The organism is Rhodococcus sp. MurmanLake-1 (assembly GCF_056945715.1).
The window spans coordinates 172,461-230,131 of record NZ_JBWZNF010000009.1 but is presented as its reverse complement, the minus strand read 5'-3'; the positions used below and the strand labels follow the sequence as shown (position 1 = coordinate 230,131).

Sequence of the window (57,671 nt, the reverse complement as noted above, 5' to 3'; positions counted from 1 at the left end):
CTCCAGGTGAGTAATTCTTGCTGAAATCGTTGTCCCACCACGAGTCGCACCGAACCGAGTTCGTTCCCAACCCGGTCAGTCCATCGGCACCCCCGACCGTGCCGTTGCAGGCCCGAATCGGCGGCCATCCGGCAGTTCCGGGTATACCCATGGTGCGATCGATCTGACGGAAGCTCTTGTCCGACTGGAACGACAGGAATTCCTTGTTGTTTGCGGCAACAGGGTCCGTCGATTCGGCATCCGCCACAACAAGCCCGTAGTTGTTGACGGCTCCGTTGGGCCCATTCATCACGATATTGTCGAGCTTGACTGTTCCGCCGGACTGGACCCTCGTCGACCCGTTCATGTCCGGAACCGTTTGGTACAAAGCAGGCTTGACTGTGTTGGGAACACCCGTATACGCGACAGTGCCGAGCGACGAGAATTTCGCCTCGGCAGGCAAGGGACGCGCAGTGACGCCCGTATGCGGCTTTGTCGTGGATCCGTCGATCGAGTTGACCAGCTTGGCATTGAAGCTGATGGAGTAGATATCCGTCAGCTTGACCGTCATCGGCTGTCCAGCTGCTGAGGTTGCGGCAGCCTGGTTGAACGTCGACATATCGATCCAGCAGATGTTCTGCGAGAGATTGCCGGTGTTGGGCGCACTGAACGCACAGCCCGTGGGCGGTTGCTCGTCCGGCAGGACAGCAGCACGAGCCGGCGTCTGAGCCTGAACGGGACCGCCGAGCGTTGCGGCCGGCTGCGCTGACGCAGCTACTGCCGTCGCGCCGGAGAGGCCGAGAATCATCGCGATGGCGGTCCACACCACCGTCCACGCTCGCACCCGGGGCGGGAGCCCTGCGGTGAATAGGGCCGACCTTGTCGGCGGTATGTCGTTAGGCATTTCTTACTCCCCAGGATGTGCCTGATCGATGTTCGGTGGACGGAGATGCGAGAGCGCTGGCGCGAACTCCCGATTGATCGGTTGGTTCGGGTCGATCCGCCTGTTTTCGGCTGATCGACCTCACACCGGACGCTGTTGCCGGTCCTGTCATTCGAGCTCCTCTTCGGAAACACCTGCGTGTTGGAAGAGCCGCCCTGAACAGGACCTTGGCCCTCGAAATCCGTGCAAATCGAGAGCAACCTTCCAGTTATCTCGATCAAGATAACAGATAACCGGGAGCTTGCCCATCGAAAGTCAGACAAAGCAGACCGATCGACGTTTTTGTTCGTAGATCGGACAAGCTTCGAGGAGCAGCGTTGTTCAAGCGGACAATTCAGCCCTCGGAGTACGGCACCGCTCCGAACGCGATGGCATTCGGCGTTTCCGCTGACCAGATCGGGTGACGACCAACTTCGAGGGCGACAAGGAATCTGGACAAATGCCCAATATGGATAAGGCCTGTTGGATGCGCCACAGCGCCTCGAACCATGAGCGGAAACTCCGTACTGAATGGAGGCCGATCACCCGTGCGAGCACGTCGAAATTTTTCGAATTGATCCAGACCACACCCGGCGACGGCTGCCGGTAACGAAGTACTCCGGGGCTCCGATAATTGGATTGCGAGGTGCCATCTTCGACCGAAACCGAGCGGGCGCCTTCGAGCCAGACCCAACTTCAAGTCCGTTTTGTAGCTTTTCAATTGGAGCGGTCCTGCTCATTTTCTGCCATAGCTATCTTCTGATCCTGCTCAGCTAGTCGAAAGTTCAGCGACTGTGGCTACCACTCGGCAGAATTCTCGTAACTGGCGAGCAACAACCGGACTAACCGGCCAAGATTCGCAAGAGTGCCAAAAAGGGCCCTTCCGCGTTCCTCGAGACAAATGCCTCGAGGGCGAAAGGGCCCGAACCGGGCACCACGGAGCCAAGGGCCCCCGCCGCAAACTAGCTGCTGCCGAACCCCACACTGTTGGCGTAGCGATCGAAATCGCCCTGCGCTCCGCTGTAGACGTTGATATCAGTGTTTCCGGTGATCCCGGGGATGCGTCCGGTGCTGGTGTACTGCCAGAAGGTCCAGTTGGACCAACCGCCGGGCAGCGGGCCCGGAGCGTTCTGCCCGTTGTAATCGGCGATCCACAGCGGGTAGTGGTTGAACTCGGTGGTGTTGGCCATCTGAGTGCGCCAGAAGTTGGGATACGTGTAAATGATTGGCTGCCGCCCGGTAAGTGCCTGGACTGTATTCAGGTAGCGATGAGTCCAGTCGATGACCTGACCGGCGGGCAGTCCCTTCGCGTCCTCGAGATCCAGAACGGGCGGCAGGTCACCAGGTCCGTTGATACCCAGGACGATCGCCGAATAGAAGGCGGCCTGGGCTTCGGGGGACTGGCGAACATCTGCGTAGTGGTAGGCCCCGCGCGAGACGCCGGCAGCCCGCATGACCAGGCAATCCTGGATGAAGTACGGATTGACGTAGTTGAGCGACTCGGTGGCCTTGACCATCGCGAACTCGTGCCCTGACGCCTTGACCTGGAACCAGTCGATTCCGGTTCCGTCCACGTGCTGCCACGACGAGACGTCCGGGCCGCGGGGAGCGTCGGCAGCGGCGAGGCCAGGTGCCGTGATCGCGATGGCGGCTGCCATCGCGATCGGGGTGAGCTTGCCCAGTGTCCTGACGATCCGTCGCTCGACCATTTCCCGAGAGTAAGGTCGACTAGTCCGTTTTGTCCGCTAATTCAGGGAATGTTCACTCAACCGAGCCAATCGAGAACAGCCGCCGCGGTCCACGACTGTTGCATGCTACCCAGCGGCTCACCGGTGAAAGGCTCGTAGTATTCGGCAAAACTGCCGTCACTGGCCTGCCGCAACCCCTCCGAACGCAAGACGTGTGATCGCTCGGCCCACCCCCGACGCGCGAACGCCCACGAGAACAACCACGTGATCACCGGCCACACCGGGCCGCGCCAATACTCCCGAGGACGGAAATCGCCGGAAACCGGAGACGTCGACGGTGGGACGGCAAATCGCATGTCCGGGTGGCCACAGAATTTGGGCCCCTCGAAAGTGCGCAACAGAGCGCGCTCGGCATCGCGGCTCAGGCCGCCACACAGCAACGGCGCAAACATCGCGATGGTCTCGGTATGAACCCATCGTCCGGTGCGAAGATCGAAATCCTTTGCTGCACCCGATCGTTCATCGGTGGTGGCAATTACGCCCTGCCGGAATCGATCTGCCCAACCGCGCAGATCACGGACGTCGGAGTTTGGTCGCGAATGCTCCTCACCGATAGTTGCCAAAACGTCACATGCCATCGAGAAAACCGCACTGACAAACACGTCCTCCACGGCAAAACTCATGGCAGTGGCGAGTTGAGAATCCTCGTACCTCACGGCCTTCATCTCTTCGAGAAGCCAAAGGTAGCGGTCGTATTCGTGATCCGTGGGTCGCTGAGACAAGTCGGTCACCACAGCGAGATCAGCGCGCTGATACGCAGGCACTTGTCCCGCAACAACATTCGCGTACGCCAGATCCCATCGCGGAGAATTGTCCATTCCCGATTCCCACCCGTGATAGAGCGCGATGCGGCCGTTGCCGTCGAGATCGCGGGCCTCCGCCAACCAGCGGTGCCACCGAACCAGATCGCTCCAGCGCCGGTCGAGGAACTCTTCCGCGACCGCACGCGTCGTACGTCCGTGCCGACGCGAATGATCGAGAATCCGCTGCACCGCAATCGCGTGAACGGGGGGTTGAGTGATTCCCGATGTAGCTGTACCCAAAGGAGCATGCGCTGCCAACGCATTGACATCCCAACGCGTCGGGCCGGGGAAGTAGCCGTCGACACCGTTCGCGAACACGATGTGCGGAATCATTCCGTTCTTCCACTGAGCCGAAAGCAAGGTATCGAGCTCTACTACCGCCCGTTCGACGCTGAGCGGCGCCAAACCTACCGCGACGAACGCGGCGTCCCAGCTCCACATGTGGGGATACAGCTTCGGGGCAGCGCTGGTCATCGTGCCCAGGTCGTTTCCGCGCAGCAGGTAGGCAGCTCGGGCGGCGAGCTGAGTCGGGGTAAATCCGCGGTCGGCCATAGATGTCTATTTTGCGACGCGCGGCGCCTTTGCGCTCATCGAGCACGAATCGGGCGCCGTAACCGCGATAATGTGGCAACACCGTCAGGCGATCTCGAAGTGGAGGGCTTGTGCGCGAGAAGATCAAAGCACTGCTGTTCGACGTCCAGGGCACAGCGACCGATTTTCACAACACCCTGTGCCGAGAGGCCCGTCGGATCACCGACGCCGACGTCGACTGGCCAAGATTCGTCAATCTCTGGCGCGCTGAGTACTTCGCGAACACCTCCGAGGCCGACGACTCCACAGGCGAATGGGTGACAGTACATTCGGTGTACCGCGAGGCTCTGCGCAAGCTGTTGGCCCGCGAGAGCATCGAACTTTCCGATGCCGAACAGGAAGAACTCACCACCGCCTGGAAATTCCTGGACCCGTGGCCGGACGCCGTCGCCGGCCTGACAACCCTGCGCCAGCAGTACACAATCGCTGCCTTGTCCAACGCCGATGTGAATGCCGCAGTCAGCATCTCCCGGCACGGAAATCTGCCATGGCATGCCGTCTTCACCGCCGAAATGGCCGGTGTCTTCAAACCAGATCCGAAGATCTACCACCTGGCTGCTCGATACCTCGGGTTCGACCCGGCCGAGATCATGATGGTTGCCAGCCACAAATATGACATCCGGGCGGCCAAAGCTCTCGGGTTCCGCACAGCCTTCATAGCCCGACCACTCGAATTCGGAGCCAGGGGCAATCCCGATGTGTCATTCTCCGACGAGTTCGACATCAACGCCGAGGACTTTCTTGATCTGGCAGCACAATTGGTCCACTGATGCCGTGCCTGCGCGTCGTTGCTGGTATTCCTACGTGAAGGAATATCGAAACGGACAGGCGGTTTGGATTTCATGGGCACCAAGGAAGACAGCGCTACCCGCGAACGCAAGGCCCTGCGGTACTCCCTCGTGGTCGCAACGGCGTTGGCTGTGCTCGCCGCATTCTGGGGCTGGATCTCGCAGTCCCAGGTGATCCTGCTCGACGGTGTGTACTCCCTCATCGGAATGGTGTTGACGGCGCTGTCGCTGCGGGTCTCGCGGATAGCCGACTCGGGCCCCACCGCACGCTTCCCCTTCGGTAAGGAGGCATTGATCCCGGTAGTCATCGCTGTCCAGGGCATGGCGCTACTGGCGACGCTCGCCTACGCCGCAGTCGAGGCAGTTCGTGTCATCCTCGCGGGCGGGGCCGACGTCACCGCGGGGTCGCTGGTGGCATACGGCGCTGTCAGCGCAGTGGTGTCGATCATCATCTGGCGCTACGTCGGACAAGTCGACCGCACATCTGATCTGCTCGTCGCCGAAGCCAGGCAATGGGGAGCGTCTGCTGCCTTCAGCGCGCTGGTCGCAGTCGGTGCTGTCGTCGCAATGATCCTGGGCCGCACCGATTTCTCCGACGCCGACCGATATGTCGACTCCGTCTTGGTCCTCCTCGGCTGCGCGATGTTGGTCCCGCAACCGTACGCACTTCTGCGAACCGCACTGATCGAACTCCTCGAAGGTGCTCCCGGCGAAAACGTTCAGGCCCGCGTGCACGAAGCCATCACCGCCGTCCGCGACGAATTCGGTTTGGACGAACCGACTCTCACCATGAGCAAGGTGGGTCGCAAGCTGTATATCGAAGCGACGTTCATGGTCGCGCCACACAGCTGGGACATCGACGGTGAAGACGCAGTACGACGCTCGTTCGCCACCAGCCTCGCCGATCTCCCCTACGAACCATGGCTGAACATCGAATTGACCACAGATCCGGCGCTGATGCTCTAGAGGCGGAATCTCCTCTCGAACAACAGAATCGCGACGGCAGGCTCAGCCTCACCTTCTCCCAAAAAACCCCTTGACTCGAAAGTTTGTTCGAGTACGATGGGTGTTGGAACGGGGGGTTCTCATGACGATCGACATCATCGGCGACGCTGTCACTGCGGTGGTCAACAGCTCCGCTGTGGGTGTGCGCGGACGATTGTGGCGGCTGCACCCCAGCGACGTCCGCGAGATCGCCATCACCGCGTCAGCGGAAATCCTTCGCCTGGAAGCCATTCGAGTGGCCGCCGTCGACACCCTGACGTTGAACCCGGACGAACAAGTACTCTGCTACCGCGGCACCGGACAATGGCTCGCGAACCACACCATGCTGCAAATCTCCACCGGCAGAAGAATCGCAACCCTGGGAAAAGCGCTACGGTCATTCCCCGAGATCGAAGACCAATTCGACTCCGGCGACCTCACTTTCGAGCACGCAGCACTGATCGTGGCGTTCTGCGAATCCCCACCCAAAACAATGCCCGACGCTGCGCTACCGTACTGCCGCGACACACTCCTCGCCGCAGCATCCGGCGTCGAAGCGACCACCGTCAAACTGCGCTACGCCATCAGCGTCCTCGAGCACATGTTCGAATCCGACGACATACCACCAAGCGAAGACACCGATCGCAACGAACTGCGCATCTCCCCGACCCTCAACGGAAGAGTTTCCGTCCGAGGTGATTTCGACGGAGTGACCGGCGAGATGCTTCTCTCCGCCCTCTCCAGCCTCTCCATGCCCACCCCCGCCAAGGACGGCACACCCGACAAACGACCCGCTGCCACACGCAACGCAGACGCCATGGCAGAACTCATCCGGCGCTACCTCGACAACGCTGCCACCGGTATCGACGGCGGCCAACGCCCACACCTGAACGTGCACATCAACGCCAAAGACCTGGTCTACCACCGTGAATGCGCCTCCACCGCAGGCGACTCAACAGGCCGCACCACGACTACCGACCCGTCCGACCGTGACGACCTCGACACCCTGGACCTTGACATGCCGGATCTCGACAAACAAGATCTCGATGTCGGCCACATGCCCTGGATGGGACCACTGAGCGTCGGCCGCACCCGCATGATCGCCTGCGACTGCATGCTCGGCGCCGTCCTCCTCGACGAAAACGGTGCCCCACTCGACGTCACCCCACTCAAAAGGCTTGTCACCGCGGCACAACGCACCGCCCTGATCGCCCGCGACAAAGGATGCGCCTTCCCCGGCTGCGACTGCGTCCCTGCCTGGACCGACGCCCACCACATCAAACACTGGGCAAAAGGAGGACCAACCGTCATGGACAACCTGGTCCTGCTCTGCCGAACCCACCACACCCTGATGCACCGAAAACCCGGATTCACCGGACAATGGGAAATCCAGGTAGGCGCTGATCACCTGCCCTGGTTCATCCCACCGCCAGGCATCGACCCCGACCAGAAACCCCGTCGCTCCACCACGCGGATCTGAACCCGGAGGTCACCGAGCAAACGCCTCGGTGACCCATTCCGGCGTGCTTCGATAGCCGGAAAGGGCGGCACGGCGACATCCATCCAACTCCACGCTCACAGGAGTACCGCCCGAACCGTCCACCCGTAGGAGGGTTGATGATGCTGTCGCTGTCGCGATCTGATCACAAGGCGGAGCTATAGGAGCATCGGCTATGGCGGCAACCACGTCTCGACTCTCCGCTTCGGTCAGGCGAATAACGTCCACGGCTGTCTGAGATTCATGCCGGCACACGGATAGTCCTGCAACATCAGCGACAGGCGTAGCCAGCTCATTGTCGAGCGGGTCATAGACTTCGCCTCTCTCGAACTGCTCGCGCGCCTTGTCGACTTCTCTGGCATCTGTCCGGTCGAATTGAAGGGCAGACGAGCGATCGCAATTCGCCATCGTCGGAGAAAGACTCAACGAAGTTCGGACACGTTCGACTTCATGCAGAGATCGAAGCGAATCGAGAGGCCCGACTTGAAAGCCGCACGGACTCGACGGCCAGGCCGGAAACATCACTTGTCCGGCACTATTGACCATCCACAGTTTGACGGGAACCAGTTCGCTTGTGACACAACTCGCAACGACATTGTCGGGAAAGCGTTTGGAGTCGACACGATATGCATCCTTGACGGCGGCTACGTCACCTTCGAGTCGAACCATGTCGACGGTCAGCGCTCCGGAGGCGTCTTCGCCGACTTCGCAACGAAATACTGCCACTGGATCGAAATCAGATGGAGGATACCCTGTTTCGTGTTTCGGACGCGAATACAGATCGACACCGAACAGGCCCCATGCGACTTCAATTCCGAGACAGTCGGCAGTCTCGAACACCCGAGCCTCAGGAGGTGTGAAGTACACCGAATCTCGCCAGAAGGGAGCCGAACAAGCGGTGGCCAGGCAAAGCGACGCCACCAACAGCAGCGCGCGTGCCGAGACCGTCAATTGCCCGCCCACTCCAGAAGATTTTCGGCGGTCCAGGTATTGATCACCCGATCCGCTTCGACGCCGCACTTTTCGGCCCGGTCACAGCCGTAGCCCTGCCAAGCCAGCTGACCGGGGGCATGGGCGTCTGTATCGATGGAGAAGAGACAATCGAGATCGCGGGCCAACTCGATCAAACGCGAAGGCGGGTCACGACGCTCCGGTCGGGAGTTGATCTCGACGGCGGTCCCTGATTCTCGGCAGGCCTCGAACACTTTCTCCGCATCGAACTGCGACTCGGGCCGGGTTCCGCGAGCACCCTCGACAAGGCGCCCGGTGCAATGCCCGAGAATATCGACACGCGGATTTCGCACTGCAGCAAGCATTCTGCGGGTCATCGCCTCGCGTTCGGACCGCAGCTTCGAGTGCACGCTCGCCACCACGATGTCGAGTTCGTCGAGTAGATCGGGATCCTGATCGAGTGAACCGTCCTCGAGGATGTCCACCTCGATTCCCGTGAGGATGCGAAAGGGAGCCAGTTCGGCATTCAAACCGGCTATCACGTCGAGTTGAGAACGTAGGCGCTCCGCGGACAGCCCGTTGGCAACAGTGAGGCGAGGCGAATGATCGGTGAGGGCGCAGTAGTCGTGGCCGAGTGCTGCTGCGCGTCGCATCATCTCTTCGATGGGGCTTCCGCCGTCGGACCAGTCGGAGTGTGTGTGGAGATCGCCGCGCAGCGCTTGGCGCAATGGGCCGTCTCCGATGGGCTCGGCCTGCCCCCGCAGTTCCTCGAGATACTCGGGGACGCCGTCGTACGACTGGGCGATGATCATTGCCGTCTTGGGCCCGATGCCGGTGAGAGCCTTCCAACTGTCGGCCTTCCGGCGAGACTCCTTCTGCTCGTCGGACAATCCAGCAAAGACCTCCGCAGCTCGGCGATAGGCCTTGACGCGGTGCGTTTCAGCGCGTGATCGTTCGAGCCAGTAGGCGATCTCCCGAAGCGCTTCATCCGGTTCCATGAGACCACTGTTCCGTCAGCAGCGGCTCGCGGCAAGCCTTGATCCCCTTACGCTGTGAATATGGACGACCCGAGAGCACGATTCGAAGCCGCGCGGGTGGCTCACCTGGCAACGGCAGATGCGGCCGGCGTTCCGCACATCGTGCCGCTGGTATTCGTTTTGGTCGGCGACACCGTCTATTCCTGCGTCGACCACAAACCGAAGACCACCACCGCACTTCGCAGGCTCCGGAACATCACCGAGACGGGGCGTGCGAGCCTGCTCGTCGATCATTACGACGACAACTGGTCCGCGCTCTGGTGGGTCCGCGTCGACGGACGCGCGGAGGTCCTCGGCCCCGGCACCAAGGAGTCCGAGAACGCAATCGACGCTTTGGCCGCAAAGTATCCGCAGTACGTAGATCACCGACCGCACGGACAGGTGATAGCCGTCCGCGATGTGGATTGGTCGTCATGGTCCGCCGCAGCCTAAGGTTCTGTCCTAGTGTTCAAGGAGCGAAAGTGATTGCAACACTCTCAATTCGGGCAAATCGGCGGGGGATCGATGAAACGACGACAGTTACTTCAGCGCGCAGCCACAGGCCTGGCGCTGGTAGCGGGACCTCAGGTGATCGACATGGGTAGCAGTTCCGGAAGCAGCCAAGACGCAACAACCCCGTTGGATGAGCTGTTGCAAGTCGTTTCGCTCTCCCACGTGAACGACCCCGCGACCACGCCGATTTTTCCCGGCGATCCCGCGTTCACTCTCGACACAGCGGCAACCATCGCAGACGACGGCTACTACCTCCAGTACGTCAAGGAGGGTGAACACACGGGCACACATTGGGGCGCACCCGCGCACTTTCAGGAAGGTGGACTCACAGCCGACCAACTCGATCCGGCCGACCTCTTCCTTCCCGCAGTGAAGATCGACATCCGGGACAAGGCTGCCGCCGATTCGGACTATGCGCTCACGGTCGCGGACCTTCAGGAGTGGGAAACGCGCAACGGCAAGATCCCCGATGGAGCGGCCGTAGTTCTCTGGACCGGTTGGGAATCGCGCTGGGGTAGCGAAGAATATGCCAACGCCGATGCCGAGGGTGTCACCCACCAACCCGGATTCTCGGTGGACGCGGCGCAGTGGCTGATAGACACCGGACGCTTGGGCACCCGCGGAGCATTGGGAACCGACACCTTCGGTCCCGACCTCGGAAACGACGAGACCTACCCCGTCTCGACGCTCCTGTACGACAAGCATCGAATCAGTCTGGAGAACTTGAACAATCTTGCCGCCCTGCCAACCACCGGGGCGAGCATCCTTGTCGGTGGTGCGATCAACAAGGCCGGATCGGGTTCACCGGCAACGATCTTCGCACTCTTACGGCGCTAGTCTTCGCGGCGATCGCAGTAGACGACAACGGCGCCCTTCCCGCTTCTCTTCGCCTCGTACATCGCCGCATCGGCTCGGCGGAGAAGAGCGTGTGCACTCAGCGGCTCGTCGGCTAACTCGAACTGCGCGACACCAACGCTCGCACCCACCGACACCGATGTGTCTGCAGTCTGATCAGAACTGAGCGCGTCGACGATCCGGCGGGCTACGACGACGGCGTCGTCGATCGGGCCCTGCAGAAGCACCGTGAATTCGTCGCCGCCGAATCGAGCGACAAATGCACTCTCGGGAACCGCTTCACGCAGACGCGCCGTGAGGGCAACCAGCAACCGGTCACCGGCCGGGTGCCCGTAACGATCGTTGACCTGTTTGAAGTCGTCCAGATCGACAAGCATCAGCACCCAATCGGAGTTCGTGAGGCGGTAGTTCTCGATGGCGCTCGCGAAGTGTTCGTCGAATGCGGCCCGGTTGGCGAGCTCGGTGAGTGGGTCGTGATGCGCTCGGTACCGGAGCTCGTCCTGCGCAGCGGAGATCTGTTGGAGGAGCGCGTCGTTCTCGAGGAGCGTGAGTATCTGGCGCACCAGCGCGAGAACCAGCACGCCGACGCCGAGTATCACGACCACGGCATCGAGGTTGCCGACGATCAGTGCCTGAACAGTCACGATCGTCGCGATCACCGCGATCAACAGATACGGCAGCAGCAACTGAGTCCGATCACTTCGCCACTGCTGTGGCGCGTCGCGGTTCCGAGGCTCGGTTCGCTTCGTCAGCGCCGCCAAGGCGATCAAAGGCGGCCCCGCGATGAACCCGGCATCGGCGATGGTCGGCATACTCTCGGCGCCGATCGCGACCAAGTACGCGTACAAACTGTCCGAAAGGGAGAGCATCACCAACCCGCACCCGAGGAACGTCAGCGGTTCGCGGATCTCGGCAACGGCCTTCGGCCCGATGACCATCAGCAAGACCATCGCGATCAGAACGAAGTCGGTGATCGGATACATCACCGCGACAAGAAACCCGAGAGATCCCGCCGGACCGGTATGAACGACGGCGCCCAGGGCGGTCGTCCACGTGAGGATGAACAATCCACCGACAACGACAAGACCGTCGAGCGTCAGCACGAGCCAGAGATGGATCGGGCCGATCGCCTCACGCCGGGGAGACTCACGTACCAGCGACAGAAGCGCCGGTACGGCAAACACCGGGAACATGAAGAAACCGATGTCCGCGATCGACGGCGACGGAAGTGGTACGTGGAGAACCGAGCGGTAGAACGCCCAGAAGAACATTCCGAGGGTCCAGCCGGCCATACCGAGAGCCATCAGAGTTCGCCAACGACGCTCGACTCCGTGATGGCGCCGCGACGTCCACCAACAGACCACAGTCGCAGTGGCGCCGCCGACGAGCTGGGCGACATCGTCCACCAGAACCGAGGTTCGTGGGCTGAGCAGCCCGGATCCGGCGAGGACGATGACCGCAACAACGACGCCGAGAACCAGCCACGTGCGTCGTGCTCGGAACTGCGTCATCGAAGGGCCCATCGGTGTTCAAGGCGTCACCACCGATTGTCTTTCAGCCGGCATCGTTGCGGCCGGAATGTTTGTGGTGACGAATGCCCGTACGAACCTACCCGATTTGGTAGCGGATTGTTAACTGGACGAACGATCAAGACTGCCCGTCAAGCCACGGCGCTGTATTCCGCTCGTGTCCTACGCCGCTGCGAAGTCCATTTCGCAATGACCCCCTGCGACGGGCTGAACAGGTACACCAGGGCGAACACGATGCCCTGCGTCATCACAACCATGCCCCCGGAAGCTGTGTCGAGGTAGTAGCTGACGTAGATACCCGTAATCGCACAGATTGCGGAAACCACCGGAGCTATCACCAGCATCCGCGAGAACTTGTCAGTGAGAAGGTAGGCCGTCGCGCCGGGGATGATCAGCATCGCCACCACCAGCACGACCCCGACGGCTTGCAGCGCCACAACGGACGTGAGTGCGAGGACGCCGAGTAGCAGCGCTCCGAGACGCTTGGGCGAAAGACCTATCGCGTTGGCATGGATCGGGTCGAAGGCAAACAACGTCAGATCGCGACGCTTGATCAACAGAATGCTCAACGCCAACGCGCCGAGTATCGCGACCTGCAGAAGATCGGACGAGCTCACCCCCAGCAGGTTGCCGAAAATGATGTGGTTGAGATCGGTCTGGCTGGGGGTCACCGAGATGAGAACCAAACCGAACGCAAAGAGAGTCGTGAAGACGATACCGATCGCGGCGTCTTCCTTGACGCGGCTGGTGTTACGGATCAGTCCGATCAGTGCGACGGCGATCAGCCCGAAGATCAAGGCCCCGATGGCAAATGGAGCGCCGACGACGTAGGCGAGGACAACACCGGGCAGGACAGCGTGCGAGACGGCATCGCCCATCAGTGACCACCCGATGAGCACCAACCAACAACTGAGCACCGCGCAGACAACCGCCGCCACAACCGCAACGGCCAACGCGCGCACCATGAATCCGTACTGGAGAGGATCAAGTAGCAGTTCAACGAGGTTCATCGATCAGGTCCTGTCCATCACGTCGAGACCGAAAGCCAGGGCGAGGTTTTCCGGTTGAAGCACGGTGTCCGGGTCGGCGTGCACCAGGACCTTGCGCATGAGCAGTACCGCCTCGTCGCAGAGTTTCGGCACGGCGTGGAGGTCGTGAGTCGAGACCAAGATCGATCGGCCGTCGGAAGCCAACTCTCGTAGCAGCGTCGAAATCGTTGCCTCGGAACGCTTGTCGACGCCGGCAAAAGGCTCGTCCAGCAACAGTATCGACGCGTCCTGTGCGATACCGCGTGCGACGAAGGCGCGCTTCTTCTGACCACCCGAGAGCTGACCGATCTGACGATCCGCAAATTCGGTGAGTTCTACTCGCTCGAGGGCCTCTGCCACCGCCTCGCGATCTGCACGCCGCGGACGTCGCAAGAACCCGAGGTGGCCGTACCTGCCCATCATCACGACGTCATGGACACTGATCGGGAAGGTCCAGTCGACGTCTTCACTCTGCGGCACGTATCCGACGCGGCCGCTCTTGCGCGCAGCGGCTGCGTCGAGACCGGCGATTCTCACAGAGCCGTTGTCCGGCTTGATCATTCCCATGATCACCTTGAACAAGGTCGACTTTCCTGAACCGTTCATACCGATCAATCCGCAGACGCTTCCGGAATTCAACGTCAGATCGACATGGTCCAGTGCGTGGACCTCGCCGTAGTGAACGCTGACGTTTTCGACGCGAATGGCTTCGTTCATGATTTACCGCCGGTCAGACCGCCGAGGATGACGTCGGTGTCGTGGCGAATCATGTCCAGGTAGGTGGGCACGGGACCGTCGGCTTCGGACAGCGAGTCGACGTACAGCGTCCCACCGAATTTCGCACCGGTCGCCCCGACAACCTGCTGCATGGGGGCATCCGAGACCGTCGACTCGCAGAAGACAGCGGGAACGGAATTGGCCCGGACGAAGTCGATCGCGGCGATGATCTGCTGCGGCGTCGCCTGCTGCTCGGCATTGACCGGCCAGATGTAGGCCTCGCTGAGTCCCGCGTCCCTGGCCAGATAGGAGAACGCACCCTCGCAACTGACGAGTGCGCGCTGACCTGCGGGCAATGCCGCCAGCCCACTGACCAGGCCGTCCTGCACTGCTTGCAGTTCCGCCTTGTACTTCGCGCCGTTCTCCGCAAATGCCGAGGCGTTGTCCGGGTCGAGGTCACTGAAAGCAGTCACCATGTTGTCGACGTAGATCTGCGTATTCAACGGAGACATCCACGCATGCGGATTGGGCTTGCCCGCATACGCGTCACCGGCGATCGGAATGCCTTCGACACCGTCGCTGACCACGACGTGTGGCACGTCCAGACCGTTGACGAATTTCGCGAACCACGCCTCGAGGTTCATGCCGTTGTCGAGGATCAGATCGGCTTCGCTCGCCCGCCGAATGTCTCCGGGCGTCGGCTCGTAGCCGTGAATTTCCGCCCCCGCCTTGGTGATCGACTCGACGCGAAGGTGATCGCCGGCAACGTTCTGGGCGATGTCCGACAGCACGGTGAACGTGGTGAGCACCACCGGGCGGTCGTCGTCGGAGCCGGAATTCACCGCAGAACAGCTGGAGAGAAGCAGGGCGGCGAGGGCGGCAATTCCCAGGCGGCGGAAGTTCTTCGCGTCGCGAGTCGTCATGGTCGAACTCTAATATGTGGGTAAACAAATACACAAGTTCGTATAGCCGAACAATTCACACTCGATAGGCTCGGACCATGCGTCCTACTGCCTTGATCACCGGTTCCAGTCGCGGCCTCGGAGCTGCCATCGCACGCGAACTGGCGCCGACACACGACCTGCTGCTCGGTGCACGATCCGCGCAGGCCCTCGAGCCGATCTGCGCGGAACTACCCGGATCGACGCCTCTACCCCTCGACCTCACGGACTACGCCGCCGTCGCGGTCGCTGCCTCGTCCATCACGACGCTAGACGTGCTGGTACACAACGCCGGCGTGGCCGACATCGGAACCATCGAGGAATCCTCGGTCGATCAGTGGCGACACACCCTCGAGGCAAACGTCATCGCCGTCGCCGAACTCACTCGTGTCCTCCTTCCTGCCCTCAGGGCAGCCGGTGGCCACGTCGTACTGATCAATTCGGGTGCCGGACTGCGCGCCAACGCCGGCTGGGGCCCGTACGCGGCCAGCAAGTTCGCCCTGCGCGCGTTCGGAGACGCCCTGCGCCTGGAAGAGCCGTCCTTGCGGGTCACCTCCATTCACCCCGGTCGGATCGACACCGATATGCAGCGCGACATCGTCGCCGGCGAGGGCGACGAGTACGACCCGGAGCGCTTCCTGAAGGCCTCCACTGTGGCGCGTGCCGTACTCACTGCCGTCGAAACACCGTCCGACGCACACCCCACGGAGATCGTGCTTCGACCTACCGGCCGGTAAATCCCCAGTTCGCCGGTAACGGAATGATGACGATGGCCACCCGGATATCGCTTTTCCGGGTACTGGCCCGATACTGACATCAGTTGTCGGACAAAGAGACTGGACTGGTTCTCAGGAGTTCATCGAGAGGTGGTGTGCGATGCATGATCATACGAATACGTGGGGAATTTCCACCGAGGCTTTCCTCGGGTGGTACGTCGCCGCTGCCACCGGAGCGATGGTGATCGCACTTGTGATCAGAGGCGTCGCCATGCGCAAGCCCACACCTGCATTGCGCACACTCACACCACCGGAGATGGGAGTACTGACCAGCGACGAGCGTGCGGTACGCGCTGCCGTGGCAGAACTCGAGAGTGCTGCACATTCTGCCGGCCAGGGTCAGCATGACCGCTTCACCCGCATCGTCCGCCAGCGGATCGACGACGCCGGTGGAACTGCCGTGCCCTCCCGGCTCGTGCCGACACTTCCGCTGCCGCTGTTGGAGCTTCGTAGCGACCTGGTGCAGGCCGGCTACCTGAACGGCAATCGTGAACACACTTTGACGCGATTGTCCGTGGTACCGGTCGTTGTCGTCGCCGTGGTCGGCACGATCAGGACCGGATTCACTGTCGTGAACGAGAACCCGGTGGGATACCTTCCGCTCGTGGTCGTCTGCCTCGCCCTGATTGTCGTAACCCTTCTCCGCCTGAGCCGACGCACTCGTTTCGGCCAGGTCGAATTGAGTCGCTTGAAGGACGAATACTCCTACCTCACACCGAATTTCCAACCGTCGTTTGCTACCTACGGGGCGACGTCGGCGGGTATTGCCGCGGCACTCTTCGGTCCGGGTCGCGACGGCGGTTGGGCACCCGGATGCGGCGGCGGGTCTTCACCGTCCAGTTGCTCGACCTTCTCGAGCACCGTGAGCTGTGGGGGGTGAGTGCGGTGAACAACTACTACTCAGCCGACACGTGGGGGATCCCCAGCCAGACTTTCCTTCAGTGGTACCTGGTGGCGGCTGCCGTCGCGATCGGACTCTCGCTGTACAGCCGAATGGCTGCGCGCCGGTCGCCCGTGGTCGTCGACTCGGTCCGTCGGCCGCTCACTCCTCCCGAGATCGGCGCCTTGACCAGTGACTACCAGGCCGTTCTGGCGTCGATGGCTATTCTGCGCAGCGCCGAACTGATCAGCACCGAAGGAAAGACCAAGCTGGCACTCACTGCGGAGGACAAGAGTCGTCTCGACTGGTTCACCCGTACCGTGCACAAGCGACTCGGCAACGGAAAGGTCCCGCTGCGGCAGGTGCGTCTGATGGGACGGCTGAACGTCGCACTCGCACAACTACGTACGACGCTGATCGACGAGGGATACTTGCAACGCCCGCAGGACGGGCTGACTGCTGCCTTTCGGACCGTTCCGATCCTGGCGGTAATTGGTCTCGGCGTAGTCCGTCTCGTCGCCGGCATCGCCGGCGGTAAGCCGGTCGGGTTTCTGCTCCTCACCATCATCGTTCTCGCGCTGATGATTCCACTTCTCCGCATCAAGCGTCGTCGGACAGCTTTGGGCGACAGCGAGCTTCGACGCCTCAAGCACGAAAACTCGTACCTCTCACCGAAACTGCGGCCCGCGTACACGAGCTACGGTCCCTCGCTCGCCGGGCTCTCGGCGGCGCTCTTCGGTTCGGGAGCTCTGGTTCTGATCGATCCCGCGCTGGCGGGAGCAGTGGCTGCGGGCGCCGCGTACAGCCCGGGTGGCGGGGGTTCGAGCTACTACAGTTGTGGCTCCTCATCCGGATCGTCCGGCTCGGACGGCGGTGGCGGCAGCGGTAGCAGTTGCGGCGGCGGGGGGTGTGGGGGATGAGCACGCATGCAGCCGACACGTGGGGGATCCCCAGCGAGGATTTCCTCTACGGCTACATAGCCGTATCGGCCACGCTCATGGTTCTCACTCTGGGGTGGCGTCTGATGATCCGGGCACGCCGGCACGGGTACTCAACCGAGCACGGGTATTCCGCCGAGCAACTGACGCCTCCGGAAGTCGGAATGCTCACCGGCGAGTCACGCGCCATCGCAGCATCGTTGGCAATCCTGCGTAGCGCTGATCTGATCACCACCGACGGCGCTGTCCTGCGCCCGTTGGGCCCTGGCGACGAAACCCTGGACTGGTACACCCTCACCGTGTACCAGCGCCTGGCCCAGCAGGCTCTACCCCATCGTCGGCGGCAACTCGCCGAGCGCATGACGGTGGAAACAGCTCGCCTACGAAACTCTTTGGCGGACCGGGGATACCTGACCTCCGACAGCACCAGGCGTTTAATCTTTCTCTCCACAGTTCCGTTGAAGATCCTGGTGGCCGTGGGTATCGTCCGCGTTGCTTTCGGACTGCACAACGACAAGCCCGTCGAGTTTCTGATTCTCGCCGTACTCGTCACCGGGTTCAGCATCCCGCTGCTCGGGCTCAACTTCGATCGCACCACCTCGGGCAGTGCGGCACGTTCGGAACTGACCACGGCACACGCCTACCTGTCCCCGCGCAACAAGCCTGCCTTCTCTGCCTACGGACCACGCTTGGCGGGGATGTCCGCCGCTCTCTTCGCCGGTTCGGCGATGCTGATGATCAATCCCGCCTTGGCCTCCGCCGCCGGAATCGGTGCCGACGGCAGCGGAAGTAGCGGGGGTTCGGACGGTGGCGGTTCAGACGGGGGAGGCGGCAGCTGCAGCGGGGGTGGCGGATGTGGCGGCGGTGGTGGATGCGGGGGATAGCCGCGTCCGGGCGAGCAGAAGCGCTGCGGCCTCGGTAGTGATGCCACGTTCCTCGCTCAACGAATACACCTCGTCCAGAGTTCGACCGATCCCTCGGGTTCGTTCGACGACATCGTCTTCGTTCCACCCCAGGACTTCTCGCCCCACCAGGTGAAAGGCTCCGCCTGCGTTCGCGACGAAATCAGGGGCACAGAGAACCCCGCGGCTCCGCAGAACCTCGCCCGCAGCGGCATCGGTCAAGATGTTGTTTGCTGCGCCCGCCACGGCCAGAGTCGGAATCGACGCAGCAGCAGCGGAATCGATGATGCCTCCCATCGCACAGGGAGCAAAGAGGTCACACGACGTTCGAAGTACCTCGTCCGCAGGAACGATCGTGTGCCCCGCAAGAGAAGCCGCCTCGAGGCGCTGCGGGTCCGTATCGGCAACAAGCAGGCGTGCCCCAGCCTGCGCCGCGAGACGCACAACATCCCCGCCGACGGCGCCGAGCCCCTGAACCAGCACCTTTCGGCCGTCGAGTGTTCCGAGTCCACGACGACGCGCCGTGGCCTTCATCGCTTCGAACACGCCCAGAGCCGTGGCGTGCGCGCTGGAACCGGCGCCACCATTGTCGACCGAACGCCCGAAGACGTACTTGGTGGTGCGACTGAGCTGATCCATGTCGGAAGAGTTGGTGTTGACGTCAGGACCGGTCCAGTAGTTTCCCTCGAGCTTGTCGATGTTCTCCGCGTGAATGTCGAGGATACGAGACCAAGTCGCCGAGTCGATCCGATTGCGCGGTGCGGGCAGTGCTATCACCGACTTCCCGCCACCCATCGGCAGGTCGGAGACAGCCATCTTCAAAGTCATTGCGCCGGACAGCTTCCCGGCGTCCGCCAGCGCGTGACCGATCGAGGGGTAATGCGCCGCCCGCGTGCCACCCGACGCCGGTCCCAGACGGGTGGAGTCGATTCGGATCACAAAGGTCGTGTCGGTCTCCCGATCATGTCGGGTGACGGTCAGTTCACCGTCCCAGCGCAGTTCGTCGTCGATGCTCATTGCAGATCCTCTTCTGGTCATGGTTCAGCGGTGCGCGTGCAGTGGTGTTCCCGCGAGTGCGAGCATGGCCTCGCCCAACGCCTCGTTCTGGCTGGGGTGCGCGTGGATGAAACGCCCCACTTCATCGGGAAGTGCTTCCCAGGCGACGGCCAACTGCGCCTCACCGATCAGTTCACCAACCCGGTCGCCTACCAGGTGGACGCCGACGACGGGACCTCTGGTTCCGCTGCGAATCACTTTGATTCCCCCGGTGGTTCGCAGGATCTGACTCTTGCCGTTACCCGACAGGTCGTAGACGACGGTGGAGACGTCACCGTACTGCTTGCGCGCCGCCTCTTCGCCGAGTCCGACTGATGCAACTTCGGGATGTGAGTACGTCACGCGAGGAATCAAGTGTTCGGCGACCGGTATCGGATCCTTCCCGGCGATCTGTTCAGCCACAAAGATCCCTTGTTGGAAACCTCGGTGCGCCAACGCAAGACCGGGCACGATGTCGCCGACCGCGTACACACCGTCCACGGACGTACGGAGGCGTTCGTCGGTAACGACAAAACCCTTGTCGAGGCTGATTCCGTTTTCTTCGAAACCGTTACCGCCCGTGCGGGGTCCGCGGCCGACGGCGACCAACAGTAGTTCGGTATCGGATATCGTTCCGTCGCCTAGTTCGACGCGGACCGAATCGGCTGCTTCTTTCGCGGAAACGATCTTTGTGTCTGTCTTACAGACGATTCCGCGTTTCCGGTAAGCCCGCTCCAGCTGCTTCGACGACCACGGGTCCTCCGCGGCGATCAGTCGCGGGAGTGCCTCGACGATCGTGACTTCGGCGCCGAACGAGCGCCAGAGGCTCGCGAACTCGACGCCGATGACACCGCCACCGAGCACTGTCGCGCTGGTGGGCACCCGGTCGAGTTCGAGCGCCTGGTCACTGGTGAGGATCCGGCGGCCGAGTTCGATGCCGGGCAGTTCCCGCGGATACGATCCGGTGGCCAGTACGAGTGATGTTCCGGTATAGCGGGTTCCGTCGACGTCGATGCTTCGCCCACCGACGTACGTTCCGTATCCGTTGACGATAGTGATCTTGTGTTGCGCCAACAAACCTTGCAGACCGCTGTACAGCCGCTCGACTGTCCCGTTTTTGTAGTCGTGCACCTGCGCGATGTCGATGCCGTCAAAAGATGCTCGGACTCCGAATTGCTCACTGGTGCGTGCCGAGTCGGCGACCTCGGCGGAATGCAGCAGCGCCTTGGTCGGGATGCATCCGCGGTGCAGGCACGTTCCGCCGACCTTGTCCGCCTCGATCAGCGTGACCGACAATCCGAGTTGGGCGGCGCGGATGGCGCAGGCATAGCCGCCCGATCCTCCACCGAGGATCACGACATCAATGTGCTGTTCTGCAGTTGTCATCGGAGCCTTGGTCATCGGAGGCTTGGTCATCGGAGGCTTGGTCATCAGAGCCTTCCCAGGACGCGGATCGGGTTCTCGATGTAGTCACCGAACAGCCTCAGGAATCCACCGGCTTCGCCTCCGTCACAGACGCGGTGGTCGAAGCTCAACGAGATCTGAGTGACCTTACGGACGGTCAACTCGCCGTTCACCACCCACGGCTTGTCGATGATGCGTCCGATGCCGAGTATCGCCGCCTCGGGGTGGTTGATGATCGGAGTCGATCCGTCGACCCCGAATACCCCGTAGTTGTTGAGCGTGAAGGTGCCGCCGGTCAGGCGGGCGGGTTCGAGTTTGCCGTCGCGCGCAAGGTCGGTGGTCACCCGAAGTGCTTGTGCGAGTTCGACAGTGCTCAGGGTATCGGCATTGCGAATGACCGGCACCATCAATCCCTTCGGTGTCTGTGCGGCGATTCCCAGGTGGATGCGGGCGTGTCGAACGATCTCGCCTCGAGCAGTATCGACCGACGAGTTCAGTTCGGGGTACTGCGCCAACGCCGCGGTGGTCAGTCGAGCCAGCAGCGCCATCAGGCTGATCTTGTCGGAATCGGGCAGTGACTTGTTGATCTCGGCTCGCGCCGCCAACAGTTCGGTGGCGTCGACGTCGACCCAGGTTGTCGCGTCAGGGATCTCACGGCGGCTGGTGGACAGCTTGTCGGCCACCACCTTGCGAAGCCCCTTGATCGGGATGCGTTGGTCGCTCACGTGCGACGTTTCCGTCTCCGGGCCGGTGTTCGACCCGGCCTCGACGTCAGCGCGCGTTATCACCCCGCCGGCACCGGATCCGGAGAGCAAGGAGAGGTCGATATCGTTGTCAAAGGCCAGTTTACGAACGATTGGTGAGATCACGCGTACCGCCGAAGGAGTCCGACGTCGGCGTCTCGGTGCATCCTCGCTGGTGCCGTAGCCGATCAGGACATTGCCCGAACCCGCGCGTTCCTCTTCACGGTAACGCTCGTGGTTGGCCGAAACGACCGCGTCGACACTCTCGCCACCACTCACAGTGATCAACGGCGTGCCCACCTTCAAGGTGTCGCCGTCCTTGCCATGTAATTCGACGACGGTCCCGGCGAACGGGATAGGCACGTCCACAGCAGCTTTCGCGGTCTCGACCTCGACGACGATCTGATCGATGGTGACCACGTCGCCGACCTTGACGTGCCACTCCGCAATATCGGCCTCGGCCAGACCTTCACCCAGGTCGGGGAGCATGAATACCTGATTGCTCATGCCGTCACCGCCCAACGGGTGTCCGGGGCGTCGTTCCACTGCAGACGGTCGACGGCGTCCAGGACACGGTCGACGCTGGGCAGGTGGCGACGCTCGAGCTTCGGCGCGGGGTAGGGGATGTCGAATCCGCTGACCCTGAGCACCGGAGCGTGGAGATGGTGGAAGCATCGCTCCTGCACGCGAGCAGCAATTTCCGCACCAACACCGGCAAAGCCCTGCGCTTCCTGGATGACGATGCAGCGTCCGGTCTTTCGCACCGACGCGGTGACCGTCTCGTCGTCGAACGGCACTATCGAGCGGATGTCGATCACCTCGATGTCGCGGCCCTCGGCCGCAGCGGCCTCGGCGGACTTCAGTGCAACCTCCACGGACGGGCCGTAGGCAATGAGCGTCGCGTCACGACCGGGGCGCCGGACGACGGCGCGCCCGATCGGCTCACGTGCGGTCAGTTCGACATCGGCTCGCGAGAAGTACAGCTTCTTGGGTTCGAGGAAGATCACCGGGTCGGGGTCCTCGATCGCCGAACGTAGCAGTGAGTAAGCATCTTCCACCGTGGACGGCGCCACGACCTTCAGGCCGGGCGTGTGTGCGTAGTAGCCCTCGCTGGAATCACAGTGATGCTCCACCCCGCCGATACCGCCGGCAAAAGGAACACGGATGACTATCGGAATCGACAGTGCACCCTTGGTGCGGTTGCGGATCTTTGCGACGTGCGAGGCGATCTGCTCGAATGCCGGATAGGCAAACGCGTCGAACTGCATTTCCACGACCGGACGAAAACCAGCCATGGCCATGCCGATTGCGAATCCGATGATGCCGGACTCGGCGAGGGGAGTGTCGAAGCATCGGTCGTCGCCGAAGTCGCGGGTGAGGCCGTCGGTGACGCGGAAAACGCCGCCCAGGGTGCCGACGTCCTCACCGAAGACGACAACGTTGTCGTCCGCAGCCAGAGAGTCACGTAGCGCGGTGTTGAGGGCCTGAGCCATCGTGAGCATGGGCATGGTCAGTGTCCCCCTGTGTCAGCGGCTTCGGCAGCAAGTTCGGTTTCGAGTTGGGCTTGTTGCTCACGCAATTGCGGTGTCTGCTCGGCGAAGACATACCGGAACAGATCGAGCGGATCGTGCGGGCGGTCGACGTTCATGCCGGCGCGCAGTGTGGCGGCCTCGGTTTCTGCCTCTGCGGTCAGTGATTCCACGAACGCGTCGTCGATCAGATCGTGTGCGCGCAGATACTTTTCGAGACGCGGCAACGGATCTCGCCCGAGCCAGCTTTCCACCTCGGCGCTGTCGCGGTAGCGGGTGGCGTCGTCGGCGTTGGTGTGTGCGTCGATGCGATAGGTGTGTGCCTCGACGATCACCGGTCCGTTTCCGCTGCGGACGAAGCGCGCCGCCTCGTCCATGACGGCCATCATCGCAACAGGATCGTTGCCGTCGACCTGCTCGCTGCCGATCCCGTAGCCGACGCCCTTGTGCGCCAACGTCGGTGCTGCGCTTTGACGTGACAACGGGACGCTGATCGCAAATCCGTTGTTCTGCACCAGAAAGACGACCGGCGCCTTGAAGACGGCGGCGAAGTTCAGCGCTTCGTGGAAATCACCCTCACTGGTGGCCCCGTCGCCGCAGAGCGCCAGCGCGACGGTGTTCAGGCCCCGTCGGGACTCCCCGTAGGCCACCCCCGCTGCATGCAGCAATTGCGTTGCCAGCGGAGTGCACTGCGGCGCACTGCGCAGCGCTACCGGGTCGTACCCGCAGTGCCAGTCGCCGGCAAGCATGCTCAGAATCTGCACCGGATCGACACCCCGAGCAGCCAACGCCATCGAATCCCGATAGGTGGGGAAGAGCCAGTCACTCGGCTCCAGACTCATCGCTGCCGCGATCTGGCATGCCTCCTGCCCTCGCGAGGACGGATACACGGCCAAGCGCCCCTGTTTGGTCAGCGCCGTCGCCTGCTGGTCGAAGCGTCTGCCCAGGAACATCTTTCGATACATCTCGATCAGGCGATCGTCGCTCGGTTTTGCGTAGCGGGCCTCGCTGCGCGTCAGTTCTCCAGCAGGGTCGAGGTACTGCACCGCGGAATCGGCCGGCAGGAACTTTTGATACCGCAGTTCCCCCAAGGGCTCGACAAGAGTCACTTCTACCTCCAGAAGACGTTGTGTCCATCAGTATTCGCACTTCGGCGACGTAATGGCAGAAGGCGTCGAAGATTCAAGACAAACGGCCTATCATGAGGATTCGGGCAGCAATATGTCCATCAACCGACTCGACTACCGAAGCAGGAATGGACAGATGGCCACCGAACCGCACGCTCTCGATGCGATCGACAGCCGCATCATCGCCGAACTGGTCGCAGACAGTCGCATCTCCATGCGTGCACTGGCCGAGAAGGCGCACATATCTCGCGCTCACGCCTACGTCCGCATCGAAAGGCTCGAGGACGCCGGAATCATCACCGGATTCACGACGCGGATCGCCCATGAGAAGGCCGGACTCGGCTCCTCGGCGTACGTGGCGCTCTCGATCAGGCAGCACTCGTGGCGAGGTCTGGCTGCGTCGTTGAAGGCACTGCCGTTTGTCGAGCACTTCTCCCTCCTCGGCGGCGACTTCGACGTTCTGGTGCTGGTTCGAGCCCCGGACAACCAGGAACTACGCCACACCGTTCTCGAAGAACTCCAGGGACTCGACGGGGTTCTCTCGACCAAAACGTGGCTGATCTTCGAAGAAGGCAACGGTCCGGGACCCAACTGGTTGCCCGGCTGATCCGTCTATAGTCGCCGTTAGCAGTTGCACATGGGAGGTGACTCGAATGACTCTGTACGGCCTGGGAATCGGTTGGCGTCCCGAGGTATCCGGAATCATCGCGCAGCTAGACGGCCTGGCATTCTGCGAAGTCATTGCCGAATCCATCGGAACCGAGATACCGCCGCACCTCGGTTCGCTGGGAGTTCCGGTGATCCCGCACGGAATCTCGCTCTCCCTTGGCGGGGCCGAGGCGGTAGATCAGGCACGGATCGATCACCTTGCGCATGCAGCCCAGCTACTGGACGCCCCCTTGGCGAGTGAGCACATTGCATTCGTGCGGGCGGGCGGCATAGAGGCCGGGCACCTGCTCCCACTGCCACGCACCTACGAAGCGATCGATGTCTTGGTACGCAACATCACCCGCACTCAGGACGGTCTACCGGTGCCGTTTGCCGTCGAAAACGTTGCCGCCCTTTTCGACTGGCCCGACGACGAGTTGACCGAAGGGGAGTTTCTCTCGGAGATCGTCGAACGCACCGGGGCTCTGCTGGTTCTCGACATCGCGAACGTCTATGCCAATGCCCTCAACCGAGGGCGTGATCCCTGGGCCGAGCTGATCCGGCTACCACTCGAGCGAATCGCATACTGCCACATCGCCGGTGGCAGCATCAGCGACGGCAAATACCACGACACGCATACCGATCCTGTGCCCGAAGCCGTGCTGGAACTCCTTGCGCAGTTCACCGCCGCCGGTCACCATCCCGCGATAATGCTCGAGCGTGACGGAAACTATCCGCCGGCACTGGAATTGCTCGACGAGCTCGATGCCATCGCCGACGCAGCGGGTCTGGATCGCATCACCGCGGGCACCGATTGGTCACGCACATGAGCACGCTCGGTGAGCGTCAAGAAGCGCTTATTCGCGCTCTGGTGGCGGGTGGCGAACTACCCGAAGGCTTCGACAAAGACGATGCTGCCGTTGTCTCGACGGCACTGCTCCGAAAGCGCGCAGGAGAAGTGGCGCACCACCTTCCGGTCGTGCGCCACACTCTCGGCGATCGCTATCTTCGGTTGTTCACAGCGTGGGCCGACGGACGGCCGAAGACGTCTTCGCACGCGGACGCCCAGGCTTTTGTCGCCCACCTCCAGGACATCGGCGAACTGCCTCGCTCGCCCTGGCATCAGAGGTTTCGAAGGCTCTTACGCAAGTGAGACAACGGCTTCGCTGGTGTACATGAGGAACGTCATCGATTCCTGGAAGTACAGCTCGACGGAGTTCGCATCGTGCGAGAGGTAACCGATGGACAGGTCCTGGCCCAGATGCAGTTCGTAGTCACCACCACGCGTCGACAGCAGGAAAGCGCCGTCGATGGCCGGGGCCCAGATGATCTCGCCGTCGAGAACGCGTCGCAGGTGCTCGCGGATGGGGTAGCCGTGATCGGAGGTCTCGTTGATCGCGGTGAACGCGTCGGCGTTCAGGAGCAATGAGTACGGTCCGTTGACACCGGCCAGTCGCAGCGACGTGATCGCCTGGCTGATGGCCTCCGGGTAATCCTTGGCATCGATGGGCAGCTTCAATTCCGGGTTGGAACCGCTCGCCCGCACGCCGGTAATGCTGGCTGCGGGGTATCCCTCGAAGATGGCGCGGTCCTCGGCGAACGCGATCTGCTTGGCGGCGTCCTTGACCGGCTGCCAGTCGGAGTCCTTGGCGCCGCGCTCGACGTCGTCGATGGCCTGACGGCTGACGGTGAACGGGACCCGCAGTTCGATGATCGGCTGGGACTGACGAGCATGTGCGATGACGCCGTCGGCCAAGGGATTGATCGGCACCTGATGTCCGAGCGGGATGGCCGCGAGATCGTCACCCGACGGGCCCTCCACGTCCACCACACGACGACCGGCGACGTGGCGCTTGAAGGTACGGCTCGCCTCTTCTTCGATCTCGGCCCAGGCTGCTGCCGAAATGGGTGCTAGGTCGCGGTGCAGGTTTGTCATTGCTGGGCACTCCTTTTGAGGCTGCCGATTCCGAGAGAACCGTCAGAGATGGGCGCTGTGAACGTCGCTTCGGGAACGAGCCTGGTCGGCGCGTCCGGGGGGTCGTCGAGAAAGTCCGCCGTCGGAACGAAGAAATTGATTCCGGTGACGGCGGTCGAGAAATCGAGAATGCGGTCGTAGTTGCCGACGGGATTCCCGATGAACATGTTGGTCAGCATCTGCTCGGTGACCGTCGGCGACGCCGAGTAACCGATGAAGTAGGTTCCCATTTCAGCGGAGCCGACGTGTCCGAACGGCATGTTGTCGCGCAGAATCTGGATCTGATCACCGGATTCGTCTTCGATGACGGTGAGTGCGGTGTGCGAGTTGGCCGGTTTCGTGTCGTCGTCCATCTCGAGGTCTTCGAGCTTGGAGCGTCCGATGACGTTCTCCTGCTCCTCGACGGGCAGTGAGTTCCACTTCGACATGTCGTGGAGGTACTTCTGGACGATGACGTAACTGCTGCCTGCGAAGTCCGGATCCTCGTCACCGACGGTGACCGCGACGTAGGCGGCCTGCCCGGACGGGTTCTCGGTGCCGTCGACAAAACCCATGAGGTCGCGTTGTTCGAAGTACTTGAACCCGTGGACCTCGTCGATCACCGACGCGGCGCCGGCCAACCTGTTGGTCACGACCGTGGCGAACTCGAAGCACAGGTCCATTTGACGGGCCCGGATGTGGAACAACAGATCGCCCGGTGTGCGGGGAGCGTGGTGTTTGTCACCGGTCAACTCGACAAAAGGATGCAATTCTGCCGGCCGTGGACCCTCGAACAGACGGTCCCACGCATCCGAACCGATGCCGACGACGGCGGCCAAGCCACCGGCGGGAACCCGGAATCCGATCGAGCGTTGCAGCCCGGAAATATCCGCCAGAACGTCGTGAACTGCCTGCTCACCACCCTCGTCGATGGTGAAAACCAGGAAGATCGCAGCTTCCGTGAGCGGGGTCAGCAACGGCTGCGGTATCGCGGGAAGGGCCACTTCGGCCTCGTCGATCTCACTCGTTTCCGCCATGCAGACCAGTATGGACGATTCCGGCAGTCCCGGCATCAGTAGTGGATAAGACGAGTGAAGGTGTCGCGTTACGGTGTCGCGGCCTGGGCACCCGCATCGAAGCCAGCCGGAATCTCGAAGATCTTTCCGTCGAACCCAGCGCGGTAGAGATGCCCGCTCGCGAATCCGGAATTGCCGCGCCCATAGGTCAACACACTCGACGCCTGCAGTCCGCTGGTGAGCGAGCAGTACTGGCCGGGTCCGTCGATCCGCCACACCTCACCACTGATGTCCGTGGGAACGATTGCGCGATCTCGCGAGTCCAGGGTCAAACCATCTGGAGCAGAGAAGGTTTCGAGACCGCCGAGATCGACCAACGATTCCGAATACCCTGGATTGTCGACGGAGATGCGGCTGACACCCGGGTTTGCGAACGTGCGCGAGACGTAGAGCCAGCGATTATCGGCGCTCAGGGCTGCGCCGTTTGCACTCGGGAAAGTCGCCCACGCCGGGTCGACGGCACCGCCTGGACTGACCTTACCGATCAACGAACCGAAATCGTTGGTGGCATAGATCGTTCCGTCGTGCGCGACGGCGAGGCCGTTTGCAGCGCTCAGACCACCGGCGATCGGCGTCACGGCACCCGAGTTCACGTCCACCCGCGCGACCGACGCAGCACGCGTCAGATCGCCGATCAGCACGCCGGCGTTTGCTCCGGTTCCCACCAGCAGTGAACCGTCCGGGCTCCACGCGAGTGCGCCCGCACCGCCGGGAACCGTCGCGATCGGAACTGCGGCCTGACCAGGCGCGTCGACGCGGAAGATTCGACCACTCACCAGGTCTGTCGTGTACAGGCGACCCTGCCCGTCCACGGTGACACCCTCGAGGGCTGCGCCCGGAATCTGGGCGCTGAGGATTGCGGGGGACGATCCAGGGCAGGGCGGCGCGGCCGCGGCACCGGACACACCCAGAGCCAGAAGCGAACCGGCAACAAGAGCACCGGTGATACCTACCCGAATACCGCGATCGAAGATCCTGGTGCGCATCTGCGCAACGCTAGACCTTCGGCCCGATTTCGCCTAGAGCGACCGAAGGAAAGAGATCAAAAGTTCATTGACCTCGGAAGCACGTTCCTGCTGTACGAAGTGCCCCGCGCCGCCGAGAAGGTGCACACCCCGCAGGTCGGGGACGGCGTCCTTCATGCGGTCCAATGCCTTGGGGCCGCTCATCGCTATGACCGGATCTTCGGCTCCCGCGACGAAGAGCGTCGGGACGTCGATGTGCGCGCCGTCCAAATCCGCACTGCGTTCCCAATTGGCGTCGTACGCTCGGTACCAGTTCAAGCCGCCGGTGAAACCCGTTGCAGTAAAGGCCTTTACATAAACATCCAGATCGTCCTCGGTGAGCCACGACCACGGCAATGCAGGCGCCTCAGGCAGTACGTCGAGGTAGCCGTTTCCTTCGGCCGGGTTCTTCCAGACGTCGAGGTACCGGTAAGCCCCGGAGAGGGCATGGAAAAGCCGCTGAAGAAACTCACGTGGACGGGCGTCGAGTTCGCGCTCCGCGACACCCGGTTCCTGGAAATAGTGAATGTGCAGAAAATGCTTGCGCGCCATCGCGGCGTAGATGGTCGAGGGTTTTGCGGGGAACCTGTCGGGCGCATAGGGGACCGCCAACGAGACAAGCCCCGCAACACGATCGGGATGGCGCAGAGCGGTGGTCCACGCGACGGGCGCGCCGAAATCGTGGCCGACGAACACCGCTTTGTCGATTCCGAGAGCGTCGAGTAGATCGATCAGCCGGTTCGCGACGGCATCGTTGGTGTAGTCCTCGACCGCTTCGGGGCGGGTAGTGCCGCCGTAACCGGGCATGTCGAGTGCGATCGCCCGAAAACCCGCTTCCGTCAACGCTGCCGACTGATGCCGATAGCTGTACCCGAGGCCGGGAAAGCCGTGACACATAACCACAGCTGTCCCAGAACCGGAATCGTCAATCTGCCAACGGAATCCGTCGACATCGATCGTCTTGACCGTCATGTCAGGCGGTGATCATGTCTTCCTGGTTCCAGAATGCACGCATCGACAGGATCTTTCCCTCGTCGTCGAAGGTCATGACGTCGATGGGTGCGATGGTCAGGGTCTGCTCGCCGAGCTTGGTGATCAGCGAGAAGTGGAATGCCGCTTCGTTTCCGGCGATGCGGAGGGTCTGAAGGTGAGCTTCCTGGTCGAAATTCTCGATCACGGAGTAGAACTCGAGAATGGACTCGCGGGTGGTGCGCACGTCGGTACCAACCGGGTCTTCAACGGTTGCACCCTCGGCATACAGGGCCACAACCTGGGCGGCAGTGCCCGTGGCAACTGTCTCGATGTAGGCGTCGACGGTCTTGCGGATTACCTCTGCGGACGGTGCCATGGTCTACCCCTCGTAGTTAGAACAGGTTCTAATTCTGAGGATAACCTAGCGCTCCGCCCTGTGCGCCGTTTTGGTAGTGGGAACTACCAAAACTGCGCACGAGGGCGACTAGTCATAGCAGGCCTGAGAAGCGGCGAATCGCCCCACGCCGGCGGATCGTGCTCAGAGGTAGGCGCTACCGGTGTCGGCGCCTCACCGGCAGGCGTGACCTGATCGACGAAACTCGTGATCGCAGACATCTGAGGGTCAGAAGTGACTTCCGCCAATGCGGCATCGACTTGCGGACGAGCATCCCGAACAGCCGCTGTGTACATCTGGACAATCCGGTCGGCAAGGAGGTCGGGGCCCGCCGCCAACGCCGCGTCTGTCAATCTCAGCCGGCCAAGGTGGCCTTTGGCATCGACCTCGACTTCGACTGCCCGATCCGACGCCCGCCCGACCACCCGGTCGAGAGCCTCCTGCGCTCGCCGAACCTTCACGCCGATATCGTCGAAACTATTTGCTGTCAAAGGGTTTACCTTTCACCTATTCGGATTGGCAATATCGAGAGGGAAGGGATCGCCACCGACGGTACCCGCCGGGAAACACGGAGACGAGACACTGATGATCAAATCTCCCTTGGTATTTTCAGAGAGGTCGAATGCATAGTCGTCGGATGAGCGAGCGCTCACGGATCGGAGCCCTCCTTCGGCTACCAACGTCTTAAATCCGAGGTCCTGCCAGGCACGGACAAAGATGTCGAAGTATTCGGTCGACTTGCCCCCCGGAATACCGACAATCCAGTACTTGACGATGACGTTCAGTGGCCTGTTCTCGATCGTGTCGTCGTCGATGCAAGGTAGAACAGTTCCATTGCCGAATAGCCCGCTGGATGCTTGTGGATGCTGACGAGACAACGCCACATTTTTCGGAGTCCGAGTCAAAGTGTCGCTCAAATATCCGATAATAGCTTGGCGCGCAAGATGTTCGGTCAAACTACTATTCACTGATACGCTGGCCATATCGGCTCTCCCGTCGATGTCAAGTTCCTTCGCGCAGCCGGCCAATGCAATCAACGTTCCGAGGCAGACTGCAAGCATTTTCACACGATCACTCATCGCCCACCTCAACACCGGCAATGATCTGCCCCATCGTTTTCAGCCCGGCATTCCCAGGGTCCCAGTACCCACCGTGCGAATCTACGTTCCACCCCAACGTATACCACGGCCCTGACACCCCGTCGGAATCAAAAGAATGCCCCCACCCGTAATGCGATACCGGTTGTGGACCGTGAATAAAGTTGGGAGTAAGGCGAATCGGATCATTCTTGGCAGTAGTCGAGTACACGTGATCGGAAGCCTCTTGCGGAGAAACACCGGTCAGATTCAGCTCCGACGCCTTGTCCACACCAATTCCCGGACTACCAACCAACACCACTCGATCGGCGTCGAGTGTGTGTTCACCGCTTGCGGCATGACCGATGACTGTAGTTCCGTAACTATGGCCGATCATGGTGTTCAACGACGGCTGACCCTCGTGAGTCGTCCGCAGCCCCTCCTGGAAACGATCCAACTTGGGCGCAGCGTCCTCCGCGAAAACAGACTTGGTCGCATCGGAGGTAACACTCTGCGGGGCGTCGTACCCGTACCACGCAACAACTGAATGAACCTTGTACGGATCGGCCGCGACCGCAGCATCCCGCATTGCTTCGGCACGCGAGACTCCCGTCGCGACGTCCCCGAGATTTGCACCGGTACCCGGTACGAACGTGGATACCGTATCGGCCACGTCTGGATTCTCGAGCGCAATCACTGCATGCCCGTTGCCGTCGATCAGGGAGAGTAATCGTGGCTGCTCGGAACCTGCGGACAATTGCGCGTTGACATTGTCATAACCTGCGATCTCGGCACGAATCGTATCGATCTGCTTCGACCAGGATTTTTCGTCGCTGACGGCGCCATGCGCAGACATCAACAGATCGAGCCGTTGTCGGGCTGCGTCACGCAGCTCCTGGAGATGCGCTCGGTTGTAGTGATCTCGATCGATCTGCGGTATGCCGTCACGATTACCGATTGAATGATCCCAGTCGAAGAGCGCGTCCTTCTCGGCAGGCGAGAGGTTCTCCCACAGTTCATGCACTACCCCCGGTTCACCGGACAACTGGGTCACACCGCGGACGATGTCACTGACCTGCTGACTCAGCCTGCCGCCGTTGGGATCTCGTCGAAGTAGATCCAGCTCGGCAACGGCCTCCCGAATTGCCGAGGCTGCTCGACCGTCGTCGTCCGACGCTCGAATCAGAAGCTCCTGGATTCGCTGCTGAAACCAGGCAGCTTTTCCGTTGAGCGTGCCTTGAAGGATCGCCACAGCGACCGTGTTTCCACCCGAAACCTCAGGGGCATGTACGTATCCGTCGTCGGTGACACTCATCGCAGCTCCGGCGACCGCGTCGTCTACGACCGAGGCAAGCGCTTCCTTCGTCTGCGACAGTTGCTTTCCGAAACTTGAATACACTTCGGCGATCGCAGTCACCGCCGATTCGACATGGCTGGCGGAAAGTCGGTCTGTGATTGCCCGGATGGATGCCGCCGAACCACCGTCGCCTCGCCAATGGGTCGTCAGATCGTCTCCCCGACGCCCAAAGTCCGCAATGTGTTGAGCGAACGTGTCATTGGCAACGATTACAGAATTTCCGTACTCGATCATGGTTTCGGGTTGCCAACTCGATACCTGCGAAATCGTGATCACTGCACACCGCTGTCGTACTTCTTCAATTGGTCTCGGAATGCCGTTTCGACTGCTTCGTAGCCAGATGCACTCGAATCTGCGTTTCCACCCATTTCGCCAATCTGGGCACCCAACAACGCGTAGGCGTCGAGTATCTTTCCGCTGACATCGGCCGACGCGACCTCGGTACCCGAGACCGGCATGCGGACGGACGACGCTATGCCGATCTGATCTATCTGCGAGGCAATAGAATGGAGAGCCTTTGCAAATGAACGAAGCGCATCGATATCGACCTGCAACACCACGAACCCCCCACTTATGCTGTCGAGCACCCCCGTGCGAGACCCAACATAGCAAGGATCCTCCCTGTGCGCCGATTGGTAGTGGGAATACCGAAACGGCGCACAGGAACCGAAGGCCTCAGTGAGCAGGTAGGAGGGACGTCTCCTGCGCCGCGCCGTCTTCTGCGCCGATCTGGACGATGTTTCGCGGCAGGAACACGGCTGCGATCGCACCGAGAACTGCTGCAGCAGCACCGATCAGGAACGCAATGCGCATGCCCTCATCGGTGTAGAACACAGCGCCCTCCATCGCCATCGCGATGTGCGAGTTCAAGACCGTGAAGGCGATGACGGGAAGCACAGCGGGGAAGATGCTCTGGAAGACCGCGACCATGCTCGCCGTGGTTGCCTGCAACTGTGGCGGCACTGCCTCGATGAGCAGGTTCGGAATGGAGGCGTAACCCATACCCATACCGACACCGAAGATTCCGGCAAAGATGATGAGCAGCGGCTTGTTGTCGTGAATGGTGGCCGTCAAGGTGAATCCGACTGCCATGAGGATCATTCCGATGATCATCAGCAGGCGGGGTCGAATGTTGCGGCCGACCAGGAAGCCCACGATCAAGCCGCCGACCACCACCATGCCGCCAAGGGGCGCCTGGAAGATCGCGAATCCTTCTGCCGTGACGCCGAATCCGTATCCCAGGCCGAGAACTGCCGGCGTCATCACCATCATCGGCAGCAAAATCGTGAAGACTCCCGACGCGCCGTAGCAGAACCCGGCACCGACGGCGGTGAGCATCACCGAACGCTTGCCGAAGTAGCGCAGGTCGATCAAAGGCTCACGGATGGCTCGGGCAGAGGCAACCCAAGCCACCAGCAGTGCGATGCCGCCGATCAGATAGGCCAGTGTCGAGCCGTTCTTCCAGCCCCAGGTCGGTCCGAAGCTGACGCCGATCAGAATTCCGGCGATGCCCGATCCGAGCAGTACTGCACCGATCAGATCCAGCGAAGAACGCAGTCGCACAGCTGATTCCGCCGTCGAAGCGAAGATCATGCCGCCGAGCAGAACCAAACCGATGACGAAGAACCAGAAGATGCTCCGGAACCCGTGGTTGTCGATCAACCAACCGGTGAGGAACGGCGCCGGAATAGCGATCAGGCCCATGCCGGAGGTTGCAATACTGACAGCCAGCGCAACGGTTTTCGGCGGAAAGACATCTCGAATGAGGGAGTAGCTCAGGAAGAGGCAGGGAACGAGCAGACCAGTCAGGGACCGGCCCAGAATCAAGACGGCATAGCTCGGCGCAATCGCCGAGATGAAGGATCCGACCGCTGCGCCGGCGACCGCAAAGAGCAGGACTTTTCGTTTCCCGTACATATCCGCGAGCTTGCCGAGCAGCGGAGACGCGACCGCCCCGAGCAGCAGGAACGACGTGAGCAGCCAAGCGCCCTGCGTCGTTTGATAATGCACCGAGATGGCTGGCAGCGCCGTGGAAATCATCATGTAGCTCACCGCGAGCATTTCGAGAAGAAGAACGATCGACGCCAGCGAGAACACCAGTCGCGGAGTCCACCGCTCCGGTATCGATGTCGATTCGGGCAGACTGGGAGACGAACCGTCGCTGTGGACATGAGACGCCATGGCTGAAGAATCCTTTCGGGACACCTGCGAATTCGATTGACCCCCTGCCGAATACCGTCGGCCGGGGCCTTGCGGGGAAGTGCAGTGGAACGACAGCTACCGTTCTCGGCAACGTGTTACCTGCATCACAGCCCTCGCGTCGAACGCGCGCTACAGAATGTTCCGCGGAGCGGGACAATCAGGACAACGACTGATTGGCACCCCGGATACAGCCCCAGATACGACTGTGCGCCGTTTCGGTAGCGGTAACTACCAAAACGGCGCACGTGCGCGAAGCGCCTACAGAACTATGTTCACCATCTTGCCCGGCACAACGATCACCTTGCGCGGTGCTTTGCCCTCGAGCAGAGCGACGATCTTCTCGTCGGCAAGGGCGATCTCCTCGACAGCCTTGCGATCGGCATCCGCCGGCACGCTGATGCGGCTACGAACCTTGCCGTTGACCTGGATCGGGTACTCGACGGTGTCCTCGACAAGCCACTTCTCCTCGACAGCGGGGAAGGGGCCGTGTGCAAGAGATTCCGTGTGTCCAAGACGCGACCACAGCTCTTCCGCGAGGTGCGGCGCCAGGGGAGCGAGCATTAACACCAACGGCTCGACGGCAGCACGGGGCGCGCCACCCGGGAACGCCTTGGTGAGGTGGTTGTTGTACTCGATCAGCTTCGCAGCGGCCGTGTTGTCGCGCAGCGCGGTGTAATCCTCGATGACACCGGAAATCGCCTTGTTGAGCGCACGCAGCGTTTCCTCACCAGGAGCTTCGTCGGTGACACGGGGCTTGCCGGTCTCCTCGTCGATGACGACGCGCCACACTCGCTGCAGGAATCGAGCAGCACCGACGACGTCCTTGGTCGCCCACGGACGCGAGGTGTCCAGCGGACCCATCGACATCTCGTACACACGCAAGGTGTCTGCACCGAACTCGGCGCAGATCTCGTCCGGCGCAACGGCATTCTTCAGGCTCTTGCCCATCTTGCCGTACTCGCGGTTGACCTCGGCGCCCTCGCAGAAGAACTTGCCGTCACGCTCGACGACCTCTTCTGCCGGCACGTAGACGCCGCGGGCATCGGTGTACGCGAATGCCTGGATGTAGCCCTGGTTGTAGAGGCGACGGTACGGCTCGCTCGAGGACACGTAGCCCAGGTCGAACAGAACCTTGTGCCAGAAGCGCGAGTACAGCAGGTGCAGCACCGCATGCTCGACGCCGCCGACGTACAGGTCGACTCCACCGGGATCGTTGGGGCCGTGCAGTTCCGGACGCGGACCCGTCCAGTACGCCTCGTTCTGCGGATCACAGAAGGCGTCCTGGTTGGTGGGATCGATGTAGCGCAGCTGGTACCACGAGCTACCTGCCCACTGCGGCATGACGTTGGTGTCGCGGTGGTAGGTCTGCAGACCGTCGCCGAGATCGAGCTCGACGTTGACCCAGTCGGTCGCCTTGTTCAGCGGGGGAGAGGGCTCGGAGTTGGCGTCGTCCGGATCGAAGGACACCGGTGCGTAGTCCTCGACCTCCGGAAGCACAACGGGCAGAGCCGAATCCGGCAGGGCGTGTGCGTTGCCGTCCGCGTCGTAGACGATCGGGAAAGGCTCGCCCCAGTAACGCTGACGCGCGAAGAGCCAGTCGCGCAGCTTGTACTGGATGGTGCCCTTGCCCTGCCCGCTCTCCTCGAGGCGGCTGATGACGGTCGCCTTGGCCTCGGCCACGTCCAAACCGTCGAGGTAGTCGGAGTTCACCAGCGGGCCGTCACCGGAGTACGCAGCCTCCGAAACATCGCCACCGGCAATAACTTCGAGAACTTCCAGTCCGAACGCGTTCGCGAACTCCCAGTCACGGTGATCGTGTCCCGGAACTGCCATGATCGCGCCGGTGCCGTAGCCCGTCAGAACGTAATCGGCGATGAAGATCGGGACCTTGTGGCCGTTGACCGGATTGACGGCGTAGGAACCGAGGAAGACGCCCGTCTTCTCCTTGTTTTCCTGACGCTCCAGGTCGGTCTTGGCGGCAATCGACTTGCGGTATGCAGCAACAGCTTCCGCCGGAGTCGTGGCACCGCCAGTCCAGCGTGCGTCGACACCTTCGGGCCACTCGTCCGCGACGAGCTTGTCCACCAAGTCGTGCTCAGGAGCCAGCGTCACATAGGTGGCGCCGAACAGCGTGTCAGGGCGCGTCGTGAACACATCGACGCCGTACTCGCCTGCGGCAAAGGTAACTTCGGCGCCGTAGGAGCGTCCGATCCAGTTGCGCTGCATGGCCTTGACCTTGTCCGGCCAGTCCAGGTACTCGAGATCGTCGACCAGGCGATCGGAGTACGCGGTGATGCGCATCATCCACTGCTGGAGGTGCTTACGGAACACGGGGAAGTTTCCGCGGTCACTACGACCGTCGGCGGTGACTTCCTCGTTGGCCAGCACGGTGCCCAAACCGGGGCACCAGTTGACCATCGAATCCGACTGGTAGACAAGGCGGTACGAGTCGACGACCTTTGCCTTCTCGGCGACTGTCAGCGACGCCCACTCGCGTCCGTCTTCCAGAGCACGCTCACCGGAATCGAACTCGGCTTCCAGCTCGGAGATACGACGGGCCTTGCCTGCAGCCTTGTCGTACCAGGCGCCGTGGATCTGCAGGAAGATCCACTGCGTCCAGTGGTAGAAGTCGACGTCCGTCGTCGCGAGGCTACGACGCTCGTCGTGCCCCAGACCCAGGCGTCGCAGCTGGCGCTTCATGTTGGCGATGTTGGACTCGGTGGTCGTCCGCGGGTGGGTACCCGTCTGCACGGCGTACTGCTCGGCCGGGAGACCGAAGGCGTCGTAGCCGAGGGTGTGCAGGACATTGCGCCCCTGCATGCGATGGAAGCGCGCGAAGACGTCCGTAGCGATGTATCCGAGCGGGTGACCGACGTGCAGGCCCGAACCCGAGGGGTACGGAAACATGTCCTGAACGAAGAGCTTGTCGGCGGGAACACCGTCGGGCGAGGAGAGCGGACCGACCGGATTGGGCGCGTTGAACGTGCCTTCCTCACTCCAGCGGTCCTGCCAGTGCTGCTCGATCTGGCCGGCGAGCTCCGCGGTGTAGCGGTGCTGCGGAGTTGCGTCGGCTGGTGAATCGGGGGACTGCGGAGACTCGGTCACTGTGGTCGCTATCTACTTGGCTGACGGAAATACCGATAACCAGGGTAGAGCCTGTGCGACCCGGGCATACCATCAACTCCACTCGCGCCTATCCTGTATGGGTGATCGTTGTCGCTGTGGTGCTATTCGTGCTCGCTGTCGCCGTCGGTGGAGTTGGTGTCGCCGGACTGATCGGCAAACTCCCGCGCAACCGCTGGGCCGGTGTCCGCACCGAGGATTCCCTGCGGAGCGAGGAGTCGTTCGCCCTCGCCAACAAGGTGGCCGGTCCGACCATGCTCGCGGCCGCTGGAATGTTGGTCATCGGCGGAGTCGCAGCACTGACCATCGGCGGAGTCTTCGGCATTGCCGTCGCGATCATCGCCGTCGTCGTCGCCGTCCTCACTGCCGGTTTCGGTGGAGGCATCGGCACCCGCGCAGCCGCCGCACTCCCACAACAGAGCGGATGCGGTAACGACTGCAACTGCGGCGGCCACTCCGAGCCTGCCGCAGACGAGCCGGTGGCGGAGACCCCCGAGGCCAAGGCGAACGCTGCCGCTTGCGGTACCGCTTCCTGCGGTGCCTGCGCGCTCAAGGATGCTTGCCAGCCGGCTCATTGATTCACGTGAAACATCGCGTGGTCGACCCGGCCGGGGTCGTATTCGGGCTAGTGGTTCCGCTGCTGTGTGCGGTCTTCGGCTTCGTCCTGACAAAACTTTGGGAGCCTCACCTCCCGGAGCAGATCGCGACTCACTGGACCACCACCTCGCCGGACGGCTTCTCCACCCCGTCGGCCAACGCATGGACCATTGCACTTTTGACACTGCTCTTCGGTGGCGGCCTGAGTGCGATTGCTGCTCTTGCTCCCGCGATGTTGATGATGCGTCGCTTCATGTTGGTTGTCGGGCTGAGCGTGGTCGGGCTCATCACGACAGTGAACTTCGCTTTGCTCTACACCCAACTCGATGTCGCCGATCCGTCCACGACGTCACTCCCGCTGTGGTCTATCGGTGTCGGCTTTGCAGTCGGCGGGGTGCTGGGGTGGATCGGCGCCTCGTTCCTGCGTGACTACCGCGTCCGCACTCTTGCCACGATCGAACCCTCGGCCGGGTTGCCGCGAAGCAGCTGCCCTCTACCTATCTCCGACGACGTCGGATTCAGCACCAAAGGCTCGGTGATCCTCACTGCGATCACTCTGGCGCCCGGAGTCATCATGGCGTTGGCGATGCGGTCACTCTGGCCGCTGTTCATCTTCGGTGCACTCGGACTGCTCGTCGTCAGCCTGGTTCGCTTCCGGGTGATCGTCGACGAACGGGAAATTCGGGTCATCAACATGGGGATGGCTGCGATGACCTACGGCATCGACGAAGTTGTCGGAGCCGACGTCGCGGAGATCAAACCGTTCGCGGACTTCGGCGGCTGGGGACTCAAGACCAAGGGTCGTCGTAACTACGGCGTCGTCACCCGCACCGGGCCCGCGGTGGTCGTCACGTTCGCCGGTGGCGACCGCCTCACGATCACGACACCGAAGGCCGAAGACATCGCCGGGTCCCTCAACCGATTGGCCGACGCCCGGACTCGGTAACCGCCGAACCTGAACCGATCGCTTCCTGAGTCTTCTCGAGATACCCGCATGCCGCCGCCCTGGCTTTGGTGACATCGCGTTCGGCAATGGCTTCGGCAACTCCCTGATGATGCGAGGACGTCAGCGACGGCGGATGAACGCCTTCGGTCACCTCGTAGGTGGCGCGGACCGTTTCGAGGATTCCGGCAAACAGATCGGTCAGAACTGGATTGTGAGCGGCATCGACGACGGCAATGTGAAACGCAAGATCGACGTCGACGAAGTTTTCGGCCGGCACGTCACGCTTGGCGGCCAGCTCACGAAGTAACCGAACGTCGTCGTCGCTACGACGCTCACACGCCAACCGGACCGCTTCCATCTCGAGCGCACGACGCACTTCGAAGACGTATTTCATCTCGTCCACGGACGCGTGTTTGCCGAGCAGTCCGCCGATGTCGGTCCGAGCGCGCACGAAGGTCCCTGATCCTCGACGGATCTCCAGGACTCCCGTCGAGGTCAGTGTCTTGATCGCTTCGCGCACGGTGTTCCGGCCGACGCCGAGAACACTCATCAGTTCCGGCTCGGTGGGAACACGGTTCCCGACGGTCCAGGCGCCGTCGGAGATCTGCGCGCGCATCCAATCGAGGGATTGCTCGTACGCGGACTCCTTGCGAACAACGGTCATCTACTCATCCTCACAGCATTCGCGGCGATCATTCCACTCACCTACGATACGTAGGACGACCCATGTATTTTCTAACTCTGTCATCAGGAGGGGCTTCCCACGTCCGCCACAGCTGTCGCCACCGAAGTACGCACACGCCGCACCAATCGACACTTCTACGGCGTGGGCTACGTCCTCACCGTGATCCTTCTGGGCGCGAACATGCCCACCTCCGTCTACGGGCTGTACCGGACCGAGTTCGGATTCACGCCAACCATCCAGACGCTCATCTACGGCGTCTACGTCGCCGGCCTCGTTCCGGCATTGCTGTTCTTCGGACCGCTGTCCGACGCCCTCGGCCGACGAACCGTGCTCCTTACTGCACTCGCGCTGAGCGTCGTCGGCACACTCGTTCTGGCATTCGCCGACGCGACTGTGTGGTTGTTCGTCGGACGCGTTGCTCAGGGAATCGCGGTGGGCGCGGCCAGTGCGGCGGGCAGCGCCGCGTTGGTGGAGCAGGAACCGAAGTTCGATCATCGACGGGCAGCGCTCGTATCGACGGTGACGGGCGCGTTGGGCGGTGCACTCGGACCACTCGTGTCCGGTGCGATCGCCCAGTACCTTCCGCAACCGCTGCGGTTGCCGTATCTGATCTTCCTCGTCGCGTTCATCCCGGCACTGATCGTGTTGCTGCTACTGCCGCGGATCGGGGACATCACACGCCCGAAGCGGTTCTTCCAGATGCCACATGTTCCCGCCACCATTCGAGAGACGTTCTGGCTCAGCTCGCTCGCCGTCGCGCTGTCGTGGGGCGCAGTCGGGCTCTTCCAGTCGGTGGTCCCGTCGTGGATGACCAGCCTGCTGAACATCGACAACCTCCTACTCGGCGGCGGGGCCGCTGCACTGGTCATGATCTGCTCGGTGATCGCGCAGCTCGGCGGGAGTCGTATGGACCCGCGGACGTCCGTCACCGTCGGCCTGGGAATCCTCGCTCTAGGAATGATCGGCCTACTCGTGGTCGACCTCGTCCCCAGCCTTGCGCTGCTGGGCGTCATCACCGTGGTGGTCGGCGCCGGGCACGGTCTGGCGTTTGCCGGCGGCATGAAACGCGTCAACGCCGCCGCCCGAATCCACGCCCGCGAGAGCCACGGCGGAGTCCTGGCGGCATTCTTCACCGTCAGCTACGCGGGACTGGCGATCCCGTCGGTCATCGCGGGTATCGCCATCACCATCCAGGGAATGCAGACGGCCATCATCGAACTGTCGATCGTCGGGACGCTCCTGTGCCTGGCCGTGATGGGCTTCAACCTTCGTGGGGCTCGAGAGCCCGTCGACGCACGCCGTTATCCTTAGCCAGGTGAAGTTTCTCAGTAGGTTCTACATCGACGGGTTCATCCTCGGCATCATCATCGCCGGCGTGCTCGGAAGTGTGTTCCCGGTATCGGGTACCGCGGAGAGCATTCTGAACTGGGCCACCAAGATCGCCATCGGCTTCCTGTTCCTGCTCTACGGCGCACGGCTCTCGCCGCAGGAAGCCTGGAAGGGCGTCAAGCACTGGCGACTGCACACTGTCGTCCTTGCCGCGACGTTTGTGCTCTTCCCGCTGATCGGCCTTGCGCTGCGATTCCTGTCGCCGACCCTGATCAGCGACGAGCTCTACACCGGCATCCTCTACATGTGCCTCGTTCCGTCGACGGTTCAGTCGTCGATCGCGTTCACTTCGATCGCCAAGGGAAACGTCGCCGGCGCGATTGTCAGTGCGTCGTTCTCCAACCTGATCGGCGTCTTCGTCACCCCGTTGCTGGTGGTTCTGCTGATGAATACAACGGGCCAGGCGACGGTCGACTTCTCGTCGATCCTCGACATCGTCGTGCAGCTGCTGATCCCGTTCATCGTGGGCCAGCTGATCCGCCCGCTGGTGATCGGATGGCTGCAGAAGTATGCCGAGCCCACCAAGTACGTCGATCGCGGATCGATCCTCCTCGTTGTCTTCGCCGCCTTCAGCGAGAGCATGAAAGAGGGGATCTGGAGCACCATCACGATCTGGCAGATCGTGATCCTCACAATCGTGTGCTGCCTGATCCTCGCGCTGGTTCTCGGCGTGACCACGCTCGCGGGGCGCAAGCTCGGGTTCGACCTTCCCGATCAGATCGTCATCATCTTCTGCGGGTCGAAGAAGTCCTTGGCGACAGGCCTACCGATGGCGGCCGTACTGTTTGCAGGCCAGCCCGTCGGCCTGATCGTGTTGCCGCTGATGATCTTCCATCAGATCCAACTGATCGTCTGTGCTGCGATGGCGCAACGCTTCGCGAATCGGGATCCGGTGAGCGTCAGCTAGCGAGCAACTCGCCTCGGGTCGCGTCGACGCAGCCACAACCGCCCTGCAGTTCAGCACAATCGATGGACAACGCATGGCGACTCGATGCCAGGTCGACGCAGTTCACGCAGGTGCATTCGAGTGATCCGTCCGCATGTCGCAGCAAAGAATCGTGGCAGTGATCGACATCCGAAACACAATCCGCGCACTGGATCTGACGCTCAGCGATCATTGCTGCCACCTCTCTCGAAAACGATGACACAGGAATATCATCGACCTCCGACAGATCAGTTTCGTTCCACTTCGATGGGATGGCTGGCCAGCATTGCCACGGGGAGCGGTTGGCGTCGTAGCACCCGTGCCCAAACATCGACTCGGGGCGGCGTCAGCACATCGGACGGCAGTGAGCTGATCACCATCCAGTCTTCACGCTCGAGTTCCGAATCCAGCTGCCCCAGAGTCCAACCCGAGTAACCGGCAAAAATGCGGATCCCTTCGACCAGAGGAGCGATGACCTCCGGGTCCGAGTCCAGATCCACCATGACAACTTTGCCGTCCACCCGCCGCAGGCCGGCGACGCCGTCGATCCGTGCACCGTTGCGAGCGATACCCAGGCAGAGCGCGGAGTCACGCTTGACGGGTCCACCGATGTACAGGGCGGAAGGATGCGCGGTCAGCGGTGACCACTGCGGCAACACGTTCTGCACGGCCGTCTCACTCGGCCGATTGACGATGACGCCAAGGCTCCCGGCGTCGTTGTGCTCGATCATGTAGATGACGGTGCGGCGAAATGCAGGTTCCGTGAGATCGGTCGACGACACCAACAAACTGCCCGGACGAACCTCCGGTTCTATCCAGGCCATTCGATCCTCGGGTTCTTCTGCGTGCGCCACAAAGACATCATCTCACCGACAACTGCGTGCGGAGGAACGAGACACAGGCGTGTTCAGGTCAGACCCGCCACATCGGCAAGTAGTGCCAGATGCCGCTCGAAAATCTCACTCGCATCGGTGAACGTATCGCTTCCGTACTGCCCGAACACCTCGAAGTTCACCGAACCGAACAGCGATACCCAGACGAGAGTTGCGCGCACCGCAGCATCCGGCGGCAGGTCGGTGCCCAGTTCTTTCCGCACTCCCTCGAGGTCCGTTGCCAGCGTGTCACTCAGGTCCGGGCCCTCTCGCACCGTGAGTGCACCTGCGCGATGGGCGGCGTCGATGATCCCGATCAGCCGGGTCACGACGAGGGTGCCAGGGCCGGTGGTCTGCTCGCCCGGAGCGTCGTAACCGGGGACGGGGCTGCCGAACAGCAGACCGTATCGAGCCGGCTCCCGGATCGCCCAACTCCGGACGGCACGTCCGAGAGCAATGAACTGTCCGCGAAAATCTTCTGCTGCAACGGCATTCACGGAGGAGTCCACTTCCGCGCCCAGTTCCGTGTACCCGTCCACCACCAGCAAGGTCAGCAGTTCGTCACGACTGGCGACGTAGCGGTACACCGCTGAGGACACGACTCCCAGATCACGCGCGACGGCCCTCAAGGACAAAGCGGCGGCGCCGACGGCAGCAAGATGCTCACGCCCGATCCGGGTGATGTCCTGCAGCGTCTGTTCGCGCGCCCGCTCGCGGGGAGTTCCAACCATGAGTCCATCTTGCCCCATGACCGAGAGCAGTATCAACAAAAGAGATCACTGCTCTTGACAGCCCTGAGGTGCGGGTGCATTCTTGAAAACGAGAGCAGTGCTCTCAGTTTATTCGAAACGAGAAGGAGCACACCATGTCGAACCTCGAAATCGTCACCGGAGCAGGACCCGTCGGATCCGCCGTCGCGCTACAGCTCGCCGAGCGGGGAATCAACGTCCGGCTCCTGACCAGGTCCGGCAGCGGGCCCGAGCACCCGCTGATCGACCGCCGACGCGTCGACGTCTCGGATTCCGAGGCCCTGCGCTCGGTCAGCGAGGGCGCCACGGCCATCTACCACTGCATCCACGCCGCCTACAACGCAGCCGATTGGGAGCGGGAACTCCCGGCGGCCGAGAAGGTTGTGCTCGACGCAGCCGCATCCATCGGAGCCGTCGTGGTCTTCCCCGAAAGCCTCTACGCCTACAACTCCGACACCCTGATGACCGAATCCGATCCACGCAACGCCACCGGCGGCAAGCGCGGAGTGCGCACCGCGCTGCTGCGTGCTCGCGAGGCCTCCGCAACACCCACCGTCAGCGTCGTGGCCTCGGACTTCTTCGGCCCCCGCGTCCGCACCGCCCACGCCGGCGAGCGCATGGTTCCGAAAGTCATGGCAGGTAAGAAGATTCGTGTCATCGGTTCCGCAGACCAGCCGCACTCCTTCACCTACATCCCCGATCTCGCGGCGGCGATGATCGCAGCAGCACACAACCCCGAACTCTGGAACTCCGTCATCCACGCACCCACCGGCCCCGCGCTCACTCAGCGCAAAATCGCCGAGGCCTTCGCCCGAGCCGCCGGGGCGACCCCCGCCAAGGTGGGTGTCCTGCCCGCCTGGGTGCTCGACGCCGTCGGCAAGATCAACACCGACAGCCGCGAACTCGCGGAGATGAACTACCAGTTCACCAAGCCGTTTGTCATGGACTCGAGTGCCAGCGAAGTGCTGCTCGGACTCTCGCCGACGCCGCTCGATCGGGCCGCCGAAGAGACCGTCGCGTGGTGGCGCGCGGAACAGGCTCGCACCGCTGCTGCCTGAACCTGCAGGTGGGGCTCTTGACGCAAGAACGGAACGGGTGTTCACTTCTTCACATGGCCTATCGCCGCACTCCGGCAGTACAAGAAAGACTGGACGCCCAACGCGCCCGACTGCTCGACGCGGCCACGACGGCAGTGGCAACCCACGGTTATGCGGGCTGTTCCATCGCCGCGGTGGCCAAGAACGCCGGCGTCGGCACCGGGACGCTGTATCGACATTTCGACGGCAAGGGTGAACTGTTCGCCGAAGTGTTCCAATCAGTCTGCAGCCGTGAAGTATCCGCGGCCCGGGACGCCGGAGACAATGCCCGAAGTCTGGAAGGCAACCACCGCTCCGCGGTATCGGCCTCGGTTCGCACCTTCGCCGAACGCGCTATGCGTGCACCGGTTCTCGCCTATGCACTGCTGGTGGAGCCGGTGGATCCACTCGTCGACGAACAGCGACTCATGTTTCGCGAATCGTTCCGCGATTGCCTGGCCACCGCAATCCGCTCGGCAGTCGACACCGGTGAGATACCGTCGCAGGACGCCACTCTGACGGCAGCGTGCATCGTCGGGGCAATCGGCGAGGCCCTGATCCTTCCGCTGCGCGGTGGCACCACGGATCCCGCTGCGATCGATGCCATCCTCGCCTTCACTCTTCGATCGTTAGGGAGTTTCGATGACACCCACGCATGAAGTCACCAATCAGGTACCGCCCCTGATCGATTACGACGCAGCCGAATACGCGCCGATCCTCGAGGCACTACACCGCGAGGGAGCTTCGGACGCAGCCGAAGAGGTTCATCGCGTCGGGGTCCGCGCCGGCAGCGCGCAAGCTCAGGAGTGGGGCGACCTGGCCGAGGAGCACCCACCTGTCCTGAGAACCCACGACCGCTACGGCAACCGCATCGACGAGGTCCGCTACAACCCCGCCTATCACCAACTCATGAGCACCGCAGTGGAATTGGGGCTGCACGGCGCTCCGTGGGCTGACCCGAATCCACACGCACACCTCGTCCGCGCCGCGAAGATGGCCGTGTGGGGTCAAACCGACGCCGGCCACGGCTGCCCCATCTCCATGACGTACGCCGTGATCCCAGCGCTGCGGCACAACGCGGATCTTGCCGCTCAGTACGAACCCCTCCTGACCACCCGCCACTACGATTCGGCGCTGAAAGCTCCCCTCACCAAACCCGGATTGATCGCCGGAATGTCGATGACGGAAAAACAGGGCGGTTCGGACGTGCGTGCCGGAACCACAAGGGCAGTGCCACAATCCGACGGTAGCTATCTCCTGACAGGCCACAAGTGGTTCACCTCCGCACCGATGTCGGACGTGTTCCTCGTCCTCGCCCAGGCGCCGGGCGGTCTGTCGTGCTTCTTCCTTCCTCGGGTCCTGCCGGACGGCTCGCTCAACAACATGTACCTGCAGCGTCTGAAGGACAAGTTGGGAAATCATTCCAACGCGAGCAGCGAGGTCGAGTACCACGACGCTCTCGCGTGGATGGTGGGCGAGGAAGGCCGGGGCGTGCGCACCATCATCGAGATGGTCAACATGACCAGGTTGGACTGCACGATCGGCACGGCCACCGGCATGCGCGTCGGCACGCTGCAGGCAGTTCACCATGCGAATCATCGAAGTGCGTTCGGCGCCAACCTGATCGACCAACCTTTGATGCGCAATGTTCTCGCAGATCTGGCGGTGGAATCGGAAGCGTCCACTACCGTCGCGATGTGGCTGGCCGCTCTGACCGACCGCGCAACGTCGGGCGATGCCCACGCGAGCGCCCTACGACGCATTTCATTGGCCGTGAGCAAGTACTTCGTCTGCAAGCGCGGACCGATCCACGCTGCCGAAGCACTCGAGTGTCTGGGCGGAAACGGATACGTGGAGGAATCCCGGATGCCGCGCCTCTATCGCGAGGCTCCGCTGCTCTCGGTGTGGGAAGGGTCGGGCAACGTCGCGGCGCTCGACACTCTGCGGGCGATGGCGAAGCAACCCGAAACGCTGCAGGTGTTCTTCGACGAACTGAAACAAGCGAGTGGCGTGGACGCCCGCTTCGATCAGACCGTGCGGGATCTCGAGGTGGCATTCGGCGATTTCGACGACATCGAATACCGGGCGCGAAAGATCGTCGGTGACATGGCACTCGCACTGCAAGCCTCGCTGCTGCTCCGCTACGGGCACCCCGCGGTGGCCGACGCATTCTGCGCGAGTCGGCTCGGAAATAGCTGGGGGAGCGTGTTCGGAACCCTGCCGAGGGGGATCGACATCGCGCCGATCCTCGAGCGGGCCACCGTCAAGATCGGCGCCTGACCCCCCACTACAGTTTCCGCTTATGAACCGAGCCTCGAACCGCCGCGAGGCCTGGCAGCGCGTACTGCACACCCTGCGTGAATCACCCGGCCTGGGAAGGCTGGCGCTCGTCCGCTTTTCCAGCCAGTTCGGCGACGGAATGTTCCAGGCCGCGCTCGGCGGCGCAATCCTCTTCAACCCGGAACGTGAAACCGATCCGGTGGCGATAGCGGCCGGCTTTGCCGTACTGCTCCTTCCCTATTCGGTGATCGGCCCCTTTGCCGGCGCTCTGCTGGATCGTTGGGACCGCCGCCTGGTGCTCCTGTGGGCGAGCGTGCTCCGCGGGCTCTTCATCCTGACCACCGCGGTGCTGCTGGTCGCCGGCGGCGGTGACACTCTGTTGTTGACGTGTGCGCTTGCTGCGATCGGGGTCAGCCGCTTTGTCGGGGCAGGCGTATCCGCAGCCCTGCCGAAGGTCGTCCGACAATCGTGGCTGGTGGCAACCAATTCCGTTCTCACAACGGCTGGTTCGGTGGTAGCCGCTCTTGGTGCTTCGGCAGCGGTGGCGATCATCGGCGTGATCGGCGCGGGGGATCGAGCGTCAGGCGCCGCCGTGGCCATCGCAGCACTGGGATCGGTGATCGCAGCCCTCGCCGCGGCCAGGTTCACCGCCCGCTCACTTGGTCCAGTGGCCGACGAAGTGATTCGTGCCAGCGCCGTCCGTTCGGTAACGGCCGGACTGCGCACCGGGGCAACCGCTGTCTGGGAGGCGCCTGGCGTCACCACGGCAATGATCGGGATCGGCGCGCACCGCATCTGCTTCGGCATCAACACCCTCATCATGGTGCTGGTCCTACGCGACACCTCGAACGGCGCCCAATTACCTGGAGGGATTGCCGGATTCGGCGTCGCCGTCGGTGCAACGGCCATCGGAATGCTGATCGCGGCATTGATCACACCGTTCCTCATTCCGCGGATCGGTCGCTCACGGACGATCACGTACGCCCTGGTGTGCGCGGTGGCCGTCCAGCTCGTCTTCGTGACCACCCTGACGCAGGGATCGCTGCTGATCGCCGCCTTCCTGCTCGGCATCGCCGGACAGTCCGTGAAACTCAGCGGCGACGCGGCCATGCAGATCGACATCGACGACGACCGTCGTGGCCAGGTATTCGCCTTGCAGGACACCGTGTTCAACGTCGCGTTCATCGGTGCGATCGCGGCAGCGTCGACGGTGATCGCACCCGACGGCAAGAGCGTCGGCCTGGCCCTTGCCGGCGCGGGTGTCTATGCCGCCGGATTGTCAGCGGTGCTGATCAACCGCAAGAAACGAGAAACTAGCCCTGCTGGGTAGCCCACCACTTCAGCAGTTCGGCTTCGGCCTCGTCACGCTCGAGCGGGCCGCGATCCAGACGTAGTTCCTTGAGGAACGTCCATGCCTTGCCCACCTGCGGGCCGGCCGGGATGTTGAGCAGTTCCATGATGGCGTTGCCGTCGAGGTCCGGACGCACGCGAGCCAGGTCTTCCTGCTCCGCGATGCGCGCAATCCGCTCTTCGATGTCGTCGTACGTGGCCTGCAACTGCGCGGCGCGGCGCTTGTTACGCGTGGTGCAGTCGGCCCGGACGAGCTTGTGCAGCCGGGGGAGCAGCTCGCCCGCGTCGGTGACGTACCGCCGCACTGCCGAATCGGTCCACTGCCCCTTGCCGTAGCCGTGAAAACGCAAGTGCAGGAACACGAGCTGCGAAACGTCGTCGACCATCTGCTTCGAGAACTTCAAGGCACGCATGCGCTTGCGCACCAGCTTGGCGCCAACCACCTCGTGGTGGTGGAAGCTGACGCCACCGCCTGGCTCGTTACGCTTGGTGTCCGGCTTGCCGATGTCGTGAAGCAGTGCAGCCCAACGCAATACGAGGTCGGGATCGCCTTCTTCGAGATCGATCGCCTGCTGGAGCACGGTGAGGGAGTGCTGGTAGACGTCCTTGTGTTGGTGATGCTCGTCGATCTCGAGCTTCATCTGCGGAACCTCGGGCAGCACGTATGCAGCCAGTCCGGAGTCGACCATCATGTTGATGCCGTCCACCGGGTACATGCCCAGCATCATTTTGTTCAGCTCCACCTGCACACGCTCGGCGGTGATCCGCTCGATCTGCGACGCCATCTCCTTGATGGCCTCGAAAACGCGATTGTTCAACGTGAAACCAAGCTGCGAGACGAACCTGGCTGCGCGCAGCATCCGCAGCGGATCGTCGTTGAACGAGTTCTCCGGCGCCGACGGCGTATCGAGTTCCCCGGCCAGCAGGGCGTCCATGCCGTTCAGCGGATCGACAAACGTGTAGGAACCGTCCGCGCCGATCTTCATCGCCATCGCGTTGACGGTGAAATCGCGGCGCACCAGATCGTCGGCCAACGTCGTTCCGTACTCGACTATCGGATTACGCGAGACACGGTCGTAAGCGTCGGCCCGGAAGGTCGTGATCTCGATCTCCTGGCCGTGCTTGATGGCGCTGATGGTCCCGAACTCGATGCCGGTGTCCCACTGCTTGTCCACCCAGCCCTTGAGCAGAGCCTGAACCTTCTCCGGCCTGGCGTCCGTCGTGAAGTCCAGATCGCCACTGAAGCGGCCCAGGATCGCGTCGCGAACACTGCCACCCACCAGGAACAGCTCGTGACCGGCCTCGGCAAAACGCTCACCGAGCGGGTTCAACACGTCGGACAACGTGCCGAGCGTTGCAGTGGCGTCGGCAAGCAGTCGTAGGCGGCGATCAGCGTCGGAGGTAGGGACAGTCACGTGAAAGGAGCTTACTTAAGGTGCGCAAATAGCAGAACGCGCATACGAACGCGATAGACCGCTTTGCGCGGGTTACCGGGCAACGCTGGAAGGCCAACTAGTATCGATGAGGTGTCTGGTGCCGAACGAACAAACAGGAGTCGCCGCAACCCGCGGCGTCGACCTGCCGTCGGCAACCCCGATAAACCTTTGATGCGAACCGTCCGTGAAACTTCTGCGGGCGGCTTGGTCGTCGACGGCTGGGGCGGACCTCCCGAACGCCTCTGCGCTGCACTGATCGGCCGAACCGACCGCCGCGGACGCCTGCTCTGGTCGCTACCCAAGGGCCATATCGAGCAGGGTGAGACGGCCGAACAGACCGCAATGCGTGAGGTCGAAGAAGAAACCGGTATCCAGGGAACCGTCCTGGCACCGCTGGGCAGCATCGACTACTGGTTCGTGACCGAAGGTCGGCGCGTCCACAAGACCGTGCACCACTATCTCCTCCGCTTTCTCGGCGGTGAACTCTCCGACGAGGACATCGAGGTCACCGAAGTCGCCTGGGTACCGCTGACGGAACTGCACAAGCGACTCGCATACGCCGACGAGCGCAAGCTGGCCGAACTTGCATCGCAGATGATCGCCGAAATGCCGCGACCTGAAATGCACCGACCTGAAATCCCGCGAGTACAGCACCCGAAGGAACCGGACGCCGGATGAGAATGGCTCTGCGGCGGGCCGGTGTGGCCGCTTTGGTGATGGCCGCTGTCGGTTTCGGGCCCGCGACGACGGCCGTCTCCTGGGCCGCTCCGTCCAGCCAGCCCAGTGAGCGCGCCCCGGCGCGAAACACCAACGATGCCAAATTTCTGCAGCTGACCATCGACTCCACCGCACCGACCACCGTGACGACAACCAGCGACCGCAACGTCGTGGTCAAGGGCACGGTGAAGAACGTCGGTGACCGTCCCGTCGAGGACGTCGGAGTGAGGCTGCAACGCGCTCCCGCGATCGACTCCAGTTCCGACGTGCGCGCAGCACTCGATTTCGACCAGGCTGTTTTCGACACGGTCGGCGAATTCGACACCGTTGCCACCACCCTCGACACCGGCCAGTCCAAGCAGTTCACACTCACCTTGCCGCTCCGGAGCACAACCGGGTTGTCTCTCGACATCACCGAACCGGGCGTCTACCCGATGCTCGTCAACGTGAACGGCACCCCGGAATACGGCGGGGCCGCCCGACTCGACGACGCACGCTTCCTGCTCCCAGTGCTCGGTGTGCCGGCCGCGGCCGAATCGAACGCCACATCCGGAACACCCAGTTCGTCGGCGACGGCCGTCGTTCCCCCCGACACATCCGCCCCGATCGGCGTCACGCTCATGTGGCCGTTGGCCGACGCGCCACGACTCGTCGGCGGAATCCCGGGCGCGGTCAACGAGCCCGTGCGCCTGATCGACGACGAACTTGCCACCGAACTTTCCGACGGCGGGCGCCTGGACGCGTTGGTCGATGCGGTGGAGAACGCCACCAAGCCCGAGAGCGATACCGATCGCCGCGTCACGGATGCGCTCTGCCTGGCAATCGACCCCGACCTTCTGATCACCGTCGAGAACATGACTCGCGGGTACCTCGTGGCCGACAACTCGTCAGATCCCACCGGACCGTCGCACGAAGGCCGTGGCAGCGACGCCGCCAACCAATGGCTCGGCCGGGTGAAGACCCTCGCCTCCTCGATGTGCACTACGGCGGTTCCGTTCGCCCAGGCCGATCTCGCCGCAGTCACCTCGGTGGCCAATCCGGAGTTGACGGCTACCGCGCTCGCACGCCCGGCAGACATCGTCGACAACATCCTCGGCGTGACGTCACTGCGAGATTTCGTCTGGCCGGATTCGGGTGTCCTCGACTCGGCCACCGCAGAGGTGCTGAGCGTGAATCCCACCACAGCGATGGTGGCTGACACCTCCGTCGACTCGGCAGCCCCGCAACTGTCGTCGCGGATAACCGGCTCACTCGACGCGCTTGCGTTCGACACCTCGGCAGCCGCAGCCTTGGCCGCCACCGGCTCGGAGCCGCAGGTCCCGTCGTACATCCCCGACGACACCGCGCCGACCATCGACATCGAATCGCGCAGCGCCCGGCGCCAGGACGCGCTGGGAGCGATGGCCTGGGCCGCGCTGACGCCGACGTCATTGCCGCGCAATCAGATCTTCGCGCCGCCGCAACTGTGGACCGCGGACAGCAACGACGCCACCGCCGTGCTCTCGATGCTCGCGACCCTCATTCGCTCCGGCCTCGCCTCACCTCAGGCCCTGCCCGCACTACTCGGCAGACAACCGGGGGCCACTGATGCCGCCACGCTCGAGTACCCGGACCGAGCCACCCAGGACGGTCCGCAGACGTCCGTCGTCGAGACCGCAACCACCCAACTTCCGCGTATCGACGGGCTCGAAGCATCGCTCGTGGACGATCCGGCGGCTTCGCTCACCCCCCGGGGATTCACGGCACCGCTCCGCGAAGATCTACTTCGCTCGATGACCTTGGCGGATCGCCGCAACGTCGCCTCCGCATCGGTCAATCGGGCGGAGCGCGCTGCGACCATCCGCGCCGACAACGTCACCGAAGCCGTCGACGGGATGTACCGGGCCGTCAGTGTGGTGTCGCCGGGCGGCGTCTACACCCTCGCATCGGGGCAGAGTCCGCTCCTGCTGGTGGCGCGAAACGAGTTGCCCATCGCCATCAACGTCGACCTGCGTGTGGAAGCCCCACCCGAGATGCAGATCAGTGACATCGGTCCCAAACAGCTGCCGCCGCGAGGTAGCCGACAGTTGACTGTGCCCGCGGAAATGAACGATTCCCGCAAGCTGGAAGTCAACTTCTCGCTGACCACGACAGATGGCCGCCAATTGGGTACGCCGACCAGCGTGACCGTACGGTCGAATGCGTACGGTCGTCCCCTGGCCGCCGTGACGGCGACAGCGGGAGGGTTGCTGCTGTTCCTGGCAGGGCGACGGCTGTGGCATCGATTCAAGGGTCAGCCGGACCCAGCAGATGAAGGGTACGAACGCTCATGACCGGGAATCCACCCGAGGAGGGTCGCCGATCGGCGATCACCCGCAAGAGTGCCACGACCCGTTCGCATCCTCGGATGCCACCGTGGGAGCGCGGCTACCCGATTCAGCCGGTCAACCCGGACGCACGTTTCGACGACGCACCCACCATGACCATCCCGGTGATCCGCGACTATCCCAGATATCGCGAAGCCGAGATGGAATTCGCCGATCGGCAGGCGACCAAGTCGGACGAGTTCGACACCGACGCGCACGCCCTGGTCGGTGATCGTAAGGAGACGAACTCCCGCCTCCTCGCGGCGACGGGTTCCATCGCGATCGCGACGCTGACGAGCCGCATCACGGGGTTCGCCAAGCAGTTGATGATCCTGATGGTCCTCGGCCCGGCCATCGCCAGTTCGTTCACCGTGGCCAGCCAGATCCCGAACATGATCGCGGAGCTCGTCTTGGGCGCCGTTCTGACCGCGATCGTCGTCCCAGTGCTGGTCCGCGCCGAGCGGGAGGACGCCGATCACGGCGAAGCGTTTGTCCGACGCCTCTTCACGGCGTCGCTCGTTCTACTGGGCATGGCCGCGCTGCTCGCGACCCTGGCAGCACCCGTACTCACCAAATACGTCTTCCTGTCCGAAGACGGCAAGGTCAGCACCGACCTGACCACGGCGCTGTCGTATCTACTTCTGCCGGCGATCCTGTTCTACGGGCTGTCGGCACTGTTCACAGCGTTTCTGAACACCAGGCAGATCTTCAAGCCCGGAGCCTGGGCTCCCGTACTCAACAACGTCGTCGTCCTCGTGGTGCTCGTGATCTACCGCCTGACTCCGGGCGAGATCTCGCTTGATCCGGTCTCGATGGGCGACGCCAAGCTGCTCACCCTCGGCATCGGCATCACCATCGGCGTCATCGTGCAGGCAGCCAGCCTGATCCCCGCACTTCGCCGCGAGAAGATCTCGCTCAAGCCGCTATGGGGCCTCGACGATCGCCTGCGCCAGTTCGGCGGCATGGCCGTCGCCATCGTCTTGTACGTCCTGATCAGCCAGATGGGCATGATCTTCGCGACCAAGATTTCCTCACATGCCGACGAAGCCGGCCCTGCCATCTACAGCCAGGCCTGGTTGCTCCTGCAGCTCCCGTACGGCGTGCTCGGAGTGACGGTTCTGACCGCGATCATGCCGCGCTTGAGCCGCAACGCTGCGGCCGACGACACCCCGGCCGTCGTGGACGATCTGTCGGTCGCAACACGTCTGACCATGATCACGCTGGTTCCGATCATCATGTTCCTGACCTTCATGGGTCCGCAGGTCGGTGAAGCGCTTTACGGTTACGGCCGCTTCGGGCCGGAACAGGCCGAACGTCTCGGCACTGCCGTGAGCTGGTCGGCATTCACGTTGATTCCGTATGCGCTGGTCCTGATCCAACTTCGTGTGTTCTACGCCCGCGAACAAGCCTGGACGCCGACGTGGATCGTTCTCGGCATCACTGCAGTGAAAATCGCTTTCTCGGCGCTCGCTCCGGTCTTCGCCTCCAACAGCGATCAGGTCGTGATCCTGCTCGGTGCGGCCAACGGTCTCGGATACATCACCGGCGCCGTCATCGGCGGATACCTCCTGCACCGCAGCCTCGGAAACCTGCAGATGGCCAACGTGGGCAAGACAGTCTGGTCCGTCGTACTCGCCTCGCTGGCCGGTTCGCTGACCATGCTCGCGGTCGACCGCGTCCTCGGATTCGATCAACTCACCGAGCGTTTCGGCGGACCCGGCTCGATGGTTCGCGTCGCCGTCGGCGGCATCCTGATGCTCGCGATCACCTTCACGATTCTCTACTTCAAGAAGGTTCCGGAAGTCCTGTCGGTAACGGTTGCGGTCTCCCGCAAGATTCGTTCACTGACAGGTCGCGCCGAACCGGACACACGTAACAACACCGACGACGACGTCACCGAGCTGATTCCTGCAATCAGAACGGAATCAAACGAGCAAGAACGACCGGGTGCGCTCCCGTACCCTGGTCATGGGCGTACAGGATCGCAACCCGCGCGTATTCGGGGACGGGCTATCGATGGAGAAGGAGCGAGGGTGAGCGACGACAACGTTTCCGGCAACAAGAGTGCCGGGACTTCTGCCGTGAAAGCGTCCGAACAGAAGTCAACGGCATCGTCGGGCACACCTGCATCCACGAGTTCCTCCGCATCTGCCGGCCAGAAGCCACAGCAGGGTCAGAGGCCACAGCAGCCCGCGCAGCGGCCGGTCCAGAAGCCACAGCAGGGCCAGAAGCCACAGCCGCCGGTGCAGAAGGCCGCACCGCCGGTGCCTCCGGTCAGTGTGTCGAAGACACCTTCAGCACCTGTGTCGAAGACACCTTCAGCACCCGTGTCGAAGGCACCCGCGCCGAAGACGCCTGCTCCGGACAAGAAGGCACCCGAACCTCAGAAGACGGCTGCAGCTCAGACACCGCCGCCCGCTGCGCCTCGCACACCTGCCGCCGGATCCGCATCACGACCGGCCCAGCGACCGATGCCCCGTGGACCCAAGCTCATCCCGGGCGCCTCTGTCGCCGGCGGACGCTACCGTCTGCTCGCGCCGCACGGCGGAACCCGCGGACTGCAGTTCTGGGAAGCTCTCGACGTCAAGCTCGACCGTGAAGTAGCCCTGACGTTCGTCGACGCCGATCAGCGCGGTGACGACGACAGCCAGTCCGGACCGCAGGCAGTTCTCTCACGCACTCTGCGCCTGGGACGAATCAACTCGCCCGGTCTGGCTCGCGTCCTCGACGTCGTCCGCGGAAGTTCGGGCGGCATCGTCGTCGCCGAATGGACTCCCGGCCGCTCGCTGCGTGAGATGGCCGAGACCACGCCGTCACCGATCGGTGCAGCCCGCGCCATCCGTGCCCTGGCGGCCGCTGCCGAAGCTGCCCACCGCACCGGCGGCGCGTTGTCCATCGATCACCCGGACCGCGTTCGCATCAGCATCAACGGTGACGCCGTACTAGCGTTCCCGGCGACGCTTGCCGACGCCGATTCCACCAGCGACGTCCGCGGTCTCGGCGCCATGCTGTACTCGCTCATCACGGCGCGCTGGCCGCTCGCCGATCCGTCCGCCGGTCCCGTCGGTGGTTTGCTTCCCGCCGGCCGCGGCGCCGACGGCAACATCGTCGAGCCTCGGGTCGTCCGTCCGGAGGTTCCGTTCGACATCTCGGCCGTGGCAGTTCGAGCGTTGCAGTCGGAGAGTGGAATCCGCACTGCTGCCACCGTGCAGCACATTCTCGATCAGGCGTCCGTCGTCAACGACAAGACGGAAATGATTCCGGCACTTCGTCTCGGCCACCGCGAACAGGGTGCGTCGGGTCACGCACTGAACGACCCTGAAGCCATCGAGGCCGAGAAGAAGAAGTCGACGCGGATGCTCGCGGCACTGACGGCGCTCGGTGTCTTCACCGTGATCGTCCTGATTCTCCTTGTGGTGTGGGTAGCGAGCTTCCTCTCGGGCGGCAGTAACGACACCCCGCTCAGCGAGCAGAGTTTCGGCCTGACTACCGAAGCTACTGCGCCCGAGAACAATTCACCTGCCCCCGCACCGGCGGCGGCAACGGTGCCGGTAGCCGCCTCGGCCGTAACGGTGTTCTCACCCCAGGGCACGCCTGATCAGCCCGCAACGGCGAAGAACGCCATCGACGGCAATCCGGCCACCGCATGGTCGTCGGACTCGTACTTCCAGCCCTTCCCGTCCCTGAAGAACGGCGTCGGCCTGATGGTGACGCTCGCCGATGCGGCCAACCTGAAAAACATTGCGATCACGTCCGATTCGCCCGGAACCGTCGTTGAAATCCGTTCTGCCCCTTCTGCGAATACTTCGCTGGATCAGACCAAGGAAATCGGATCCGGTGTACTGAAGAACGGTGTGACCGACATTCCGCTCTCGTCGGACGGCTCGGGTCAGTATGTCCTGGTTTGGATTACGCAGCTCAGCACCGAATCCGGACAAAACCAGACATCCATCTCAGAGATTGCATTCACTGCTGCAAAGTGATCGCCCTTGGCCCTTCTGAAACCTACCGACTGGGCTAATATCCGCCCGTGCACAGTTATCGGGGGGGCACCGGGGGCGGAGCCGGAAATTTCGAATCCAGAAGTTTCGAGAACAAGAATCTCGAGCCGACGGATTTCGAATTGTTGACCGCTCATGTCGCGGGCGATCGACACGCGTTCCGTGAACTACTGGTCCGGCATCAGGATCATCTGTGGCACGTTGCCCGGCGTACGAGTTACTCGGACGAGGACGCGGCAGACGCACTCCAGGAGGGTCTGCTCTCCGCGCACCGCAAGGCGGCGAAGTTCCGCGGCGATG

Annotated in this window: 53 protein-coding genes (2 of these 53 cut by a window edge); 24 read left to right on the top strand and 29 right to left on the bottom strand. The window is 62.7% G+C overall.

Features of this window, described 5'->3' with window-relative positions:
• The 3 genes from AC2ETI_RS24215 to ggh form a co-directional block, all read right to left on the bottom strand.
• Positions 1–883: part of a DUF7927 domain-containing protein coding region (locus AC2ETI_RS24215; protein WP_483634493.1), annotated on the bottom strand (this coding region is incomplete at its 3' end). The annotated region extends 2,549 nt beyond the left edge of the window; the window shows 883 of its 3,432 annotated nt.
• 980 nt (positions 884–1,863) lie between these two features.
• Positions 1,864–2,559, bottom strand: coding sequence for a glycoside hydrolase family 25 protein (locus tag AC2ETI_RS24210; RefSeq protein ID WP_370334015.1), 696 nt, complete (start codon positions 2,557–2,559; stop codon positions 1,864–1,866).
• A 107-nt stretch (positions 2,560–2,666) separates the two neighbouring features.
• Positions 2,667–4,004 carry a glucosylglycerate hydrolase gene (ggh, locus tag AC2ETI_RS24205; protein WP_019746148.1) on the bottom strand — a complete coding sequence of 446 codons (1,338 nt, stop codon included), beginning with the start codon at positions 4,002–4,004 and terminating at the stop codon, positions 2,667–2,669.
• Between the two features lie 110 nt (positions 4,005–4,114).
• Between ggh and AC2ETI_RS24200 the strand changes: the two genes are divergently transcribed.
• From AC2ETI_RS24200 to AC2ETI_RS24190, 3 genes are all read left to right on the top strand, one after another.
• A complete protein-coding gene (locus AC2ETI_RS24200) occupies positions 4,115–4,813 on the top strand; it encodes a haloacid dehalogenase type II (protein ID WP_317559023.1) in 699 nt (232 codons plus the stop codon).
• A 72-nt stretch (positions 4,814–4,885) separates the two neighbouring features.
• Positions 4,886–5,797 carry a cation efflux transmembrane domain-containing protein gene (locus AC2ETI_RS24195; RefSeq protein WP_279219111.1) on the top strand — a complete coding sequence of 304 codons (912 nt, stop codon included), beginning with the start codon at positions 4,886–4,888 and terminating at the stop codon, positions 5,795–5,797.
• 121 nt (positions 5,798–5,918) lie between these two features.
• A complete protein-coding gene (locus tag AC2ETI_RS24190) occupies positions 5,919–7,295 on the top strand; it encodes an HNH endonuclease signature motif containing protein (RefSeq protein ID WP_483634492.1) in 1,377 nt (458 codons plus the stop codon).
• Positions 7,296–7,304: 9 nt separating this feature from the next.
• Here the strand turns inward: AC2ETI_RS24190 and AC2ETI_RS24185 are convergent, their stop codons facing one another.
• Both AC2ETI_RS24185 and AC2ETI_RS24180 read right to left on the bottom strand, forming a co-directional pair.
• Positions 7,305–8,153, bottom strand: coding sequence for a hypothetical protein (locus tag AC2ETI_RS24185; protein ID WP_256278429.1), 849 nt, complete (start codon positions 8,151–8,153; stop codon positions 7,305–7,307).
• Positions 8,154–8,260: 107 nt separating this feature from the next.
• Positions 8,261–9,262: a PHP domain-containing protein gene (locus tag AC2ETI_RS24180; protein ID WP_019746152.1), complete on the bottom strand. Its 1,002-nt coding sequence runs from the start codon at positions 9,260–9,262 to the stop codon at positions 8,261–8,263.
• Between the two features lie 60 nt (positions 9,263–9,322).
• Here AC2ETI_RS24180 and AC2ETI_RS24175 point away from each other — a divergent pair, with 60 nt between their 5' ends.
• Positions 9,323–9,733 (top strand): TIGR03668 family PPOX class F420-dependent oxidoreductase, encoded by a 411-nt coding sequence (locus AC2ETI_RS24175; RefSeq protein ID WP_029256780.1) that lies wholly within the window; start codon positions 9,323–9,325, stop codon positions 9,731–9,733.
• 144 nt (positions 9,734–9,877) lie between these two features.
• Positions 9,878–10,630, top strand: a complete 753-nt coding sequence (locus tag AC2ETI_RS24170; protein WP_021332577.1) for a cyclase family protein — start codon at positions 9,878–9,880, stop codon at positions 10,628–10,630.
• On the opposite strand, the gene AC2ETI_RS24165 is transcribed toward AC2ETI_RS24170, so the two are convergent.
• From AC2ETI_RS24165 to AC2ETI_RS24150, 4 genes are all read right to left on the bottom strand, one after another.
• Positions 10,627–12,159 carry a GGDEF domain-containing protein gene (locus AC2ETI_RS24165; RefSeq protein WP_483634491.1) on the bottom strand — a complete coding sequence of 511 codons (1,533 nt, stop codon included), beginning with the start codon at positions 12,157–12,159 and terminating at the stop codon, positions 10,627–10,629. The two genes, AC2ETI_RS24170 and AC2ETI_RS24165, sit on opposite strands and share 4 nt — an antisense overlap.
• Positions 12,160–12,308: 149 nt before the next feature.
• A complete protein-coding gene (locus AC2ETI_RS24160) occupies positions 12,309–13,187 on the bottom strand; it encodes a metal ABC transporter permease (RefSeq protein ID WP_020909820.1) in 879 nt (292 codons plus the stop codon).
• Positions 13,188–13,190: 3 nt separating this feature from the next.
• Positions 13,191–13,922, bottom strand: a complete 732-nt coding sequence (locus tag AC2ETI_RS24155; RefSeq protein WP_020909821.1) for a metal ABC transporter ATP-binding protein — start codon at positions 13,920–13,922, stop codon at positions 13,191–13,193.
• Positions 13,919–14,845 carry a metal ABC transporter substrate-binding protein gene (locus AC2ETI_RS24150; RefSeq protein WP_019746158.1) on the bottom strand — a complete coding sequence of 309 codons (927 nt, stop codon included), beginning with the start codon at positions 14,843–14,845 and terminating at the stop codon, positions 13,919–13,921. The genes AC2ETI_RS24155 and AC2ETI_RS24150 overlap by 4 nt, the downstream gene beginning before the upstream one ends.
• A 77-nt stretch (positions 14,846–14,922) precedes the next feature.
• Here AC2ETI_RS24150 and AC2ETI_RS24145 point away from each other — a divergent pair, with 77 nt between their 5' ends.
• The 4 genes from AC2ETI_RS24145 (at position 14,923) to AC2ETI_RS24130 (ending at position 18,341) form a co-directional block, all read left to right on the top strand.
• Positions 14,923–15,600, top strand: a complete 678-nt coding sequence (locus AC2ETI_RS24145) for an SDR family oxidoreductase (protein WP_483634490.1) — start codon at positions 14,923–14,925, stop codon at positions 15,598–15,600.
• A gap of 139 nt (positions 15,601–15,739) precedes the next feature.
• Complete coding sequence (locus AC2ETI_RS24140) at positions 15,740–16,519, top strand: TIGR04222 domain-containing membrane protein (RefSeq protein WP_151532122.1); 780 nt, start codon at positions 15,740–15,742, stop codon at positions 16,517–16,519.
• Positions 16,453–17,439, top strand: a complete 987-nt coding sequence (locus tag AC2ETI_RS24135; protein WP_483634489.1) for a TIGR04222 domain-containing membrane protein — start codon at positions 16,453–16,455, stop codon at positions 17,437–17,439. Before AC2ETI_RS24140 ends, AC2ETI_RS24135 begins: the two co-directional genes overlap by 67 nt.
• Entirely contained in the window at positions 17,436–18,341 is a 906-nt protein-coding gene (locus tag AC2ETI_RS24130) for a TIGR04222 domain-containing membrane protein (protein ID WP_070796668.1), read from the top strand. Before AC2ETI_RS24135 ends, AC2ETI_RS24130 begins: the two co-directional genes overlap by 4 nt.
• Here AC2ETI_RS24130 and AC2ETI_RS24125 read toward each other — a convergent pair.
• Genes AC2ETI_RS24125 through pdhA form a run of 5 tightly spaced genes read right to left on the bottom strand, consistent with a single transcriptional unit; the run spans position 18,273 to position 24,179 of the window.
• Complete coding sequence (locus AC2ETI_RS24125) at positions 18,273–19,376, bottom strand: Glu/Leu/Phe/Val dehydrogenase family protein (RefSeq protein WP_483634488.1); 1,104 nt, start codon at positions 19,374–19,376, stop codon at positions 18,273–18,275. The genes AC2ETI_RS24130 and AC2ETI_RS24125 overlap by 69 nt on opposite strands.
• A gap of 24 nt (positions 19,377–19,400) precedes the next feature.
• Entirely contained in the window at positions 19,401–20,810 is a 1,410-nt protein-coding gene (gene lpdA, locus AC2ETI_RS24120) for a dihydrolipoyl dehydrogenase (protein ID WP_195849627.1), read from the bottom strand.
• Positions 20,811–20,824: 14 nt separating this feature from the next.
• Positions 20,825–22,048 carry a dihydrolipoamide acetyltransferase family protein gene (locus AC2ETI_RS24115; RefSeq protein WP_153213427.1) on the bottom strand — a complete coding sequence of 408 codons (1,224 nt, stop codon included), beginning with the start codon at positions 22,046–22,048 and terminating at the stop codon, positions 20,825–20,827.
• On the bottom strand, positions 22,045–23,049 hold the full coding sequence (locus AC2ETI_RS24110; protein ID WP_483634487.1) for an alpha-ketoacid dehydrogenase subunit beta: 1,005 nt from the start codon (positions 23,047–23,049) through the stop codon (positions 22,045–22,047). Before AC2ETI_RS24110 ends, AC2ETI_RS24115 begins: the two co-directional genes overlap by 4 nt.
• 2 nt (positions 23,050–23,051) lie before the next feature.
• Positions 23,052–24,179 carry a pyruvate dehydrogenase (acetyl-transferring) E1 component subunit alpha gene (gene pdhA, locus AC2ETI_RS24105; protein ID WP_097386605.1) on the bottom strand — a complete coding sequence of 376 codons (1,128 nt, stop codon included), beginning with the start codon at positions 24,177–24,179 and terminating at the stop codon, positions 23,052–23,054.
• A 154-nt stretch (positions 24,180–24,333) separates the two neighbouring features.
• Here pdhA and AC2ETI_RS24100 point away from each other — a divergent pair, with 154 nt between their 5' ends.
• Genes AC2ETI_RS24100 through AC2ETI_RS24090 form a run of 3 tightly spaced genes read left to right on the top strand, consistent with a single transcriptional unit; the run spans position 24,334 to position 25,998 of the window.
• A complete protein-coding gene (locus tag AC2ETI_RS24100) occupies positions 24,334–24,804 on the top strand; it encodes an Lrp/AsnC family transcriptional regulator (RefSeq protein WP_483634486.1) in 471 nt (156 codons plus the stop codon).
• A gap of 46 nt (positions 24,805–24,850) precedes the next feature.
• On the top strand, positions 24,851–25,675 hold the full coding sequence (locus AC2ETI_RS24095) for an MbnB/TglH/ChrH family RiPP precursor modification enzyme (RefSeq protein ID WP_483634485.1): 825 nt from the start codon (positions 24,851–24,853) through the stop codon (positions 25,673–25,675).
• The gene (locus tag AC2ETI_RS24090; protein ID WP_019746170.1) at positions 25,672–25,998 is read left to right on the top strand and encodes an SCO6045 C-terminal-like domain-containing protein; all 327 of its coding nucleotides are present in this window, start codon (positions 25,672–25,674) and stop codon (positions 25,996–25,998) included. Before AC2ETI_RS24095 ends, AC2ETI_RS24090 begins: the two co-directional genes overlap by 4 nt.
• Here AC2ETI_RS24090 and AC2ETI_RS24085 read toward each other — a convergent pair.
• The 11 genes from AC2ETI_RS24085 to leuS all read right to left on the bottom strand — a co-directional run bounded on the left by AC2ETI_RS24085 (position 25,987) and on the right by leuS (position 37,985).
• Positions 25,987–26,781, bottom strand: a complete 795-nt coding sequence (locus tag AC2ETI_RS24085) for a family 1 encapsulin nanocompartment shell protein (RefSeq protein ID WP_003942478.1) — start codon at positions 26,779–26,781, stop codon at positions 25,987–25,989. The two genes, AC2ETI_RS24090 and AC2ETI_RS24085, sit on opposite strands and share 12 nt — an antisense overlap.
• Complete coding sequence (locus AC2ETI_RS24080; protein WP_097388099.1) at positions 26,778–27,836, bottom strand: Dyp-type peroxidase; 1,059 nt, start codon at positions 27,834–27,836, stop codon at positions 26,778–26,780. Before AC2ETI_RS24080 ends, AC2ETI_RS24085 begins: the two co-directional genes overlap by 4 nt.
• 68 nt (positions 27,837–27,904) lie before the next feature.
• Complete coding sequence (locus AC2ETI_RS24075) at positions 27,905–28,861, bottom strand: SMP-30/gluconolactonase/LRE family protein (protein WP_020971457.1); 957 nt, start codon at positions 28,859–28,861, stop codon at positions 27,905–27,907.
• Between the two features lie 33 nt (positions 28,862–28,894).
• Positions 28,895–29,851: an alpha/beta fold hydrolase gene (locus AC2ETI_RS24070; RefSeq protein ID WP_483634484.1), complete on the bottom strand. Its 957-nt coding sequence runs from the start codon at positions 29,849–29,851 to the stop codon at positions 28,895–28,897.
• 1 nt (position 29,852) lies between these two features.
• On the bottom strand, positions 29,853–30,227 hold the full coding sequence (locus AC2ETI_RS24065) for a nuclear transport factor 2 family protein (protein ID WP_021332592.1): 375 nt from the start codon (positions 30,225–30,227) through the stop codon (positions 29,853–29,855).
• 83 nt (positions 30,228–30,310) lie between these two features.
• Positions 30,311–30,736: a YbaB/EbfC family nucleoid-associated protein gene (locus tag AC2ETI_RS24060; RefSeq protein ID WP_097386601.1), complete on the bottom strand. Its 426-nt coding sequence runs from the start codon at positions 30,734–30,736 to the stop codon at positions 30,311–30,313.
• Positions 30,737–30,748: 12 nt separating this feature from the next.
• Positions 30,749–31,324 (bottom strand): hypothetical protein, encoded by a 576-nt coding sequence (locus AC2ETI_RS24055; RefSeq protein WP_483634483.1) that lies wholly within the window; start codon positions 31,322–31,324, stop codon positions 30,749–30,751.
• Positions 31,317–32,954: an alpha/beta hydrolase gene (locus tag AC2ETI_RS24050; RefSeq protein ID WP_097386599.1), complete on the bottom strand. Its 1,638-nt coding sequence runs from the start codon at positions 32,952–32,954 to the stop codon at positions 31,317–31,319. The genes AC2ETI_RS24055 and AC2ETI_RS24050 overlap by 8 nt, the downstream gene beginning before the upstream one ends.
• Positions 32,951–33,238: a hypothetical protein gene (locus tag AC2ETI_RS24045; protein WP_042953483.1), complete on the bottom strand. Its 288-nt coding sequence runs from the start codon at positions 33,236–33,238 to the stop codon at positions 32,951–32,953. Before AC2ETI_RS24045 ends, AC2ETI_RS24050 begins: the two co-directional genes overlap by 4 nt.
• 115 nt (positions 33,239–33,353) lie before the next feature.
• Positions 33,354–34,859, bottom strand: coding sequence for an MFS transporter (locus AC2ETI_RS24040; protein ID WP_097386598.1), 1,506 nt, complete (start codon positions 34,857–34,859; stop codon positions 33,354–33,356).
• Between the two features lie 279 nt (positions 34,860–35,138).
• Positions 35,139–37,985 carry a leucine--tRNA ligase gene (gene leuS / locus AC2ETI_RS24035; RefSeq protein ID WP_483634482.1) on the bottom strand — a complete coding sequence of 949 codons (2,847 nt, stop codon included), beginning with the start codon at positions 37,983–37,985 and terminating at the stop codon, positions 35,139–35,141.
• A gap of 101 nt (positions 37,986–38,086) precedes the next feature.
• Between leuS and AC2ETI_RS24030 the strand changes: the two genes are divergently transcribed.
• Together AC2ETI_RS24030 and AC2ETI_RS24025 are read left to right on the top strand one after the other, a co-directional pair.
• Positions 38,087–38,581, top strand: a complete 495-nt coding sequence (locus AC2ETI_RS24030; RefSeq protein ID WP_029537295.1) for an SdpI family protein — start codon at positions 38,087–38,089, stop codon at positions 38,579–38,581.
• Between the two features lie 5 nt (positions 38,582–38,586).
• Complete coding sequence (locus AC2ETI_RS24025; protein ID WP_483634481.1) at positions 38,587–39,546, top strand: DUF1648 domain-containing protein; 960 nt, start codon at positions 38,587–38,589, stop codon at positions 39,544–39,546.
• Here the strand turns inward: AC2ETI_RS24025 and AC2ETI_RS24020 are convergent.
• Positions 39,515–40,210: a FadR/GntR family transcriptional regulator gene (locus AC2ETI_RS24020; protein WP_021332604.1), complete on the bottom strand. Its 696-nt coding sequence runs from the start codon at positions 40,208–40,210 to the stop codon at positions 39,515–39,517. The genes AC2ETI_RS24025 and AC2ETI_RS24020 overlap by 32 nt on opposite strands.
• Positions 40,211–40,372: 162 nt before the next feature.
• On the opposite strand from AC2ETI_RS24020, the gene AC2ETI_RS24015 reads away from it, so the two are divergent.
• Together AC2ETI_RS24015 and AC2ETI_RS24010 are read left to right on the top strand one after the other, a co-directional pair.
• The gene (locus AC2ETI_RS24015) at positions 40,373–41,542 is read left to right on the top strand and encodes an MFS transporter (RefSeq protein WP_483634480.1); all 1,170 of its coding nucleotides are present in this window, start codon (positions 40,373–40,375) and stop codon (positions 41,540–41,542) included.
• Positions 41,543–41,546: 4 nt separating this feature from the next.
• Positions 41,547–42,527, top strand: coding sequence for a bile acid:sodium symporter family protein (locus AC2ETI_RS24010; RefSeq protein ID WP_003942582.1), 981 nt, complete (start codon positions 41,547–41,549; stop codon positions 42,525–42,527).
• Between the two features lie 266 nt (positions 42,528–42,793).
• Here AC2ETI_RS24010 and AC2ETI_RS24005 read toward each other — a convergent pair whose 3' ends face one another.
• Positions 42,794–43,399: a YqgE/AlgH family protein gene (locus AC2ETI_RS24005; RefSeq protein WP_020909845.1), complete on the bottom strand. Its 606-nt coding sequence runs from the start codon at positions 43,397–43,399 to the stop codon at positions 42,794–42,796.
• 53 nt (positions 43,400–43,452) lie between these two features.
• Positions 43,453–44,148 carry a TetR/AcrR family transcriptional regulator gene (locus tag AC2ETI_RS24000; protein ID WP_483634479.1) on the bottom strand — a complete coding sequence of 232 codons (696 nt, stop codon included), beginning with the start codon at positions 44,146–44,148 and terminating at the stop codon, positions 43,453–43,455.
• 134 nt (positions 44,149–44,282) lie between these two features.
• Here AC2ETI_RS24000 and AC2ETI_RS23995 point away from each other — a divergent pair, with 134 nt between their 5' ends.
• From AC2ETI_RS23995 to AC2ETI_RS23980, 4 genes are read left to right on the top strand one after another with little or no spacing between them, the layout of a single operon-like run.
• Complete coding sequence (locus AC2ETI_RS23995; protein WP_483634478.1) at positions 44,283–45,224, top strand: NAD-dependent epimerase/dehydratase family protein; 942 nt, start codon at positions 44,283–44,285, stop codon at positions 45,222–45,224.
• A gap of 53 nt (positions 45,225–45,277) precedes the next feature.
• Positions 45,278–45,901: a TetR/AcrR family transcriptional regulator gene (locus AC2ETI_RS23990; protein ID WP_020909850.1), complete on the top strand. Its 624-nt coding sequence runs from the start codon at positions 45,278–45,280 to the stop codon at positions 45,899–45,901.
• On the top strand, positions 45,885–47,522 hold the full coding sequence (locus AC2ETI_RS23985; RefSeq protein ID WP_483634477.1) for an acyl-CoA dehydrogenase family protein: 1,638 nt from the start codon (positions 45,885–45,887) through the stop codon (positions 47,520–47,522). Before AC2ETI_RS23990 ends, AC2ETI_RS23985 begins: the two co-directional genes overlap by 17 nt.
• A 22-nt stretch (positions 47,523–47,544) precedes the next feature.
• Positions 47,545–48,852, top strand: coding sequence for an MFS transporter (locus tag AC2ETI_RS23980; RefSeq protein ID WP_483634476.1), 1,308 nt, complete (start codon positions 47,545–47,547; stop codon positions 48,850–48,852).
• Here AC2ETI_RS23980 and AC2ETI_RS23975 read toward each other — a convergent pair.
• Entirely contained in the window at positions 48,836–50,287 is a 1,452-nt protein-coding gene (locus AC2ETI_RS23975) for a CCA tRNA nucleotidyltransferase (RefSeq protein WP_019746191.1), read from the bottom strand. The two genes, AC2ETI_RS23980 and AC2ETI_RS23975, sit on opposite strands and share 17 nt — an antisense overlap.
• A 111-nt stretch (positions 50,288–50,398) precedes the next feature.
• On the opposite strand from AC2ETI_RS23975, the gene AC2ETI_RS23970 reads away from it, so the two are divergent.
• The 4 genes in view from AC2ETI_RS23970 to sigM are tightly spaced (at most 47 nt apart) and all read left to right on the top strand, a layout consistent with a single transcriptional unit that may run on beyond the window.
• Entirely contained in the window at positions 50,399–50,986 is a 588-nt protein-coding gene (locus tag AC2ETI_RS23970; RefSeq protein WP_019746192.1) for an NUDIX hydrolase, read from the top strand.
• A complete protein-coding gene (locus tag AC2ETI_RS23965) occupies positions 50,983–53,337 on the top strand; it encodes a glycoprotein (protein WP_483634475.1) in 2,355 nt (784 codons plus the stop codon). The genes AC2ETI_RS23970 and AC2ETI_RS23965 overlap by 4 nt, the downstream gene beginning before the upstream one ends.
• A complete protein-coding gene (locus AC2ETI_RS23960) occupies positions 53,334–57,353 on the top strand; it encodes a murein biosynthesis integral membrane protein MurJ (protein ID WP_483634474.1) in 4,020 nt (1,339 codons plus the stop codon). Before AC2ETI_RS23965 ends, AC2ETI_RS23960 begins: the two co-directional genes overlap by 4 nt.
• Before the next feature lie 47 nt (positions 57,354–57,400).
• A protein-coding gene (gene sigM / locus AC2ETI_RS23955; protein WP_019746195.1) for an RNA polymerase sigma factor SigM crosses the window boundary here: on the top strand, positions 57,401–57,671 show its 5' end (the start). It continues 356 nt past the right edge of the window; the window shows 271 of its 627 coding nt (coding positions 1–271); the start codon lies at positions 57,401–57,403; its stop codon lies off the right edge, out of view.

Bases quoted from the DNA above. Each gene is read 5' to 3' on its own strand.
- AC2ETI_RS23990 (WP_020909850.1), top strand. From the start codon at position 45,278: ATGGCCTATCGCCGCACTCCGGCAGTACAAGAAAGACTGGACGCCCAA.
- AC2ETI_RS24155 (WP_020909821.1), bottom strand. From the start codon at position 13,922: ATGAACGAAGCCATTCGCGTCGAAAACGTCAGCGTTCACTACGGCGAG.
- AC2ETI_RS23980 (WP_483634476.1), top strand. From the start codon at position 47,545: ATGAACCGAGCCTCGAACCGCCGCGAGGCCTGGCAGCGCGTACTGCAC.
- AC2ETI_RS23965 (WP_483634475.1), top strand. From the start codon at position 50,983: ATGAGAATGGCTCTGCGGCGGGCCGGTGTGGCCGCTTTGGTGATGGCC.
- AC2ETI_RS24000 (WP_483634479.1), bottom strand. From the start codon at position 44,148: ATGGTTGGAACTCCCCGCGAGCGGGCGCGCGAACAGACGCTGCAGGAC.
- AC2ETI_RS23960 (WP_483634474.1), top strand. From the start codon at position 53,334: ATGACCGGGAATCCACCCGAGGAGGGTCGCCGATCGGCGATCACCCGC.
- lpdA (WP_195849627.1), bottom strand. From the start codon at position 20,810: ATGACCAAGCCTCCGATGACCAAGGCTCCGATGACAACTGCAGAACAG.
- AC2ETI_RS24070 (WP_483634484.1), bottom strand. From the start codon at position 29,851: ATGACGGTCAAGACGATCGATGTCGACGGATTCCGTTGGCAGATTGAC.
- AC2ETI_RS24140 (WP_151532122.1), top strand. From the start codon at position 15,740: ATGCATGATCATACGAATACGTGGGGAATTTCCACCGAGGCTTTCCTC.
- AC2ETI_RS24150 (WP_019746158.1), bottom strand. From the start codon at position 14,845: ATGACGACTCGCGACGCGAAGAACTTCCGCCGCCTGGGAATTGCCGCC.
- AC2ETI_RS24160 (WP_020909820.1), bottom strand. From the start codon at position 13,187: ATGAACCTCGTTGAACTGCTACTTGATCCTCTCCAGTACGGATTCATG.
- AC2ETI_RS24080 (WP_097388099.1), bottom strand. From the start codon at position 27,836: ATGGCGGAAACGAGTGAGATCGACGAGGCCGAAGTGGCCCTTCCCGCG.
- AC2ETI_RS24100 (WP_483634486.1), top strand. From the start codon at position 24,334: ATGGCCACCGAACCGCACGCTCTCGATGCGATCGACAGCCGCATCATC.
- AC2ETI_RS24085 (WP_003942478.1), bottom strand. From the start codon at position 26,781: ATGACAAACCTGCACCGCGACCTAGCACCCATTTCGGCAGCAGCCTGG.
- AC2ETI_RS24020 (WP_021332604.1), bottom strand. From the start codon at position 40,210: ATGACCGTTGTTCGCAAGGAGTCCGCGTACGAGCAATCCCTCGATTGG.
- AC2ETI_RS24065 (WP_021332592.1), bottom strand. From the start codon at position 30,227: ATGGCACCGTCCGCAGAGGTAATCCGCAAGACCGTCGACGCCTACATC.
- AC2ETI_RS24145 (WP_483634490.1), top strand. From the start codon at position 14,923: ATGCGTCCTACTGCCTTGATCACCGGTTCCAGTCGCGGCCTCGGAGCT.
- AC2ETI_RS24190 (WP_483634492.1), top strand. From the start codon at position 5,919: ATGACGATCGACATCATCGGCGACGCTGTCACTGCGGTGGTCAACAGC.
- AC2ETI_RS24170 (WP_021332577.1), top strand. From the start codon at position 9,878: ATGGGTAGCAGTTCCGGAAGCAGCCAAGACGCAACAACCCCGTTGGAT.
- AC2ETI_RS24055 (WP_483634483.1), bottom strand. From the start codon at position 31,324: ATGAGTGATCGTGTGAAAATGCTTGCAGTCTGCCTCGGAACGTTGATT.
- AC2ETI_RS24130 (WP_070796668.1), top strand. From the start codon at position 17,436: ATGAGCACGCATGCAGCCGACACGTGGGGGATCCCCAGCGAGGATTTC.
- AC2ETI_RS24095 (WP_483634485.1), top strand. From the start codon at position 24,851: ATGACTCTGTACGGCCTGGGAATCGGTTGGCGTCCCGAGGTATCCGGA.
- AC2ETI_RS24210 (WP_370334015.1), bottom strand. From the start codon at position 2,559: ATGGCAGCCGCCATCGCGATCACGGCACCTGGCCTCGCCGCTGCCGAC.
- AC2ETI_RS24075 (WP_020971457.1), bottom strand. From the start codon at position 28,861: ATGCGCACCAGGATCTTCGATCGCGGTATTCGGGTAGGTATCACCGGT.
- AC2ETI_RS24195 (WP_279219111.1), top strand. From the start codon at position 4,886: ATGGGCACCAAGGAAGACAGCGCTACCCGCGAACGCAAGGCCCTGCGG.
- AC2ETI_RS24115 (WP_153213427.1), bottom strand. From the start codon at position 22,048: ATGAGCAATCAGGTATTCATGCTCCCCGACCTGGGTGAAGGTCTGGCC.
- AC2ETI_RS24175 (WP_029256780.1), top strand. From the start codon at position 9,323: ATGGACGACCCGAGAGCACGATTCGAAGCCGCGCGGGTGGCTCACCTG.
- AC2ETI_RS24040 (WP_097386598.1), bottom strand. From the start codon at position 34,859: ATGGCGTCTCATGTCCACAGCGACGGTTCGTCTCCCAGTCTGCCCGAA.
- AC2ETI_RS23985 (WP_483634477.1), top strand. From the start codon at position 45,885: ATGACACCCACGCATGAAGTCACCAATCAGGTACCGCCCCTGATCGAT.
- AC2ETI_RS23995 (WP_483634478.1), top strand. From the start codon at position 44,283: ATGTCGAACCTCGAAATCGTCACCGGAGCAGGACCCGTCGGATCCGCC.
- AC2ETI_RS24135 (WP_483634489.1), top strand. From the start codon at position 16,453: ATGCGGCGGCGGGTCTTCACCGTCCAGTTGCTCGACCTTCTCGAGCAC.
- AC2ETI_RS24110 (WP_483634487.1), bottom strand. From the start codon at position 23,049: ATGCCCATGCTCACGATGGCTCAGGCCCTCAACACCGCGCTACGTGAC.
- AC2ETI_RS24125 (WP_483634488.1), bottom strand. From the start codon at position 19,376: ATGAGCATCGACGACGAACTGCGCTGGGACGGTGAACTGACCGTCACC.
- ggh (WP_019746148.1), bottom strand. From the start codon at position 4,004: ATGGCCGACCGCGGATTTACCCCGACTCAGCTCGCCGCCCGAGCTGCC.
- AC2ETI_RS24165 (WP_483634491.1), bottom strand. From the start codon at position 12,159: ATGACGCAGTTCCGAGCACGACGCACGTGGCTGGTTCTCGGCGTCGTT.
- AC2ETI_RS24090 (WP_019746170.1), top strand. From the start codon at position 25,672: ATGAGCACGCTCGGTGAGCGTCAAGAAGCGCTTATTCGCGCTCTGGTG.
- AC2ETI_RS24180 (WP_019746152.1), bottom strand. From the start codon at position 9,262: ATGGAACCGGATGAAGCGCTTCGGGAGATCGCCTACTGGCTCGAACGA.